This window comes from Metabacillus sp. Hm71, from assembly GCF_051842955.2.
In the GTDB taxonomy this organism is placed as follows: Bacteria; Bacillota; Bacilli; order Bacillales; family Bacillaceae; genus Metabacillus.
This window is the reverse complement of the sequence record NZ_CM200278.1, coordinates 5,936,465-5,994,135: the sequence shown is the minus strand read 5'-3', so window position 1 is coordinate 5,994,135 and position 57,671 is coordinate 5,936,465. Positions and strand designations below refer to the sequence as shown.

The window sequence follows — 57,671 nt, the reverse complement described above, 5'->3', positions numbered from 1 at the left end:
TCCCTGTTTATACCGCTCTTGGCAACCATGATGTTACAGCTGCATATTGGGATGGTTACGAAGGGAAAGCAAATTGTTCCGATAAACTATTCTATGAAACGGCTATTAATGGATACAGATTGATTGTCCTAGATTCAAGCCATGATCATAGCGGCGTCGGTATGATTGATTCAAATCAGCTGGATTGGCTCGCCAATGTGTTAAAAACACCAACTGAAAATGGCAGTATAGTAGTCGTTCATCATCCGCTTGAAGCAGGTGAAGTGATCGATGGCCACGCTCTGACTAATTCTAAAGATGTTCTTAACATCATTCATGATACAGATGTCATTGCCGTGTTAAGCGGACATACTCATCAGAATAAAGTAAGCTCTTATGGCAAAATTCTGCTATCTACTGCAGATGGTACGGCATTTGGCGTGAATATTGGTAATGAAAGCATGCATTTGAATGATCGGACAGGTTTTAGCTTATGTACAGTTGATGAAAATGGACTTGCTGTTCAAACTGTAAGATTCCCTGATGATATTAACACAATTTTAAGCTTTTCATTGCAGGCATTACAACACAACTAACCATTAAATTTATGGAAAGAAAGGACATTTCTAATGAAATCTACTAAAAAGTTTTTTTCACTGTTTATTGTCTTAGCTTTAGTTATCTCGGTATTGAGTGCATGTGCAACATCATCAGAAACTTCAAATCAAGCAGAATTAGGAAAATTAGATCCAAACAATCCAACGAAAATTACGTTCTATTCTTATAGTTTAGCTTATCCAACAATGAAAGCGGGCGTAGAGCATTTAATTCAAGAATTTAATGACACGGTTGGGAAGGAAAAAGGAGTGATTGTAGAGGGAGTAGCTGATCAATCTTTTCAGCAATTTAAGGCAGATATCGCAGCAGGAAAACAAGTAGATGTTATCCAACATACATTTTCAACTTTAGATAATTCGAAAGAAACTCTTGGCTTAAAAGCATATGAAGATGTTTTCCCAAAAGATGAATTGGAACAACATTTCGAAGGTATTGCTCCTAATGCATTAGAATTAGGAAAAATTGATGGAAAGATGTATGGATTAGCCTTCACATTTAGTACGCCAATTGTATTCATCAATGGAAAACTATTTGAAGAAGCTGGCTTAGACCCAAACAATCCGCCTAAAACATGGGAAGAAGTAAAAGAGTATTCGTTAAAAATTAAAGAAGAAACTGGAAAAGATGGTTTTGGTCTAGCTCCAAATAACGGTTGGACTACAGAAGGGATTATATTAAGTAATGATGGCGAAGTGATTTCTAAGGATAGAAAAGAAGCAACGTTTGCGAGTAAAGAAAGCGTTGAAGCAATTGAAATGTGGAAGGATCTCTATAAAAATGGATCTCATGCAGTAGGTACTGATGCGGAATTGCCGGAACAATTTATGGCTGGTAACTTAGGTATGTTTATTACATCAACAGCTCTGCATAGCGGTTTCACCAAAGCTGCTGAAGCTGGCGGCTGGAAATTATACGGTGCTGGACTTCCACAATTTGGCGATAAACCATCAGTACCCGTAAACTCAGGAAGTGCATTAGCGGTAAGACCTGATTCGCCAGAAAAAAATGCGGCGGTATGGGAGTTTATCAAGTATGTAACTGGTAATGAAGGGTATACGATTATCACTTCAGAAATAGGTTACTTGCCTTTACGTACGGGACTTGCAGATGACCCTAACTATTTAAAAGATTTCGTTGATAAAAATCCGTTATATAAAATTAATCTTAAACAATTAGAACAAATGCACCCAGTGGCTATCTGGCCGGGAGAATATGCAACTGAATCTACATCAATCTTTACGGATGCGATTGTAAAATCAATATCAACAGATGCAGATGTAGCAGAGACGTTAACAGAAGCAGAAAATCAAATTAACGACATGATCAAATAAAGATTTTTTGTGAGAAAAGTGCTGTAAAAATAAACTTGATTTTTACAGCACTTTCCAACATTTTTTAATAAAGAAGGGAAACGGTATGAGTAGATCACTCGAAAATAATTATCAGCCGCCATTGTCCAATAAAACCCCTGTTATTAGAAAAAGTGTGTCGAAAAAAGCCAAGAAAAGCATTACGCTCAAACCATATTTTTATTTACTTCCGGCTCTTTTATTGCTTGGCATCTGGATGTATAAGCCGTTAATAACAACGTTCTTTTTAGCCTTTCAAAAGTGGAGCATGGTACCAGGAACAACACCTGAACCTGTAGGGTTAGAAAACTTCATCCGTTTATTCAATACGAAGGATTTTCTAATATCAATCGAAAATACAATCTTTTATACGATTGGTTTACTTCCTTTCTCCATTATCATTCCATTGTTTTTGGCGGTTGCCACACATGGTATGACTGGGAAAATAAAAAATGTGTATCGCACTATCTTTTTTATTCCAATGATTTTAGCACCGGTTACGGTAAGTGCAATTTGGAGATGGTTATTTCATCCCAGCAATGGTTTAGTGAATATTTTTCTATTGAAAACAGGGTTAACGGACACCAATATTTCGTTTTTCTCAGATCCTCGCTTTGCTAAGTGGATTATCTTATTTATGACCGGTTGGAGTTTAATTGGTTTTAGTACAATTATGTTTTCCGCTGCTTTAACAAGTATAAATAAAGACTATTATGAGGCAGCAGCTTTAGATGGTTCAAGCAGGTTAAAACGTTTTATCGATATTACATTACCTTTATTATCGCCAACGATTCTTTTTATGCTGACGATGAGCATTCTATTTTCAAGTCAGTTTACCTTTGCCTATATTGATATTTTAACAGCAGGAGGACCTTTTGGCTCATCAACAAATATCTATTATGAAATGTATAAATATGGGTTTTCAAATTTGAATGCTGGTTTGAGTTCAGCGGCTGCGATCTTGTTCTTTTTCGTTTTCGCAATCATCGCATTAGTACTTAATTATGTTTCTAGAAAATTTGCATTTTATGATAATTAAGATGGGAGGTTATGAAAATGAGAAGGAAAGGAAAGCTTTTAAGTGTCATTCAACATCTTTTAATGATTATCATGTGTATCATTGCCATTTTTCCTATCTATTGGATGCTTATTTCATCGTTCAAGAATGAATCAGAGATTTTTACTGCTTCATTTATTCCTTTAAAACCTACGATTGAAAACTATGTTTATGCTTTTTCGGAAATGCCGATTGTTAGAATGATGTTTAATTCATTTATTATTTCAATCCTTATGACGGTACTTCAGCTTATCACGAGCCTTTTAGCTGGTTACGCGCTTGTACGTTGGAAATTTAAAGGAAGCTTTTTTATTTATACATTGCTTAGCTTATCATGGTTAATTCCTTTTCAAGCGATTATGATTCCAAACTACGTGCTTATTAACCAAATGGGATTGAATGAACAATTAGTAGGAGTGGTATTGCCATTTGCCGTGTCAACCTTTGCGATTCTATCACTTTATCAAAGCTTTAAAGCATTTCCTGTTGCGCTTATTGAGGCAGCCAGACTTGATGGAGAAAGTGATTTCGGTATCTTACTTCATGTGATATTACCAAATATGAAATCAACGGTCGCATCTCTCGGAATTTTATTGTTTATTAACGGGTGGAATGAATATTTATGGCCAATGTTAATAACGAAGCAGATGGAAAATGCGCCAATCCAAATCGGATTGAAATCATTCGTTAATTCAGATGTTAATATGTGGGGTTCACTTATGGCAGCGACAACAGTTTCTTGTCTTCCTATCCTCATTATTTATCTTGTATTACAGAGACAAATAGTTGATTCTTTTGTAAAATTTGGAATTAAATAATCTATTCAATATTGTTTAAGCCTACTTTAGGAGTTGGGAAAATGGGTAAAATAACGATCAATCATATAAAAAAATCCTTTCATTCTAATGAAATATTAAAAGGTATTGATGTAGAAATTCAAGACGGCTCGTTTACGATTTTACTCGGTCCTTCAGGTTGTGGAAAATCAACGTTATTAAGAATTATTGCGGGGCTTGAAGAACCGACAAGCGGGAGCTTGCTTATTAATGACGAAGATGTCACATACGCTGAACCAAAAGATCGAAATATTGCGATGGTCTTCCAAAACTATGCCCTATATCCTCATATGACTGTATATAAGAATATCGAATATGGGCTGAAAATTAAAAAAGTACCTAAACATGAGCGAGAAGAAATCATACAAAATGTCTTAAACATGGTTGAACTTACAGAACATGCGAATAAACGTCCTGCTCAATTATCAGGCGGACAACGGCAGCGTGTTGCTCTTGCCCGTGCCATTGTGAAGCGTCCCCATGCCTTTTTAATGGATGAACCCCTTTCAAACTTAGACGCTAAACTAAGAAATCAAATGAGACAAGAGTTAATTGACTTGCATCAACAGTTGAAAACAACGTTTTTATATGTTACTCATGATCAAGTAGAAGCAATGTCAATGGGTTCCTATATCATTATTATGAATCAAGGAGAAATCATGCAGCAAGGCACACCGAAAGAGATTTATACGAATCCGGCCAATTTATTTGTCGCACAATTTATTGGCTCACCGCCGACAAATATTATTGAATTTGATAATATATATATCGGTATTCGCCCTGAAGATATTACTATTTTGAATAAGAACGATTTTAACAGCGATGCCATTCTTTCTGGAGAAATTCTTACAACAGAGCAGCTTGGGGGTGAAACCATTTATCGCGTAAAAACAAAGGTTGGGAATTTAAATATTAGAACACAGAGTTGCTGGGATGAAATTGGCAAATTTGTAGAAGTGCAATTTTCATTTGATAAATTAATGGTGTTTGATAAACAGGGAAATCGAATTGAAAAGGACGAAACAATATTGGATATAATTAAGAAATTATTAAATGTGGAATTAAATGAAAAAGAGCTTTTACACGTTTGATATCTGAAGTATTATATTATCTTTTATTTTAATAGAAGTAATTCTGGAGAAATAGACAAGAAGCAGTATAGCTATAATTTTTCTCAACTGATATTGTGTTAACCTAGCTAATAAAGTGAGTGAATTAAGCCTCTTGGTGATGATCAGCAACACAAAAGAATGTTACGGCCAGTGACTTAGCTAACAGTATTGTGAGAGTAGGAAGTTAGCAAAGTCTAAGGCCGTTATTCTTTTTTGGAAGTATTCATGAAAAAAATTGTTCTAACTAATTCTATGTGACCTTTAAGATATTCCGAAATAATTAATTCAAATCAACCTTTTTCAACGGTTTCTTTGCCGGTCCTTCCACAACATCACCTTGAACAGAAAATCTCGAGCCGTGGCATGGGCAGTCCCATGTACGGTCACCGCTGTTCCACTCAACTTCACAGCCCATATGGGTACAGGTTGTGTCGACCAGATTGATATTCCCTTCAGCGTCTTTATAGCAGCCGGCACGTTTGCCATTTACGACCACGACAGATCCTTCGTCATTTCCGATGTCCTCAATCCGTTTGTCTGCTATATCAATTTTCCCTTCGATTAAATGACCGGCTACATCTAAATTCTGCATAAGGAATTTTTTGATGCTCGGATCGGCATAAAAACGGGAAGGATCATATAAATCTTTGTACGGATTTTCCCTTTCTAATACAAGATCGGTAAGTAATTTGGCAGCAGCCGTTGAATTTGACATTCCCCATTTTCGGTAGCCTGTTGCAACGAGGATATTTGGCTTATTGGAGGTAATGGCTCCAACATACGGCACTTTATCAAGGGTATAAAGATCTTGTGCAGACCAGCGATATTTGATTTCCTCAATACCTAATACAGACTCCCCGAATTCTTCAAGGGCTTTATAGTGCTTATGTGTTGATGTCCCTTGGCCTGTTTTATGACCATCACCGCTAATTAACACAAGCTTTTTCCCGTCCATTGGCGTATATCGTAAGGAACGGGCAGGTGAATCCGCGCTATAGTACATGCCTCCGGGGAAATCGTGCTTCGTTAATACACCTAATACATAGGAGCGTTCAGCATGCAGTTTCGTAAAATAAAACCCTTTCCCATCAAAAAATGGGAAATGTGAGCAGGAGATCGCATACTTGCAAGTAATACGGCGGCCTTCACGGGTAATAATCATTGGCTTTGGCGTATTTTCATCAATATTAATCGCTGTTGTTTGCTCATAGATTTCCCCGCCAGCGTTTGTGATTTCATTTACAAGGCCTGTTAAATATTTTAACGGGTGGAATTGCCCTTGGTTTTTCATGACCAGAACACCCTTAATATCAATTGGCAATGGAATGTCCTTTTTAAATTCGCTTGGGATGCCGAGCCTTTGATATGCATTGTATTCCTTCGTAATTTTACGCTTATACTCATCACTTACCGCATACATATAGGCGTCCTCTTCTGTTAAATCACAGTCAATTTTCAACTCTTGAATCGTTTGACGAACAAATTGCAGCGCATCTGCATTCGCGTCATAATATTGCTTTGCTCTTTCTTCACCCATATGCTGAATCAGTTCATCATAGAGCAGTCCATGCTGGGCAGTGACCTTTGCCGTTGTATGCCCCGTTGTACCGTTAAGCACCTGGCTGGCTTCGATAACAGCAACCTTAAATCCTTGCTTCGTTAATAAATAGGCGGTAGTAATACCTGTTATTCCGCCCCCGACAATAGCAACATCTACTTCAGTATCAATTTTTAGAGGGGGAAAGCTAGGAAGCGTTGCTGACTTTCTCCAAAATGGTTCTACGTCATATGGCATTTTTCCCTGAGGAAATTCATTGGTCATATCAAGACCCTCCTTTAAAGCATTCACTTTATACATCTAATTTTCACCAAATTCACCTAAAAAAAACCTAAATGCTAAAAAGGTCTGGTTGAAAAAGGAAATTCCACATATATGAAGCACTACGTCTCAAGGCTTAGATGAAAATAAAGCCTGCGCTCGTTATAGGGATAATGAAAAGTAGATAAGATAGAGACATAGAAACGAACACATTGTTGAAAGGAGGAAAAAGACATGAAGAAATTTGGTTACTTACTTTTAGGCGGGGTGGCAGTGATTGTGTTGCTGTCAAATCTTGCCCCAATGATTGCTTTAGCGATTAGCCTTATAATTATGTACTTTGCATACAAAGGCTTTATTAAAACAAACTCAACCTTCAATAAAGTTGTATTAGCGATCATTGGCGTTATTGCATTGTTCGCATCTGCTTCAAATCTGCCAGCTATTTTAGGATTTGTTGCCGTGTATGTTTTATATGTGGTCTATAAAAACTGGAAAAAACCAGCGAAAGCAAAACTTGTCGAAGATGATGATCCATTCACGAATTTTGAAAAAGAGTGGAATGAATTAAAAGGGAATTACTAATTCACTTAGTAACCAATTGGCGGGTTTGCCAATTTGGCTAGGAAATAAAGAGTTCAATATCAACATTAAAGGAGAGAATATAATGGCTAATCTATTTACAAGAATAAAAGATACGATTGCAGCTGATTTACATGAAGCATTGGACCAAAAGGAACAAAAAAATCCAATTTCAGTACTAAATCATTATTTAAGGCAATGTGAGAATGAAACGGAAAAGGTTCGTCAACTGGTAGAGCGTCAATATTTATTAAAAGAAGAGTTTCGCCGTGAGTATAAGGAGGCTGTGAATTTAGCTGAAAAGCGTAAATATCAAGCTGAAATTGCTTCGAAAGCAGGGGAAACAGAGCTTTATGAATTTGCTGTTAAAGAGCAAACATATTATGAGGAGCGAATCGCACGCTTAAAAGAGTCAAGCGAGCAAACAAATCGCCAGCTTGAAGAGTTAGAACAAAAGTATGCTGAAATGAAGCATAAGCTAAAGGATATGCATCTTAAGCGAATGGAGCTAATGGGCAGAGAAAATATCGCCCGCGCGCACCATCGTATGAATAAAGTGGTTGAGAACAATAGCTATTCGACAAAGGCATTCTCCAGATTTGAAGAAATGGAAAGCTATCTTGATCGCTTAGAGCATCAAGTGAATTCTGCCTATCACCGCAACACGATTGATGCCCGCATTGCCCAGCTTGAAAAGCAGCTAGAAAATGAGCAAACCGCTTCTATTTCATCATAAAAAATATGGTATCCTAATAAGGCGTAGGTTTCTGCGCCTTATTTAAAGTTTAAAGTATAACTTTTTGTACTTAGTTTTAGTGTCTAGCTCCAGGCGCCATCGGCTCTTGGGTCTAGTCAAATAGGAATTGGAGGTAAAGAACACCTTCTATTCCTATTCGCCTTATGCTTATTGCCGATAGGAGGGCGCCTTGCGCATTTCTTAACCATCATAGGAGGTTTCATAATCGAAGAGAAATTTCTTCTTTCTATTATGAAGCGTCTTATTTGCATATGGCTTACCAGGCTGCTAACGCTTTAGTTTTAATGGAGGGAGGAGACATCTTATGTTGAAAAATATGAAATCAGATTATGTAAACTGGATTCTTTTAATTGGAATTCTCCTTCTTTTGTTAGAGGTTTCGTTTTTTAATGGAGGTCTTATTATTACATTTGTTTTATCGATTGGCTGTATTTATTTAGGGAAGAAGTGGAAGCCGCGAATGATGGGCAAGATCTTCTTTTGGATCGGTTGGATCTGGCTCATTGTAACGGTGTTAAATATGATCACCTTTCGTTACTTTCTCTGTGTTGTTCTTCTGTATCTTATCGTTCAATTTTTCCAATCGCAGAAGCAGCCTAAGCAAATTAAGCCGATCACTGTAGATGATGGATTTGAATCTGAAACAAGGTCTGACCGTTTTATAAAGCGACAAAAGATATTTGATAATAAATTCTTTGGCAGTCAAAAATCACCTGAACATGTATATGAATGGGATGATGTCAATATTCAGGTTGGAGTAGGGAATACAGTTATCGATTTAAGTGATACCGTATTACCGAATAGCGAGGCGATTATTTCCATTAGAAGCTTGATTGGAAATGTGCAAATTCTCGTTCCTTATGAGGTTGGCGTTCATGTAAACCATTCTATTTTGGCTGGAACTGTAACGATATTACAAGATCAAGAGGAAAGAGTCATTAATGAGCTAATTGTTTATGAAACAGCTGAATATGATCAAGCCGAACAGAAAGTAAAGCTTATCACCTCGATGATTACTGGGAAGCTTGAGGTGAAGCGGGTATGACCATCATGCAGCGGCAAATTCTTATTGGTGCGATTTTTTCGCTTGTCCTATTCCTTCTCCTTTCGGTGTTTTTCTTTATTGCTTATCCTTTGGAAAGCTGGAGTTCACTTTGGGTGAGGACGGTCATGGATTTACCCTTTATTTACATTGTTCCTAGTTTAAGCATTTTACTAGGAGTTTGTTATGGAGGCTTTTCAGGATATCTTTGGAAAAAGCAGTTTCATGTGGTTGAAACCGCTGTAAGAGAAGTGGAAAAGGGCCGACCGGTACCAGATGAACCGCAGGCGGCCATTCCTGAGATCCACGAAATTTGGGTTAAAATTGAAAGCATCCAAAAACATATGCTAGAACAAACAAAGCTATCGCAAAAGCTGGCAAATGAGAAAGCGGAGGATCAAGAAAAAAGAATCCAGGAGATGATTTCACAGGAAAGAAATCGCTTAGCGCGCGAGCTTCATGACTCGGTCAGTCAGCAGCTTTTTGCAGCCTCGATGATGATGTCGGCAATTACGGAGTCAAGACCATTATCAGACGACAGGGAGACAAAGCAGCTGAAATTAATTGAAGAAACCATTCACCAATCACAGCTTGAAATGAGGGCATTGCTTTTGCATTTGCGACCAGCTGCTTTAAACGGGAAATCTCTTCAAGAAGGAGTTCAAGAGCTTTTGGTAGAATTAATGCAAAAGGTTTCAATGAATATTAAATGGAAGGTGGAGCCGATTCCTCTTGATAAAGGGGTTGAGGATCATTTATTTCGGATTCTTCAGGAATCTGTATCAAACACCCTGCGCCATGCAAAAGCAACAAGTCTCGATGTTCTATTAATCAAGCGCGATGATTTTGTGATTATGCGTGTTTCTGACAATGGTGTGGGCTTTGAAGTGGAGGAAGAAAAAACTGGTTCCTATGGATTGCAAAATATGCATGAAAGGGCGGTTGAAATTGGCGGCACGTTGAAGATTGTTAGCTTAAAGAATAAGGGAACCCGTCTTGAGGTAAAGGTTCCTGTACTTTTAAGTAAGGATGATGAACATGATTAAAGTCGTTTTTGTAGATGACCATGAAATGGTGCGTATTGGGGTTTCTGCCTATTTATCTGCTCAGCCGGACATCGAGGTCATTGGCGAAGCGGATAATGGCAAAAAGGGTGTGGAGCTTTGCCTGGATCTTCGCCCAGACGTTATATTAATGGATTTAGTGATGAAGGAAATGGACGGAATTGAAGCAACAAGGCAAATCATTGAAGCATGGCCTGATGCGAAAATCATTATTGTCACAAGTTTTCTAGATGATGAGAAAGTATATCCGGCACTTGAAGCAGGTGCAACGAGTTACTTATTAAAAACATCAAAGGCAAGCGAAATAGCAGGGGCAATTCGTGCTACCTATCATGGACAATCGATTCTAGAGCCGGAGGTAACCGGCAAAATGATGATGAAAATGCGCCAAAAGGATGTAACCCACCCTCATGAACAATTAACAGCAAGGGAAATGGAAATTTTAATGTTGATGGCTGAAGGCAAAACAAATCAAGAAATAGCTGATGAATTGTTTATTGCATTAAAAACAGCAAAAACACATGTTAGTAACATTTTGAGCAAGCTTGAGGTTCAGGACCGAACTCAAGCAGTTATTTACGCATTCAAACATTCACTTGTAAAATAAACAATACGTTTTGGGAGAGAGACAATACATGCATCGAAACCGTGATTTATATCAATTTTTAGTAGAGAATTCTTGGCAAATGTCAGAAGACTGGTATCAAAAGGTTGATGATCAAGACCCTGAATCCATTTATTCCAGTCATGATCCTAAAATTATTCAAACCTTAAAGGAACAAAATCAGGATTACTTTCTTCACCTGCATACGCTTTTTATTGAAGAAGAATTACAGTTTTTCAGCGAATTTAAAAAATGGTCCGAAGAGCTTGCTAGAGACCAAAAGCATTTAACGACACCTGTCCATTATGTTGTTAGAGAATTTAATAAAACGAAGGATGTTTATCTCTCCTATATTAAAAAATTCTATCATGATAATACGGATAAAATTAGTATCGATCAATTGCTCAACTGGATTGAAATTGTCGGAAGAGTCGTGAATTTATCGATATACATATACATTGATGAAGCGCATAAAAACACAATAAAACAGCTGGAAGCACAAAAACAAATGATCAATGAATTAAGCTCGCCGATTATTTCTCTTGAAAATAACACGGCCTTATTACCTTTAATAGGCGATATTGATACAGCGAGGGCGAAATTAATTTTAGAGAATACGTTAACTCAATGTGCTGAGAGAAGAATCGAGCAGCTTTGTATCGATTTATCAGGTGTTGCCATTATTGATACGATGGTAGCCCATGAAATTTTCCATTTAATTAGTGCATTAAAGCTTCTTGGTGTAAAATCTATTTTATCTGGCATAAGACCGGAGATTGCGCAAACAGCGATCCAGCTTGGATTGGATTTTGAAGATATAACAACAACATCATCCCTTGCCCGTGCTTTGGAAATGATAAATGCGTAGGGGTTTATAATACAGAAAAGCAAAACGCTTGGAGATTATTAGTATCCAAGCGTTTCTTGTGTTTAGAAAAACCTATTGTTTCTCCGCCCATTCCTCAATATCCCAAACCTTTGTTACCCAATCCTCATAAAAATCAGGTTCATGGCAGACAAGGACAACTGTTCCTTTATAGGCTTTGATTGCGCGTTTTAGCTCTTCTTTTGCAACAACATCAAGGTGGTTTGTCGGCTCGTCAAATAACAGCCAGTTGCTTTCATTCATTAGCAATTTGCATAGGCGAACCTTTGCTTGCTCGCCGCCGCTTAATTGTGTGAGCGGACGGGAAATATGTTCATTTTTTAAGCCGCAGCGTGCTAGAAGTGCTCTAACCTGGTGCTGATCAAGATGTGGAAAGGCATTCCATACATCATCAATCGGCGTAATCGCTTCGGCTTTCACCTCTTGTTCAAAATATGCTGGATACAGGAAATCACCGCGATTGGTTGTTCCGCCTAATGGCTCAATTTTACCAAGAATCGTCTTTAGCAGTGTTGATTTTCCTATTCCGTTGCAGCCGACAATGGCAATCTTATCACCGCGCTCAATTGTCATCGTAAGCTTAGGCAACAGTGGTCGGTCATAGCCAATTTCCAGATCCTTTGCTTCAAACACATAACGGCTGCTGCCTCTTGATTCCTTAAATTCAAATGTTGGTTTAATCGCTGTTTCCGGACGGTCAATTCGCTCAAGTCGATCTAATTGTTTTTGTCGGCTCTTCGCACGTCCAGTAGTAGAGTAGCGCGCTTTGTTTTTAGCAATAAAATCCTCTTGCTTTTTAATAAATTCCTTCTGTTTTTCATAGGCTTGCAGATGCTGGTTTTTATTAATCTCTGCAAGCTCAAGGAATTTTTCATAGGTTGCCGTATAGCGCGTCAGCTTAGAAAATTCTAAATGAAAGATGACATTGGAGACACTATTCATAAATTCAGTATCATGAGAGATTAATAGAAAGGCATAAGGATATTCCTTCAAATAGTTGCTCAACCAGCGAATATGCTCAACATCTAAATAGTTTGTCGGCTCATCCAGCAAGAGTACATCAGGCTGTTCAAGCAATAGCTTTGCAAGTAGAACCTTTGTGCGCTGGCCGCCGCTGAGTGCGGAAACATCACGATCAAGGCCGATCGCATCAAGTCCTAAACCCCTGGCCGTTTCCTCCACCTTCATATCTAATAAATAAAATCCGCCAGCATCTAAACGGTCCTGAATTTTTGCCATTTCCTCAAGCAGGTCCTCAAGCTCTTCAGGTGTTGCTGAAGCCATTTTTTCTGTTACCATATTTAATTCCTTCTCCTGCTCAAAAAGCGGTAAAAAGGCATCGTTTAAAATATCGCGAATTGTTTTTCCCTTTGTTAAAACCGTATGTTGATCAAGGTAGCCATAACGAACTCCTGGAGTCCATTCGACACGGCCCGTGTCGTAAATAAGCTGCCCTGTAATAATGTTCATTAAAGTAGATTTCCCAACACCATTCGCACCAACAAGACCGACGCGTTCACCTGCTAATAGGCGAAGCGAAACATCTTTAAATAAAGTGCGATCACCAAAGCTATGGCTGAGATTATCGATTGAAAGTAGACTCATTTTTTCTAAACCCTCCAAGAGTAAAAACAGTATCTTGCCTCATTCTACTATTGTTTTAGGCAAAGTGCTACTGGAAATAGATGAAGGTTATGTTTGTTAACTTTACCCCAAATTTTCCATTTAAACAAAAAGGGAGAAAGGGTTTACATATTCAATGAAGTATGATTATAATTACAATTGTTGTTAGACATCTTACATCTAAAATATATATATCAATAGAATGACCAATTATTTCGTGAGGTGTTGAGAATAGAAGTCAGACGTCCGATTACAAAAGAAATTAGTGTAGGTTTGCTTAATGGAAGCTAGTCTGTTCGATAAATCATTTTCGCTAACTGAAACGGCGATTTTTTGCACTTAGTTTTTATGTCTAGCTCCGAAGCATAGGCCTTGCACTTTTCTTATCAAAGTGATCAATGAGCTGCTGCTAGGGTATTATTTTTGAAAGTTTTACAAAAATAATAATATTAACTATTTGGAGGAGATTATGAAATATTTATTGGGAATCTTAGGTTTAATCATCGTTTTTGGGTTAGCCTTTATAGCAAGTAATAATCGCAAGCAAATTAAATATAAACCATTGATTTTTATGGTTGTCATTCAGCTGCTTCTAGCAGCCCTCCTGTTAAATACAAAGTTTGGATTTATTATTATTAATGCAATTGCGAATGTATTTAACAAACTTCTTCAATACGCAAATTCAGGGGTAGAGTTTGTTTTCGGCGGGATAGCAAATGAAGGATCTCAGCCATTTTTTCTTACGGTTTTACTTCCAATTGTGTTTATTTCAGTATTAATTGGAATACTTCAGTATGTTAAAATCCTGCCTTTCGTGATGAGATGGATTGGGTTTGTACTCAGTAAAATTAACGGGATGGGAAAACTAGAATCTTATAATGCAGTTGCTTCAGCAATTGTTGGACAATCTGAGGTATTTATTACGGTTAAAAAACAATTAGATCACCTGCCAGCAAACCGTCTTTACACACTGTGTGCTTCAGCAATGTCAACAGTGTCAATGTCCATAGTTGGTGCTTATATGACTATGATTGAGCCGAGATACGTGGTCACCGCCATTGTCATTAATTTATTTGGAGGATTTATCATTGCGTCAATTATTAATCCGTATACAGTAAATCCAAAAGAAGATTTTTTAGAAGTGGAAGAAGAAAAACAATCTTTCTTTGAAATGTTGGGAGAATATATTTTAGACGGATTTAAAGTGGCAATAATCGTAGGAGCTATGCTGCTTGGTTTCGTTGCATTAATGGCTGCAATTGATAATGTATTTGACATGCTGTTCGGCCTTACATTTCAGCAATTACTTGGCTATGTGTTTGCCCCGTTGGCATTTATTATGGGCATACCAGCGTCGGAGGTCGTGTCAGCAGGAGGCATTATGGCAACAAAACTAGTGACAAACGAATTTGTTGCGATGATGAGTTTAGCGGATATGGCCTCGCAATTTAGTGAAAGAACGTTGGGAATTGTATCCGTATTCTTAGTGTCATTTGCTAACTTCTCGTCTATCGGTATTATATCAGGTGCAGTAAAGGGGTTAAGCGAAAAACAAGGAAATGTTGTTGCTCGATTTGGCCTTCGTTTATTGTATGGCGCAACGCTTGTAAGTGTCTTATCAGCAATTATTGTAAGTATTATTCTATAAAATGAAGTAGTGCATGATTGGAAAACCTTCTTTTTGACAGGTAGATGTACTACTTCGAATGGATCGATAGAAGTCCCTTTCAAAAGGTCAATGGAAGCTTCTATTTCAATTAAAGTTGGATAAGGAGATCTTCAGCTTTTGAAGGGACTTTTCGATACATTTTGGCCCTCAACATGGAAATTGTTAGTTCCCCCAATAGAAAAACCTCCCTTTTTAATGAATCGGATTAGATTTCAAGTACAATAACCCCTATAATAGAACAAGGAAACCGGATTTTCGAAAGGATGTTATTATGAGTAAAATAGTCGTTCTAGCTGAAAAGCCTTCTGTAGGCAGAGATTTGGCTAGAGTGTTGAAATGTCATAAAAAAGGAAATGGCTTTTTAGAAGGAGATCAGTATATTGTTACATGGGCGCTTGGGCATCTTGTCACACTTGCTGATCCAGAAAGCTATGGGGATAACTATAAAACATGGCGCTTAGAGGACTTGCCAATGCTGCCTTCCCCACTTAAGCTAGTGGTCATTAAAAAGACGGGTAAGCAATTTCAAGCCGTTAAATCTCAGCTTGTGCGCAAAGATGTACGCGAGATTGTCATTGCAACAGATGCTGGGCGTGAGGGCGAGCTTGTTGCCCGCTGGATTATTGAAAAGGCGAGAGTGAACAAACCGATTAAACGGTTATGGATTTCATCTGTCACAGATAAAGCGATTATAGAAGGCTTTCGCAAGCTTAGAAATGGCAAAGAATATGAAAACCTATATGCTTCAGCGGTTGCAAGAGCAGAGGCGGATTGGATTGTTGGATTAAATGCTACCCGTGCGTTAACAACAAAATACAATGCCCAGCTTTCATCAGGACGTGTGCAAACGCCGACCCTTGCGATGATTGCCCAGCGTGAAGAGGAAATTAAGAGCTTTAAGCCAAAAAAATACTATGGGATGAAGGCAATCTCAACAAATGGATTGGCGCTGTCATGGCATGATGCGAAAACAAATGATTCGAGAACCTTTACTGAGCAGATCATTAATGAGAAGCTAAAAAACCTGAAAGGAAAATCGGCAACGGTTGTTGACATCAAAATATCTCCTAAAAAAGCGTACGCGCCAGCGCTTTATGATTTAACAGAGCTTCAGCGTGATGCCAATAAACTCTTCGGCTTCTCTGCAAAAGAGACGCTGTCGATCATGCAAAAGCTGTATGAGCAGCATAAGGTGTTAACCTATCCACGAACAGATTCACGCTATTTATCAAACGATATTGTGGATACATTAAAGGACAGGCTTGAAGCTTGCAGAATAAAGCCGTATGCACAGGCAGTTGCCAGAATTTTAAACCAGCCGATTAAAGCAAATAAATCCTTTGTTGATGATGCGAAGGTATCTGATCATCATGCGATCATCCCGACAGAGGAATCAGTGCCATTAAGTGCATTAACTGACAAAGAACGCAAAATTTATGACTTAGTTGTCAAACGTTTCTTAGCTGTGTTGCTCCCTGCTTATCAATATGAGCAAACCGTTGTAACAGCCAAAATTGATGAGGAGCGTTTTACAGCAAAAGGAAAGCGGGTCATAGCCCAAGGGTGGAAGGAAGTTTACAGCGATTATGTAGATGAAGATCAAGAGGATGAGCAAAGCCTCCCTGTTTTGGCAAAAGGTGATGAGCTGTCGATTACGTCTATAACCAAAACGACAGGTGAAACAAAACCGCCGGCACGGTTTAATGAGGCAACACTGCTTTCCGCTATGGAAAACCCAAAAAGCTTTATGGCTGGTGAGAGCAAAGAGTTAATTAAAACCATTGGGGAAACAGGCGGACTAGGAACAGTAGCGACACGGGCGGATATTATTGAAAAGCTGTATAGCAGTTTCTTAATTGAAAAGAAAGGCAAGGAGATCTTCATCACTTCGAAAGGAAAGCAGCTTCTGCAGCTAGTGCCTGAGGAGCTGAAATCACCTGTTTTAACAGCAGAATGGGAGCAAAAGCTGACAAGGATTTCTAAAGGCTCTTTATCAAAGCAAGCCTTTTTAAATGAAATGAAGCAATACGCTAAAGAAGTAGTGAACGAAATCAAAAACAGCAATCAACGATTTAAACATGACAATATCACGGGGAGCAAATGTCCTGAATGCGGTAAGCTTCTTCTTGAGGTAAATGGTAAAAAGGGAAAAATGCTTGTATGCCAGGACCGTGAATGCGGCTATCGAAAAGGGGTCTCTAAAGTAACAAACGCCCGCTGCCCGAACTGTCACAAAAAGCTTGAGCTTAGGGGCGAAGGTGAAGGGCAAATTTTTGTATGCCGCTGCGGCCATCGTGAAAAAATGTCCACCTTCCAGGAGCGACGAAAGAAAAATCAAAACAGTAAGGTATCGAAGCGTGATGTTGCGAAGTATATGAAAAAACAGGACAATGACTTTACCAATTCAGCATTAGCAGATGCCCTGGCAAAGCTTAATTTAAAAGAATAGCAAGAAAGCAAAAAGGAAGAACAAAGTGCCAATCATAAAGCGAGACTTCCATCAGTGGGGGGTTCTTCATCCCCACTGATGGTTAGCGAGACTTATCGGATCATTACGGGCAGTTATCCCCCGCTTATTTTCTTAGCAAATCTTGAATCTTGAAGGAGTTTTATTGCCCGTTAAGATTGGGATAAAGACTGATATGTTTACTTATGCACCGCGCGACATTTGCTTTGATGTTGGCGAGATATTGATATTCATACTCAATCAGCAGGACAAACAAATGAGCGGGCTATCGCTGGTGTGACAAGTGGATTAATCGGAACGAAACGGTGACATGGGAAGCCATCCATTTTGGAATCAAACAAAGGCTCACTGTTCGCATCACGGAATTCGATTATTCAAATCGATTTGTCGATGAAATGGAAAAAGGGGCATTCAAGCGTTTTTATCATGTCCATGAGTTTGTTGAAAAGGAAAATGGAACGCTGATGATCGACACCTTTAATTACACCTCTCCATTTGGACCAATCGGCGAGCTTGCAGACCAGATGTTATTAGAACAGTCTATGAAGGATTTTCTCATAACAAGAAACTGGTATAGTAAATGGATTGCTGAAGAGAAGGTAAAGAATGAATAGCGCCGCGTTTGCGGCGTTTTTATATTACCTAATAAAAAACAGAGAAATCGAAAATTTAGAAATCTCTCGGATTTTGTCGAATGCTGGAAAAAATAGCAAAGTTGCAAAATTATCGAGCAAAGTTGCAAGATTCCGCTTCAAAGTTGCAAAATCAATTTTCTAGCTTCAAAAATTTCTATATCTTCAGCAGATTTTTAGTCAAAAAGACCGAATAATGCGGGTGAAACCAGCAAGGAGGTAAGATGTGATTATAAAAAAACGTACAATTCCTCTCCAAATCCCAAAATTACAAGCATTAATTTGCAGAACACCAGAAACTCATCCAAAACTTCCTTTGGTAAATGGAAATCTTTCAATTAAAAAGTTAAGAGGTTTTTTGCAAATCTCTTCTCCGTATTTAGCTTCAAGACTACTTCATTCTATGAAATAACCTAGTAATGGAAAGTGAAAAAATCGAATCTATTATTTGAAATGGTTCATGGAAATTGACACGTTCAAATGGTATAAATCATTCAAAAAACAGTTAAAACAAGCTATAAGGCTGTCTTTATGGTTGTGAGAAATTTGTTGTTTAAATCATTTAAGGAATTGTAAAGAACGTTAACCTTTGTAAAGTCAGTGTTAAACAACAGTAAATCGTATTGACGGTGATTTTTTGCACAAATATAATGAAATCGTAATATAAATTGACACGTTCCAAAAATGTAGAGGAGGCCAAATTAAATCGTTAAGCAGCAAACGGCTGTAATAAGACTAATAATGTATCTATCATCACAGTAAATGAATTTTCAAAAGGAGACGAACAATGAAAGCAAAAAAAACATTTCTACTAGTAATGGCATTAATGTTGGTCGCAAGCATTTTAGCAGGATGTATGGGTAATGAGTCAACAGATAAAAAATCAGTTGCTGCAAAAGATGAAAAGAAATCCCTCGTTATTTATTCGAATTCTTTATCTGATGGTCGTGGAGAGTGGTTAACCGAAAAAGCTGCTGAAGCAGGCTTTGAACTTGAATTAGTGGACGCTGGCGGTGGAGATCTTTTAAACCGATTAGTTGCTGAGAAGAATAATCCTTTAGCGGATGTTGTGTTTGGTTTAAATCAAATGAATTTTGAAACGTTAAAAACAAATGACCTGCTTGTTCCTTTTGAACCAGAATGGAAGGCTGAAATCCCAGAAGGTTCTAGCGACAAAGATAATTTTTATTATCCGCTAGTAGAACAAAGAATTTTTATGATTTATAACAAAGATGTTTATACAGAAGAAACAGCACCTAAAGATTGGACAGACTTAATTGAAAATGAAGAATATAAAGGGAAATACCATGTTCCGGGTGATTTAGGCGGTGCTACTAATCGTGCAGTTGTCTACGGTATGTTAATGAGACATGTAGATAAGAACGGCGATTTAGGAATATCTGAAGAAGGATGGAAAGGGATCGAGGCATTTTTTGACAATGGTTATAAAACACCAGAAGGAGAAGATGCCAACGCAAACCTAGCCTCAGGAAAAGTACCAATTTCATTCATCTATTCAAGTGGTTTACCTGGTATTGAAGAGGAATTTGGCTTTGAGGCTGGCATCGTTTCACCAGAAGTAGGTGTACCAACGACTGTTGAGCAAATTGGAATTATTAATAAAGGGAAGGATCAAAATACTGCAGTAGCTGAAGAATTTATTAATTGGTTTGGTAGTGCAGAGGTTCAAGGTGCTTGGGCCGAAGAATTTGGATCTTTACCAGTCAATACAAAAGCAATTGAAAAAGCGTCAGACAAAATGAAACAAATTCGTGAAAACACAACCATTCAAGAAATGGATTACACGTTCATTTCAGAACATATTGAAGATTGGGTAGAAAAAATTGAGTTAGAAATCTTTTAACTTGAAAAGCGGAAGCGCCTTGGTTAGCTGTATGGTTAATCAAGGCAGGACTGAGCGGAAAAATCCTACTTCTTTCCGTTTAGTCCTGTCTTTTAAGTGGATAGCTTGAAGTTGAAAATGGTTTTACCTTACTCCCCCTAGTAAGAAAAAACGGTTATGCCGTCGAACCAAAAAGATTTGACGGCCTCATGCTGAAGGAGGAAGCCGTGTGATTAGCTTTCAAGATATACAAGTAAAATTTGATGATTTTGTTGCGATACAGAATTTAAACCTGGATATAAAAGAAGGCGAATTTTTTACATTTTTAGGTCCGTCTGGTTGTGGGAAAACAACGACTTTGCGAACATTAGTAGGATTTATAACACCTACAAATGGAAGGATTATTGTCGATGGAGAGGATCTGACAAACACCCCCATTGAAAAAAGGCAAATTGGAATGGTTTTTCAAAGCTATGCTTTATTCCCAACCATGACCGTTTATGAAAACATAGCCTTTGGATTGAAGGTTCAAAACTATAAAAAAGAAGAGATTAAAAAACGTGTAGTAGAAATTGCTAAGGTAGTAGATTTAAAAGACGACAAATTGATGAAAAATGTATCTGAATTATCAGGTGGTCAACAACAACGTGTAGCGATTGCACGAGCATTGGCACTTGCTCCGAAAATCATTGTTTTAGATGAACCATTATCTAACTTAGATGCTAAGTTGAGAAAACAATTAAGAAAAGAGCTAAAAAAATTACAGCTCGAACAAGGAATCACAACTGTTTATGTAACACATGATCAAGAGGAAGCTTTAACATTATCAGATCGCGTAGCAGTATTTAATAATGGATTTGTTGAGCAAGTCGGTACACCAGAAGAAATTTATAATCAGTCAAAAACAGAATTTGTTTGTAATTTTATTGGTGAGGCCAATTCAATCAGCAAGAAATTAATCGAAGAAATTTCAAATAAATCAGGAAGTAAATTCGATTCTACAAAAAAGTTTTATATTCGTACTGAAAAGATTAAAACAAAAGTAATGGATAATGATCAACATTCTGTTGCACTTCACGCAAAAGTAGTGTCGAAAGAATTTTATGGCACATACTCTCACTATAAATATGACGTTATGGGATCTTATCTAATTAATATTGAGAAAGAAGATGGAGACTTCCATTATTCTAAGGGCGACGAAGTAACCTTGTTTATAAATCCAAAAGACATACTTCAATATTAGGAGAATCATCATGAATAAGTTTATACACACTTATATAAAAAATAAGCTCTATCTTTTGCTTGTTGGGATTATTCTTACATGGTTCATTACTGCCTTTCTCATTCTCCCAAATGTAAATATTCTTTATACAACTTTCTTTGCAGAGGGTGCCTTTTCATTAGAGCCATTTCGAAAATTACTATCATCTGAAAGAGCAATGAAAAGTTTAGTTAATAGCTTTCTATTAGGAATAACGTTGGTCTTCACTGTAAACATTGTTGGAATTTTCCTAGTGTTAGTCACAGACTATTTTGATATTAAAGGTGCCAAAATTTTAAGATTGGGTTATTTTACGACCATGATCTATGGAGGTCTCATTTTAGTAGCTGGATATCAATTTATTTATGGAAATACAGGGTTTTTAACGACATTATTAGTGGAAATCTTCCCAAACCTGAATCCAGATTGGTTTATTGGCTATCCTGCCGTTGTGTTTGTGATGACTTTTGCTTGTACGACAAATCATATCATCTTTCTTTCGAACGCCATTAAAAGCATTGATTATCAAACAGTTGAAGCGGCAAAAAATATGGGAGCATCCCCTTGGGTAATTCTCACCAAAATTGTTCTTCCTGTATTAAGGCCCGTTTTAACAACGTTATCCGTGTTGTTATTTGCAACAGGACTTGGTGCGATGTCTGCACCGTTGATCGTAGGAGGAGAAGATTTTCAAACGATTAGTCCAATGATTTTAACATTTGCGAATAGTATGAGTTCCAGAGATCTTGCGGCATTATTAGCGATTTTTTTAGGGATATCCCAAGTTGTTCTACTTTACTTTATCACGAGAGCTGAGAAAAAAGGCTTTTATATGTCTGTTTCAAAAGTGAAAACACAAATCATAAAGCAAAAGATTGAAAATAAGGCTGCCAATTTTTTTGTCCACTTCTTTGCATATGTCCTTTTTGCAATTTATGTATTGCCAATAGCTGCGGTTATTATATTTTCTTTTACAGATACATATAGCATCAGTACTGGCATGCTTTCATGGGAACATTTCACTTTAGAGAATTACGCAAAAATCTTAACCGACACATCAGCATATGAACCTTTTGTTATAAGTATAATCTATTCAGGATTATCAGCCTTTCTTGTAGTAGGAGCGATGTTATTTATAGCTCGTTTCATTCATAAATACAACAATAAATTAACAACTGCTTTAGAGTATTTATTTCATATTCCGTGGTTAATACCAGGTATATTAATGGCTTTAGGATTAATTATTACTTTCGATAAACCAATGCCAATTATCGGAAATATAGTTTTGACAGGGACATTAAGCTTATTGTTGATTGCTTATGTCATTGAAAAAATTCCATTTACATTGCGGATTTTGAAGGCAGCTTATTACTCGTTCGATAGCTCGCTTGAGGATGCAGCTAAAAATTTGGGTGCAAGCTCCATCTATACATTTATTCGTGTGATTCTACCAATTGTTTTACCTACAACGTTAGCGATACTCGCTTTAAACTTTAATAGTTTATTAGCGGATTATGATTTAACCGTATTTTTATATCATCCATTGTATCAACCACTAGGCATTGTGATTCGAAATAATACAAATCCAACTGCGTCAATTGATGCGAAGGCGATGAACTTTGTTTACTCAGTGATTTTAATGGTTATTTCTGCAATTGTTATTTATTTTGTATACGGAAGAGGAAGCAAAAAGAAAAATATATTATAAAAGAGGTTTACTATGAATATCATCAAGGAAAAACTAAAAACAAATCCATTTTTAATTGCTGTTCATCGAGGAAGCAGCATGGGAAATATTATTGAAAATACGATTCCTGCTTTTCATGCAGGTATTCAATCTGGGGCAGACATTTTAGAAATTGATATTATTCGTTCGAAGGATGGAAAGTTTTATATTTTCCATGACGGTAATGAAAAAAGGTTATTAGGGCGGGATCGCAATATAAAAACGATGGATTCGAGTGAGATCGATTCATGTAATTATCGTAATAACAATGGACAGTTTATTCATTTTAAAGTTGAAAAATTGGAAGATGTATTGAATGAATTTAAAGGTGACATTCTCATTAATCTTGATCGTTCTTGGGAATATTGGGATACACTTCTTCCATTTCTTGATCAATATGATATGAAAAGCCAAATTCTATTAAAATCTCCTGTTAACAAAAGTTGGCTTAACATACTCGATGCTCACCAAGAAAAATATCCGTTTATACCGATTATTAATCATTTATCTGAAATTGAAGAAATGGAAGTTTATAAAAATATTAATATGATTGGAGTGGAAATGATTGCAGAAAATCAGAAAAGTCCATTTTTCCAAGATGAGACAATTCAAATGATAAAAGAGAAAGGTTTATTCATTTGGGTTAATGCGATACGCCTTGACGATCAAACTATTTTATATGCAGAATTTGATGATGATGCTTCTATCATAAAAGGACCAGAATACGGCTGGCAAAGGCTTGTAGAGAAAGGGGCCGATATGATTCAAACAGATTGGCCAAGTCTATTATATAACTATAGAGAAAATCTAAAGCTTACCAAGTAATGGGTAAGCTTTTTAACATCGGAAAAGAGGAGATAAGATGGAACATATACAAAAAATGCATAATGAAATTGAGGAATGGTTAAAGGAGATTGTTCCATTCATTAAAAGTGCTATATCTAAAGAAGTGACAATTGAAACAAAAAGAAATCGTAAAGATCTTGTAACGAATATCGATAAACAAGTTCAAGACTTTTTTATTCGAAAAATTTCGGACTCATACCCAACACATACAATTATAGGAGAAGAATCGCAAGAAAGAACAATAAGTGATGATCGAAAGCATGTATGGATCATCGATCCGATTGATGGCACCGCTAACTTCGTAAAACAGCAGGATCATTTTTGTATTTTAATCGCTTATTATGAAAATGACATTGGGAAGCTTGGATATATTTATGACGTTATGAATGAAGATTTATATTATGCAATTGAAAATAAAGGAGCCTTTTTAAATGGCCAAAGAATGTCAAGTCCTGAAGAGATTTCTTTACAGGAAGGGCTCGTTTCAGCAGACATTCGAGACTGGGTTGGCAAAGAGTGCTTAAAAAGATTAGCAGAGGAATCATTCGATATTCGGTATTTTGGCTGTGGAGGTATTGATAGCATTCATGTCATGACAGGTAAGTTTGCAGCATTTGCCACATCCAAAGCGGGACCTTGGGATTTAGCAGCACAACTTGTGTTTGCGAAGGAATTAGGTTTGAAAGTTTCACGTTTTAATGGTAGTCCATTACATTACTTAGATCATGGTGATTGGATCCTTTGTAATAAAGGTGCATTTGACGACTTATTAACGATATTAAAAGTCTGTTAATGTTAATTTTATGTAGATTTTAATTGAATCCTACTATTAAATGCAGAGATTTTTGATAAAATTGGTTGAACCTATCCAATCTAACCAGGCAGGAAGGAACTGAGAAAGAACACTGGACGCACTAATCAAGTGAAAGCAGCACGATGTTGCTTTCAGAGTGTGATAAATTTCGCTAAATATTAGTAGGAGACGAACTACTAACGGTTTCACTTTATCGTTTTTTAGGAGTGGAAAAGATGGTAACAATTTTAGATATTGCGAAGGCAGCAGGTGTCTCACACGGAACTGTTTCAAATGTGTTGAATGGCAAAGGAAATGTTAGCTCTAAAAAAATGGAGCTTGTACTAAAGGCTGCTGAAGAATTAGGATACAATCTAAATAAAAATGCAAAAGTTTTACGTTCAGGCAATAGCCAAACAATCATTATCATATTACCTACCCTTGCTTTAGACGAGTATGCCACATTTTATGAAAGTGCATTAAAAGAGGCGACAGCAAGTGATTATCAAGTGAAATTGTTCTGTACGTATGATAATCCAATAAAAGAATTAGAAATTATTAAGGAAATTATTAAAGAGCGACCTTCAGGAATTATGACAGTCTCTTCGCTAGAAGACGCTAATGCATACTATCATCAGCTTTCCATTAATAAAAGTGATATTATTTTTATCAATCGCCGTCCGTTACATGCCTTAGAGTTTATCTCTTTTGATTTCAAAAAAGCGGGGATAGACATGGCCGCTTATATGAATCTTTTTGAAGGGAAGACAATTGGTGTATTTACTGATGAAGCGAAGCATTCTAACGAAAGCGACTTCATTTCATCATTTTTGAATCAAGTAAACAATAAGAACATTGTGATTTCACAATCTAATATGGCCCATGAATATGAGAATGCGTTTAATATGATACAAAGTACATCATTCGATTTTATTATTACTACAAATGTTTCAAGAGCAGTCATGCTTTTAAAGGCTTATCATTATGGATCGTCCAAACCTTTACCTAAAATCATCGCGATAGCACCTTTTAAAAATACGTATAGTAATGAAATTCTTTATTATTTTCAAGATTATGGATATTTAGGTGTGAGTTTGGTTAAAAAAATTATCCTTAATATTCATTTGAAAGATAAAAGTCATTCAAAAATATACGATAATATAGGGTTTTTAGAAAAGCATTTAAGTTATACAAAATATGAATCACAAATCAATATATTAACAATTGAATCACCAACAACTAAAGCTTTAATGAAAGTTATTCCACATTTTGAGAAAAATACGAATATCCGAGTCAATTTAGATATTAAAAAGAATAGCGATATATTTGAAATTATTAGAGATGATGAAAAGTGGAAAAGCTACGATATTATTCGGTTAGACGTTGTAGGACTTTCCTGGTATGGTCAAAAAATCTATAAAAATTTACAAGGCTTGAATAAACACTTGGATCAAGTTTTAAATAATTTGCCATACTTCTTAAAAGATTATTATGCAAATATTAATGACGTAACTTATGCTCTGCCGTTTGATGTAAGTATCCAAATGCTTTTCTTTAGAAAAGATATATTTAAACATGAAATTGTTAAACGGAAATATTTTGAAAAGACGAAATCAGAATTAAAGATACCGAAAACTTTTGCTGCTTATAATGAAATTTTAAAGTTCTTTAATGAAAGTGATTTTGATTTAATAAAAGAGATTGATGGAGCAGCAATGATTACGGGGAATTCAGGAACAATCGCTACTGAATATTTATTGAGATACTATTCTCTTAAGGGTGTATTAATAAATGATTCTGAAATAAAGCTAGATGTAGATATGGCGAAAAAAGCCATGGAGCTACTATATGAAAATTATCGAAATTCCCAAGTGATTGAGTCGAATTGGTGGGGAGCAGAAGTAAATGCCTTTGTAGATGGTAAAACGGCAATGGTTATAGGCTTTATGAACCACTTATCGGTAGTTTCCCAAAGCAATATTAAAGATTCAATTGGGATAGCGAATGTACCTGGAGACACCCCATTATTAGGTGGAGGGATTCTTGGTATTACAAAATCAACAGACAAGCTAAATGAAAGCATTGAATTTTTAAATTGGTTGAATAGTAATGAAATATCAGAACAAATCACGTTATTAGGAGGGAATTCTGCAAGTTATTTCTTATCTAACAGCTCAGTCGTCCAAACCATGTACCCTTGGTTAAATAAAGCTAAGAAGACCATTATGAACGGAAAACGAGAAAATACCTTTGAAAATGGACAAAGTATTGATTTAAAGCAAGCAGAAGAAATCATCGGGAAATACATTTTGCAATTGCTTAAAGAAGAACAGCCTGATTATGATCAATATATAGCGAAAATAAATGAAGAGCTAGATGCAAAGCAGGAAGAATTGATAAATCAATATTAATATAATAAAAAGGATGACTCATAGAAGTCATCCTTCATCATATTAACGTAAAATCCTTTTTGGACTTTTTAACATTTTAAAGAACGGAACAACAAATAAATGGAAGATCGTCATATGTGCAATCACCACATTGGCGAAAAACGATAAGCCGAACAGGATATGTCCTGTCATTCCTAAATCAAATGACAGATATGAAATAAACACGATCCACATGCCGATGACAACGGGGATATGGCAAATGGCTAGCTTTCTATTTTCTTTCCATAAAAACAACGGAGTTGAACTTGAAATTAATAGATAGGCGAAAAATACATCCATATTAATCGGCTCCTTATATTTAGAATACGCTTTCATATTTGTGTCAAAAAAAAGTACGTTTTGTGAACGTTTTGTTACACTTACTATATCACATATTGACAAGATAAAAAAGTATAAATTACCCAATTGATAAAAAACGTATGAAGAAGGAAAGAATTTGGTATGTTAAGCAATAAATATTGATGTTTAAAAGGGTTTGCAGTATAAGTAATATGGAGAGCTTTTTCTGTCAAGACACCATTAAAGACAGGGGAAAGAGAAAGGTGGTTTAAATGAAAACCAAAGAGATATCCAAAAAAAAATTACTTAGTATTGCAGGCTTAGCATGGATGTTTGATGCCATGGATGTGGGAATTCTTTCGTTTATTATTGCTGCATTACAAATTGAATGGGATTTAACAGCATCTCAAATGGGATGGATTGGCAGTGTCAATTCAATTGGGATGGCAGTGGGTGCCTTGGTATTTGGAATCATGGCAGACCGGATCGGAAGAAAGAATGTATTTATTATTACTCTGCTCCTGTTTTCAGTCGGAAGCGGTTTATCAGCTTTTGTGACCTCATTAGCATTATTTCTTATTTTACGATTTTTTATTGGAATGGGATTAGGAGGAGAACTCCCAGTTGCCTCAACACTCGTTTCTGAAAGTGTGCCAGCTCATGAACGTGGAAAGGTCGTTGTGTTATTAGAGAGCTTTTGGGCAGGAGGCTGGTTAATTGCTGCACTTATTTCCTATTTTGTAATACCAAGCTACGGTTGGCAGATCGCATTATTGTTAAGTGCATTACCAGCTTTTTATGCGATTTATTTACGTTTAAAGCTTCCAGATTCACCACGCTTTCAAGCAATTAATGTATCAAAGCAAAAGGAATCTCCATTCCGAAAAATCGCAATGGTTTGGACAAAGTCTTATGTGAAGCAAACGACGATGCTTTGGATTTTATGGTTTGCAGTCGTTTTCTCCTATTATGGAATGTTCCTTTGGCTGCCAAGTGTGATGGTGCTAAAGGGATTTAGTTTAATCAAAAGCTTCCAATATGTTTTGATTATGACACTTGCCCAATTGCCGGGCTATTTTGCTGCTGCCTATTTAATTGAACGGACAGGACGAAAATTTGTATTAATCACCTTTTTAATTGGAACAGCTGCTAGTGCATATTTCTTTGGAAATGCAGAAACCCTTCCTTTATTGCTTACTTCTGGAATCTTTTTGTCCTTTTTTAACCTTGGGGCATGGGGTGCGCTTTATGCATATACACCTGAGCACTATCCAACAGAGGTTCGCGGTACAGGAACTGGCCTAGCAGCTTCCTTCGGGAGGGTCGGAGGTATATTAGGGCCTTTGCTGGTAGGTTATCTAGTTGCGGCAGACGTACAAATTCAGACCATATTCTTTATATTCGGGATTTCGATTGTCATCGGTGCCTTGGCTGTTCTCTTATTAGGTGAAGAGACAAAACAAAAAGAGCTTGTATAAGAAGGAAATGCTTTGCAGAGATTAGTTTTGAACTAGTCTCTATTTTTTTCTTCAAGCCATTTAGAATGCAGAAAATGAACACAAGCGGTATTCTATAATAAAAAAGGAGGGTGAGCTTTGAATCAAGTAATCAAAACTATATTGGATCATCGTTCGATTAGAAAGTTTGCGGATAAAGCTTTAACTGAAGAACAAATTAAAACCATTGTACAAAGTGCCCAGGCCGCTTCTACTTCTAGCTTTGTACAAGCTTATTCGATTATCGGTGTTAAGGATAAGCAAAAAAAGGAAAAGTTGGCTGAACTAGCAGGAGGCCAAGCCTATGTAGCTGAAAACGGTCATTTTTTTGTGTTTTGTGCTGATTTTTACCGTCATCAGCTAATTGCAGAAATGTACAATCAAGATTTAGACGAAGTGTTAGAAAGTACGGAGAAATTCATGGTAGCTGTTATAGATGCAGCATTAGCGGCACAAAATGCAGTACTTGCGGCCGAGTCAATGGGGCTTGGTGCTGTCTATATTGGAGGCTTGAGAAATAAGCTGGAAGAGGTTTGTAAGCTGTTAAAAACGCCGGCTCGTGTTGTTCCGCTGTTTGGAGTCGCAGTGGGCTATCCGCTTGCCCAGCCTGATCAAAAGCAGCGTTTACCCTATGAGCATGTTTATCATGAAGAAGAATATGAGCAGGATCAAGAAGCATATATATTACAGCTTAAACAATATGATCAAGATATCTCACGCTATTATGAAAAGCGGACAAACGGAAAAAGAAATGATACATGGACAGGACAAATGGCACGTTTATTATCGAATCCAACAAGAATGTATATGAAGGAATTTGTTGAGAGTAAGGGTTTTAATAAACAGTAGTTTAAAGAGGTGACTTTAGGTTACCTCTTTTTTTACTCTTAAAGAGGGAGTGTAAATTGTCAGCAAAGATGAAAGTTCGAAGATTAATGTATCAGGGAAACTAGGCACCGGCGATTGCCTAGTTTCCTTTTTCGGTTAAATACTTTATAAATATAGTATAATTGGTAAAAAAAGGACAACCTTGGGGGTGAAAGGGTGAAAAAAGCGGCTGCACTTTTTCTGCAATTTTTAACAGCATGTATCGGAATTATCATGATTGGGGCACTGCCATCATTATTTGTTGCAACAAACACAGGTGAAGGCCATTTCCATCTGTTAGTCGAAACGATCGGGAAAATCATCTATAGTCTTTTTCATTTTGATCAAATGACATTTTTCATAAGAGGCGAAGAATATAAAGTATATCCATTTATTATAGATGGTGCCTTTTATTCATTAACACTCATCTTTTCTGCCTTGTTTTTAGCCTATATTACAGCTGTTTTCTTAACAATCGGGACCATGCAGTGTCCAAAATGGCTTAGAGACAAAATAAAAATGGTGATTTATTTTTTCGAGTCATTGCCAGATATTCTGGTCGTGCTATTGTTGCAGCTATTCGTCATTATTTTATTTAAAAAAACGGATGTGCTGCTGATGAAGGTTGTGACAGTTGGGGATTCGCGAGCATATGGGTTGCCGATTATCTGTTTAGCTATTCTGCCCGCTATTCAGCTTTTCAGGATCACGCTTCATTTATATGAAGAGGAGCTGGGCAAGGATTATGTTTTACTTGGGAGAGCAAAGGGTCTAAAACACACATTTATTTTAATCATCCATATTTTGCGCAACACAATGATCTCTTTATTTTTCCGTATGAAAGAAACAATCTGGTTTATGCTTTCTTCATTAGTGGTTGTCGAGCTATTATTTGGGATTTTTGGCATCACTCATTATTTAACAACCTATATGATTCCTGAAGTCTTTACCTTTCTACTTCTGTTTATATTTGTTCCGATTTTTCTTTTTTACCACCTTGTTAAATGGCTTCTCGAAAAGACGATTAAAGGAGGCGAAACAATTTGATGATCAAATTATTTAAACAGCCGCTATTTTTAATTGGCTTTCTCTTTATTACTGGACTCCTTTGCACTAGCTTTATTTATTCAGAGGTCGTTGATCATAAGGTACGCCAGATTTACCATATCTTTGGCGAAAATAATGAATTAATCGATTCTTCTCCAATTGCACCGAGAGTAGAAGCTCCCTTAGGAACGGACAGGCTTGGCTTCGATATGTTAAGCAAGGTGCTAATAGGGGCGAAATTTACGATCATCGCGGCATTTGTTATTGCGACACTTCGAATGGTCATTTCAATACCTCTAGGTTTAATGCTAGGATCATATTTTTCAAGAATACGAAGGTATGTAAATAGCTTAGTTGATGCCTTTCACTTTATTCCATTGACGATTATTGCGATCTATTTATTAGGTCCTGTGCTTGTTCAATATCCAGGAATGAATACTTACACGCTTTTTGAGCGAATGTTCATTGAAGTTATTGTGTTAACTTTATTAACTGTACCGATCTTGACGGTGTTAATCGGAAATGAAACAAGTGAATTATTCAAAGCTGAATTTGTTTTAAGTGCAAAAACATTAGGAGGCAGGAAGCCGCATATCATCATAAAACATATTCTTCCCATCTTGAAGGGGCGATTTTTCATCTTATTTGGCCAGCAATTCGTACAAACCTTGCTTGTCATGGCACATCTTGGCTTATTCAATCTTTATTTTGGTGGAACATTAATGTCTCACTCTGGAGCAAATGAGGCGGATCCGCCGCGCTCCATTACAAATGAGTGGTCTGGCCTGATCGGCGGTAGTAAAGAATTTCTGCAATGGGCTCCTTGGATTACTTTTACACCAATCGTCTGTTTTGCGCTAACGATTTTGGCGGTTACGTTTATGGTAGAGGGGTATTCAAGAGTATCTACAGGAAGGCCTGTTTATTTTAAAAAGAGGCGCGAAGCTAAAAAACAAAGGAATCAACCAGTGGAAGCTGATTTTACTTTTCTTAATAAATCGGAGCAACTATAAAATGTTATTTATTAAATAATGTCTTTTAATAGGAGAATAGGGATAATTATGATGAAAAACCTGTGTATAACTTGTGAATAGTGGATAAAAGTCCTAATAGATATTGTGGCGAACGTTTGTACTCACACAAAATGTGGATAGAAATTGTGGATATGTTGATAACTTTTGTGGATAATCTGTTGTTAACCGAAATTTCAGCTGTTAATATCTAAATTTTTCGAGCGTATAATTCAAAAATTCCTTAGAATAATAAATTTTTAACAGCTTATTAGAAAGTTACCCACAATTAAAAATTAATTTTAAGTATCGAATGTGTTTTCTTTTAAAGTTTAAAAAAGTATAAAGTTTTGTACTTAGTTTTAGTGTCTAGCTCCAGCGCCTAGCCCCTCTAGGGTCTAGCCACTCATGAATTGAAGGCAAAGAACGCCTTCTATTCATGAGCGTCTTATGCTTGTCGGGGCTGAGCAAGGCGCTTGCGCTTTTCTTATAAAGTACCCTCGTTTTTTAAACTCAAACCTCTTATTATTTTTTAGATGGAAAGAATGTTGAAATAAAGGAGGCTGCAAAATTAACTTTAAAACATCACTTTGACTTATTCACAACATAATTTACGAAAACAGCTTATCTAGAGATATCCACAACCTTTTTCCCATTTGATGCATGATGCCACCCGAATTTACACATTCTAATTTGAGCGAATAAAAAAAGGACGTGTACGGATGGCGAAGAAAACATTTGAATGTATTATCATTGGGGCAGGTATTGCAGGTCTCCAGGCTGCAATTCAGCTGGGAAGATATATGCATGATGTGCTGGTGATTGATAATCAAAATGGACGATCAAATCTTTGCAGAGGCTATCATAATATCCTTGGCTGGCCAGACGGTGTGAGTGGGCAAACTCTCAGAGAATTAGGACATAAACAAGCAAAAACCTTTGGAATTGAATTTGTGATGGATCTTGTCACCGAAGCGGAAAAACAGGATAAGCAAATAGAACTAAAAACAAAGCTGGGGCAACAGTACAAAACTAAGACGGTCTTAATTGCGACAGGGATAAAGGACCATATCCCGCCAATCAAGCATATAGAACCATGCTTGGGAATATCAATCTACGTTTGTCCGGATTGTGATGGTTATGAGGTAAGAGATCAGCATGTCTTATTATTAGGCTCCGGCAACACAGGCGCAAACCTTGCTTTAACCTTAACCTATTGGACAAATAGAATAACCTTCATCAACCATGGTCAAAAAACGCTTGATCAAGAAGTAAAAGCAAAACTTGTGCAAAAAAACATTAACGTCGTAAATGAACCAATTGATGAGGTGATCGCTGAAAATGAATCAGATTTTAAAGGGATTAAGCTGAAAAATGGTGAAGTCATTTCCGGTGACAAAGGGTTTATCGGCTTTGGCGGCAATGTCGTTCACTCGGAAATAGCGAAACAATTAGGTGTTGAACTGCTTGAGAATAAGCATATCCTAGTAGACCCCCGAACAAAGGAAACAAATATAACAAATGTATGGGCAGCAGGAGATGTTGTCGCACATTCCGAGCAAGTCACAATCGCAATGGCGGATGGCTGTCAGGCAGCTATATGGATACATAAGCGACTTTTAAAGGGAGAATAAAAAGATTGTTTTACCTATTTCAATCCGTCTTGTATCATAGGAGACAAGGAGTTTAAAAGGGGAGACGGAGGCAATGAAGAAAGAAATTGAACAACTGTATGATGATGTATATGAAACGATTGAAAGCTATCATCGCAAATCACATCAGTATGTAAAACAATTTTCGGAAACACCTGGAAGCCTTAGTGAGGAAGAAAAGGAAAAGCTGGAGCGGATTGAATTTGCACTGCAAGCGGCGAAGGATATTTTAGAAAATATGATGACCCCCGGAACAACGATGACCATTATGCACCAAAAGGGATCGATACAGATTGATTTAAATAAATAAAGACAAACGCAGCTTGCCATTGACAGCCAGCTGCGTTTTTGCATGGGTCATTTCCCTTGCCTAATCTCCCCAGGTGATTTCCCCAGCATCCTTCGAGTGACTTTATTTAAATAGTTGGCGTTTTTATAACCAACTAATTGGGCTATTTCATCAACTGAGTATTTCGTATTTTGTAAAAGCTCGGTCGCCTTTTGCAAACGAATAGTTGTTAAGTATTGAATTGGTGTCACGCCGGTTTCTTTTTTGAATAGCCGTGTGAAGTGATATTTGGATAATTGTGAAGCCTCAGCCATTTCCTCGGCACTTATATCATCTTGATAATAATTTTTGGCAAATAGGGCAGCGCTTATAATTCCTTCTGACCAATCCTCCATCAGTTTATCAATATTAGCAAGATGGACATAAAGCTCCATAATAAACTTGTAAGCAATACTTGACCCTTCATAGGCATTGGTGATTTTTTTGCCTCTCGCCTCGTCATAAATTTCCTTCACAAGCTTAATTGGAGCCGATTCTGGATGAAAGCGGACAACCTGGTTGCCTGTTGATTTGACATAATCCCAACAACGTTTCACTTCGTTTCCATATAGAGTTAAATAGATAAACTCCCATTTTAATGAATCCTTCGGCAAATAATAATGATAATTACTCGGACTGCTGACAATGAAAGCATGTCCAGCCTTTACTTTATGCACGTTTCCATCAATATTGATTTCCCCATGGCCGGATATTGTATATTGAAAAATGCACTTATCCTGATCCTTACGTTCTGTTCCGCTCCAATTATAAATAGAAGAATGCTGCTCATCCCATCCGACAGACCAAATTTGGGCTACATGATTTACATAATGCTCTGTAAAACGGAAAGCAATCGCTCCAGTTTTTTTATCCATAGCAAAATAACCCCCTTTTTATACCCTTTTTCTGAGTGTGAAAGCAAAAAAGGGATAAAATTGTCTTTCGTTTTTAATCTATAAGGCTAAATAAACACTAAGTTAACGTTTAATGTACTTAGAATTAAAGCAAATATGTGCTATTTTCTCTTTGTAATTTTACCATTGTAACGTTCGGTTTTGAAACTTACAATTTAAGTAACAAATAGAATTTCTCTTACAAAAAAAGATAGTGATAACCAAAATAAGCTATAATGAAGGGTGATTTCAATGAGAGAACAAATGATGGAGCAATTTACAAAGCTATTTCACACTAGTCACGATATCCGCTCTTTTTTTGCACCAGGTCGTGTTAATTTAATTGGTGAGCATACAGATTACAATGGCGGACATGTTTTCCCTTGTGCGTTAACATTTGGAACATACGCTCTCGCAGCGTTAAGAAATGATCAAACAATTCAAATGTATTCAATGAACTTCCCGGAGGTTGGTGTGATTTCGATCTCACTTGATAAACCGTTATCATATGAGAAGGAACATGATTGGACCAATTATCCGAAGGGTGTCCTAAAGGAATTTATTGATAAGGGTGTCGAAATAAGTCAGGGATTTGATGTATTATTTTATGGAAATATTCCAAACGGAGCAGGCTTATCATCATCGGCATCGATTGAGCTGGCAACAGCTGTGATCCTGCAAGCCCTCTATGAAACAAGTTTTTCAAGAGTTGACCTTGTGAAGATGAGTCAGCATGCAGAAAATGAATTTATTGGGGTAAGCTGTGGAATCATGGATCAGTTCGCGATCGGAATGGGCAAGGAAAACCATGCCATTTTATTGGATTGTCAAAGCCTGAACTATCAGTATAGCCCGATTGTCCTTAAGGATGCATCCCTTGTCATTGCAAATACAAATAAGCGCCGGACACTTGCGGATTCAAAATATAATGAACGCCGTTCTGAATGTGAAAGAGCGCTAAGGGATTTGCAAAAAGAGTTACAGATTCAATCATTGGGTGAATTAACTCCAGAGCAATTTGAGAGCCATCGTCACTTGATTCAAAATAAAATCGATCAAAAACGCGCAAAGCATGCGGTATATGAAAATGCACGTACTCTTGAAGCTGTAGAAAAGCTAAAAGAAGGTGATTTAGCAAGCTTTGGTCAGCTTATGTGTGATTCCCACACCTCCCTACGTGATGACTATGAGGTAACAGGCTTTGAATTGGATACTTTGGTTGAAGCAGCAATGAAGCAAGAAGGTGTGCTTGGATCGCGCATGACGGGGGCCGGCTTTGGCGGATGTACCGTATCAATTGTAAAAAATGATAACCTCGAAGCATTTATTGAAGAGGTTGGCAAAAGCTATCATGAAAAAACAGGGCTGAAAGCAGAATTTTATGTAGCGAATGTTGGTGATGGTGCGAAAGAGCTTAGCTAAGTAAATAAATAGGAGGTAAAAAAGGTGGCAGTATTAGTATGTGGAGGAGCAGGTTATATCGGAAGTCACGCAGTATCAGAGCTGTTGGATCGAAATGAGGAGGTTATCGTTGTTGATAATCTGCAAAAAGGTCACAAACCGGCAGTTTTAGAAGGGGCAAAGCTTTATTCAGGAGATTTGCGTGATGAAGCGTTTTTAAAAAATGTGTTTCAAGAAAATGAGATTGAAGCAGTTATTCATTTTGCTGCTGATTCACTTGTCGGTGAGAGTGTCGAGAAGCCGCTGCAATATTATGAAAACAATGTATATGGCACTATGTGTCTATTAAAGGTGATGACAGAGTTCGGTGTCAATAAAATCGTTTTTTCCTCAACAGCGGCAACTTACGGCGAAGCAGAAAATATCCCGATTGTAGAAACAGATCCAACGGTTCCTACAAATCCTTATGGAGAAACAAAGCTTGCTGTAGAAAAAATGCTGAAGTGGAGCAATCAGGCATATGGCTTGAACTATGTTGTGCTTCGTTACTTTAATGTAGCTGGAGCTCATATGGACGGAAAGCTTGGTGAAGATCATCAGCCTGAAACACACTTAATTCCGATTATTTTACAAGTAGCGCTTGGCGAACGCGAAAAAATCATGATTTTCGGTGATGATTATAACACACCAGATGGCACATGTATTCGCGACTATATTCACGTAACAGACTTGGCAGATGCCCACATTTTAGCGATCGATAAACTGCGCAAAGAAAACAAAAGTGCAACCTATAATTTAGGAAATGGCAATGGTTTCTCTGTAAAAGAGGTGATTGAAACAGCTAGAAAGGTAACCGGCCATCCGATCCCTGCTGAGGTAGCTCCTCGTCGCGCAGGTGATCCGGCAATCTTAGTAGCATCATCTGAAAAAGCGATCAATGAGCTTGGCTGGAAACCAAAATATGCTGACCTTCACACAATTATCGAGAGTGCTTGGAATTGGTTTCAAAAGAACCCGCGCGGGTACGAAAAATAAGATCAGCATAAAAAAAGAGGCTGTCTCAAAATTTAAAGGTCAGATCCTTACGAGACAGCCCAGATCGTCTTGCAACATCATGCTAGAGAATGCTACAAGGGGATGATGACGTGTCTATTAATATTTATCAAGAAATTGAACGATTAGTGCAATTTGGATTGAAGCAACAGCTTATTTCTGAGTGGGACGTTCCTTTAACACGCAACAAAGTACTAGAGGTTTTACAATTAGATGATTTTAAAGCGGTAACAGTCCAAGAAGAAGAGAAGCTTACTTCACCGGTAGCTATTTTAGAAAACATATTAGACTGGGCTGCTGTGAATAACCTTTTGCCTGAAAACACGGTAACATATCGTGATTTACTTGATACAAAGATCATGGGATGTTTTGTCCCATCACAGGGAGAGGTTATTCGCCGCTTTCAAGAAACGGTAAGGAAAGATGGACCGAAAAAAGCGACCGAATCTTTCTACCAATTTTCACAAGATGTTCATTATATTCGCACAGATCGCATTGCGAAAAATGAAAAATGGCTAGCTCACACAGAGTATGGCAATTTGCAAATGACAATCAATTTGTCAAAGCCTGAGAAGGATCCTGTAGCCATTGCCGCTGCTAGAAGCCTGCAAAAAAGCGAATACCCAACCTGTCTGCTTTGTAAAGAAAATGTTGGATATGCCGGACGCTTGGATCATCCAGCTAGGCAAAATCATCGGATCATTCCGGTAACACTAAATGATGAACAGTGGTTCCTCCAGTTCTCGCCATATGTTTATTATAATGAGCATGCGATTGTCCTTTCCGGCGAACATAAACCGATGAAGATTTCACGGGAAACATTTGTCAAGCTGCTTGATTTTGTTAAGCACTATCCTCACTATTTTCTTGGTTCAAATGCTGACCTGCCGATCGTTGGCGGTTCAATTTTAAGTCATGATCACTTCCAAGGCGGACATCATACGTTTCCAATGGAGGTAGCAGAGATAGAATACGCCTTTACGCTTGAAAAATATCCTTCCGTCGAATTAGGGATTGTGAAGTGGCCAATGTCTGTGTTAAGGCTGCAAGGAGAACATCCAGAAGATTTGATCAATGCTGCAGATGAAATCTTGCAGGAGTGGAAGAATTATAGTGATGAATCGGTTGAAATTCTCGCATTTTCTGGCGAAACTCCGCATAATACGATCACACCGATTGCTAGAAGAAGAGGAAGTCTATTTGAGCTAGATCTCGTGTTGCGAAATAATCGAACTAGTGATGAACATCCGCTGGGTATTTTCCACCCACATCAAGAGGTCCATCATATTAAAAAAGAAAATATCGGACTGATTGAGGTAATGGGCTTAGCGGTGCTGCCAGGCAGACTCTTAGACGAACTGAAAAAACTAGCAACAGTTCTTGTGAATGAACATGAGTTAACTAGCATTCAGGAAGATGAAGAGCTGTCCAAGCATTATGAATGGGCGAAAAAGATAAAAGTGAATCATCCGCATTTAGATCAAAATACGGCCTATCCAACATTATTAGAGGAAGTTGGCCAAGTCTTTGCTACGATTCTTGAGCATGCTGGTGTTTTTAAGCGGGATCAGTCAGGTCAGGAAGGCTTTAAACGGTTTATTAGAGAATTACAGAAAAAAGTCAAATAAATTGAAAGTTGCTAGTATAAGATAATGGTAATCTGGCGATGATGATAGTACATCCCCCCCTAATCTTTATATAATGTATGGGCCTCCTTAATTGTAAGGGGGTTTTTTTGGTGTCAAGATATTTATTAGCGTTACGTAATAACTAAATGAAGGTGTCGATATAAAATATTTTCAGTAAATCTCCATCTGATTGATGATATAAATTAAAATTCCTAGTTGACAAATGGGAATAGTGTTATTTATGATATGTAGTATATTTATAATATTTGGAAAATAATTTTATCATATGAGCTTAGCTAATCAGTCAACTGAAGGCTACTTCCATTATTAAGGGGAGTAGTCTTTTTTATTTAAAAGAGTTAGGAGGCCCAAAGGTATGCAAGAATTATTTATAAAAAATAGTAAACAACGTGAGTGGATTGAACGTCTGTCTCCATTAGAAACGGATTTTAAAGAACGTGCCTCCCTCATTGACGAGGAGGGTAGTTTCCCTTATGAAAATATTCAGTCATTACGAAACATGGGTTATACCAAATTAACTTTGCCAACAGAGTTCGGTGGTGCAGGATTTTCTCTATATGATGCCATTCTTTTACAAGAAAAACTGGGAAGCTATGATGGGAGTACAGCATTATCTATTGGCTGGACATTAATGACGGTTGGAGAATTATTTGAAAATCGAAATTGGCATCCAGAAAAGTTAGCCTATCTTGCTGATGAAGTGAATAATGGCGCCATCATTAACAGGGCGGTGAGTGAAGTTGCTACAGGAAGCCCCATTCGTGGAGGACGGCCAGGAACAAATGCGAAACAAGTAGATGGAAAATGGGTGATTAATGGATGTAAAAGTTATACAACCTGCTCACCTGTACTAGATTATTTTTTAACATCTGCTTGGATAGAAGAAAAGGAAACGGTAGGTTTTTTTCTTATTCCGAAAGAAGCTGAAGGTCTATCAATCCAAGAAAATTGGAATGTAATCGCTATGCGTGGCACAGGCAGCCATGATCTAGTATTAGAGAACGTAGCAGTTGATGAGTCTGACTTAGTAGAAATTCCAAGTTATCAGACTGGCTTCAAACTTAATGGATGGGGTCTCCTAATTTCGGCAACCTATTTAGGAATTTCTCAGGCAGCCAGGGACTATGCCGTGCAATTTGCTAATACTCATTCACCAAATAGTATAGAGGGCACCATTGCCGGGCTGCCGAATGTGCAAGCATTAATAGGCGAGATAGACTTGGAGTTATACAAAGCAAGATTTGCACTATATGGTGCTGCAGAAGCTTACCTTGATGAGCAGCGTATTAAAAAAATGACCAACGGAGCGCTTGTTACCAAACATATTGTGACAAATGCAGCGATTACTGTTGTCGACAAAGCCATGCGAATAGTCGGAGCAAAAAGCTTACAATTGTCAAATCCATTGCAACGTTACTACAGAGATGTAAGAGCAGGATTGCATAATCCGCCAATGGATGATCTAACCATATCAAAATTAGCGCAAACAGCTATTCAACAATAGGGGAGGAAAAGACCATGAAAATGAATAAATTTTTAAAAATCGCAGCTGCAGGAATTGCCTTAGTAACCATAATCTCAGGGTGCGGCTCAAATACGACAACCAGAGTAAAATCAGATTCAGCAGCGGCTGGGAAAGAAGTTAGAAAAGTAAAAGTTGCATTTGACCAAGGAGGAAAACCAATAGGATACATTGATGAGGATGGAAATCCAACAGGATATGAAATTGAAGTCTTAAAATTGGTTGATCAAGCACTGCCGGAATATGAATTCGAATATGTGCCAACCTCAAGTGAGGACTTATTGATAGGAGTCCAACAAGGGAAATATCAAGTAGGTGTAAAAAATGCCTGGTTCACAGAGGAAAGAAAGAAGAATTTTATTTTTCCTAAAGAATTCCTTGGCCTGAGCGGCGTTGGTCTTTTGTTAAAAAAGGAAAATAAAGACATAAAGGATTTATCGGATTTTGCTAAAGCTGATCTTTCTTTGGCTCCCATTGCTGCTAGCAATGCCCAATATACCATTGTGGATGAATATAACCAAGCTAATCCTGACAATAAAGTAAAACTAGAAGCTGGAGATGCGTTCTCAGTGGATGTTGCTCAATGGGTAAATGAAGGACGTGTAGATGGTGGCATTTATATAGGGGCCGCTTATGAAAAGCAAGTTCTTGCAAAGGATGGTCCATATCATAATTTAGTTAATGACGTTGTTTACAATGAGTTTGCCGTCATTAAGACTTGGCCCTTATTCAACAAAAAAGAACAAGAATTTGCTGATGCCTATGATCAAGCAATCAAAAAAATAAAAGAGGAAAAGAAAACAAACGAACTGATGGTTAAGTTCTATAATCATGATTTATTTAACCTATTGGATACCGTCAAAAGGTAAATGTATTCCAAGTTTTTGTACATTGGGCTCCTAAACTATGAAAATATATGATTTCCACACAAGGGGAATCAAAAATGGAGGTGGCTTATGCAAGAGTATTTTGATATTACCTACATTTGGGAAGCCATACCACAGCTTATTCCATTTTTAAAAGTAACATTTATGGTTTCAGGACTATCAGTTTTGTTCGGAACAGTTTTAGGTTTTATCTTAGTCGTAATGAAGCTGGGAACAAGTAAGATTGCAAAAAAAATAGCCAATGGTTATACCACAATATTAAGATGTACACCTTCAATTGTTCTCTTATTTTTGGTTTATTACGGACTTCCGGCCATAGCCGGTAATTTTGGTACAGACTTGAATATTCTTCATACTGCTGTCTTTGTTGTGATCACCTTTTCCCTTCAATTTGGTGCATTAATGTCAGAAGTGATGAGAACAGCTTATGAAGCGATTGACCAAGGTCAATATGAGGCAGCGGTTAGTGTAGGGCTTAGTCCCACACAGGCATTTAGGAGAATTGTTTTACCACAAGCATTTGTAGTAGCATTACCAAACTTCGGAAATAGCTTGCTTGAATTAATGAAAGAAGGTTCTTTAGCCTATACCATTGGTTTGGTTGATATTATGGGAAAGGCCAGTCTTATTATTTCAAATAACTTTAATTCTCATTCACTAGAAACTTACCTTGCATTATCGCTCATATATTGGGTACTATCCATCTTCATTGATCAATTCTTCTCCAAATTAGAAAAAGTATTTGGTAAAGGTAAACAGGTAATAAAAACGACATAAGGGGGTGACAGAGTGTTAGTCGGTTTGGATTATCAGTTTTTAGTTAATACATTCTTTACAGCATTATCTGGAGTGCCTACAGCATTGATCATTACGTTTGTTTCATTACTAATTGCCTTACCCTTAGGGTTTTTGCTGGCATTGTCTCGGATCAATCGTATTCCAGTCATTAGCCAACTTGTAAGAGTTTATGTATCGTTTGTAAGAGGGACACCTGTCATTGTACAAATTTTCATTATTTTTACTAGTGTCCCATTACTATTGAACCCAATAGTTGAAAAGTATCATGTTAAAATGAGCATCTATGATATTAATCCAATCTGGTACGCATTCATTGTTTTTTCCTTGAATACAACTGCAATTCTAATAGAAGTATTTCGTTCCGCTATTAGCACTGTAAGCAAGGGGCAGCTGGAAGCTGCATATTCAGTTGGTTTGAACAATATGCAAGCCTTTAGAAGAATTATCATTCCACAGACATTAGTGGTTGCCTTGCCCAATATTTGTACAGCAACAGTCAATCTCATTAAAGCCACCTCTTTGGGCTATGCTTTGTCATTGGAAGAGATTACGTTAAAAGCCCAAGTAGCAGCCAATGTTGGTTACAATTATATTGAAGCTTACATTGATATCTTTTTTGTCTATCTCATTTTATGCAGCTTTGTCGAATACCTATTTAAGCTGTACGAAAAACGGTTAAGAAAGTATCAAGCAGTCAATGCCTAAGATTATAATGGGAGGCAGAATCATGTTAAAGATTAAAAATATTCATAAATCCTTTGGTAAGAATAAGATTTTGAAAGGGGTAGATTTAAAGATTGATAAAGGGGATGTTGTCGTCATTCTTGGTCCTAGTGGTTCTGGAAAAACGACATTACTTCGGTGCATCAACTTTCTTGAACGGGCAGATCAAGGGCAGGCGATTTTTGGGGATATTGATGTAAGTCTCAAATCAGCATCAAGGAAACAAATTCATCAAATCAGGCAAAAGATCGCTTTTGTGTTTCAGAATTATAATTTGTTTAATAATAAAACGGCGTTAGAGAATGTAACAGAAGGTCTTATTATTGGAAGAAAGGTTCCGAAAGCAGAAGCAAATGAGATTGGTAAACAGGCATTGATTAAAGTAGGATTAGCAGATAAATTCAATTCCTATCCCAAGGAACTGTCTGGCGGCCAGCAGCAGAGGGTAGGTATTGCAAGGGCCATTGCCTTAAAACCAGATATTATTTTATTCGATGAACCAACTTCTGCTCTCGATCCAGAATTAGTCGGTGAAGTATTAACTGTTATGAAAACTATTGCAAAAGAAGGGATCACTATGTTAGTTGTTACACATGAAATGACCTTTGCAAAGGATGTAGCAAACAGAGTTATCTTTATGGATGGCGGTGTCATTGTTGAAGAGAACTCTCCTATGGAAATGTTCACAAGACCAAAAGAAGAAAGAACTCAACATTTCTTAAAGAGAGTATTACCAGAGGATTTTATTTATAATATTTAACGAAAATGGAGTCGTAACGAATACTTGCTGTAGTATGGATGGATGTAGAAAGGATAAATAAGTTGCAAGAAAACGAATAGGCGTACAGAAAATCTCAAATTTTCTCTTTATTTTGTCAGAATAATCGATTAAAATAAAATTTATCTGTGAGAAAAACTGACAAACTAGTGGCGATTTTATAAAGCAGGGGGAACAGATGAATATAGAGAAAGTGAGAAGAGCTGAGGTTGGTTCTTTCCCAATTGGGTTCGGTACTTATATAAAGAAAATGAGAGGTGAGGCAAAATATAAAACCAACTTAAACTATGTGGATTTAATGATTTCAGCAATCGGTTGTTTGATTGCAATGAGCCTCATCAGTATCCTTGCCATTTCGATCGGTTATCCGATGGCGCTTGGACCAATTGGAGCCAGCTGTTTATTAATTTTTGGTGCTCATAATGGGCCGTTTTCACAACCGAGACAAATCATTGGCGGTCATTTTCTGGCAACCTTTGCTTCACTAACTATTTGGGAACTTTTCGGGCGTAGTTTTCTGACTATTGGGATAACTTTAGCGATCGTGATTATTCTTATGGTCATCACAAACACCATTCATCCTCCAGCAGCAGCTAGTGCCATCGTTGCGATTAATTCCGGGGCAGGCTGGGGATTTATTCCATGTATGGTCGTAAGTAGTCTTTTATTAGTCCTTATCTCATTGTTTTATAATAATTTATTTCAATCAAGACAATATCCAAAGCATTGGATATAAAAGATGGGGCTGCCAATAGGGCAGCCCCATTATGTTGTTTTAAAGTTTAACTATTATTAGTGTCTAGTTCCGTTTATCGGATAGAAAACGAAAGCGACTGAGCAAGGTGCTTTCACTTTTGTTACTATTGAGCAATTATTACAACTTTCCCCTCGTCCAATTCTCTTTCAAGCTGTGCCGCTTCTGTTTCGGAAACGCCTAATGATGACATCCTGGCGCGAAGTTCGTCACCGCGTGAGCGAAACGCATTTGCCATTAATTCAAAAAGCCCTTCTTCTTTCAAACCAATATTGTTTGTCTCTGTATTTTCTGTTAAATGCTTGGAGCGTTTTAAATCATGTGCGAATAAATAAATGTCATCTCTGTTATAGCCTTGAGTTTCAAGATTTTGAATTGCTTCTGTAGCTTGTACACCATTTTCAACAACATAAGTTTTCATGATTTTTTCATCTCCCTTTCGTTGTTACTTTGAACATACCCGTCTTATTGTGATAAAAACATGGATAAGAGAAAATAGGGAGAAAGTACCAGGTGATACTTTCTCTATATGAAATACTTAAACCTTGTTAAAATAAAGAATAGATATGAGGTGATAAAAATGAAAATATCGATTGTAATTGTAACCTACAATAGATTAATAGAACTTGCTGAGCTTCTTGAATCGATCTCCAACCAAACAGTGCCGCCACATGAAATTATTATTGTTAATGATGCAGGAACGAGCATTGTTCCATTAGTAGAACTTTATCAGGAATTGCCAATTAAGGCGATCGAGCTAGAGGATAATGTAAAGCATGTTCATGCGCGAAATATTGGTGTAAGAAATGTAACAGGTGATATCATCATGCTTTGTGATGATGATGATTATTTTACGGAGAGGCATATTGAACAGGTTCAAAAGGAGCTTGAAGAAGCTGATTTTGTTTATGCTGATGCGGAAATTGTCAGCTTTGAATTAAAGGGGGCAACCCGTTATCCTTTGGCGAGACGTCCATTTGCTTATAAGTATGACCTTGAGGAAATGAGAAAATTCTCGACCTATATTCCTTCAGGCAGTGCCTATAAAAAGGAACTTCATGATCAAATTGGTTTATTTGACCCTGAAGTTCATAATTACTGGGACTGGGACTTTTTTCTGCGTGCTGCTCAGGTATGCCGAGTAAAACGAATGCCTATAGCAAGTGTCATCTATGCTTTTTCTGAAACGGGAACGAATCAATCAGCAGATTTGAATGATAAGCGGAAGCAATTCCTAAGAAAACTATGTGACAAGCACCAGCTTGGTGATTTACCTATAAAAAATTTCTTTGTTCTCTTAGAGGAGCCTGAGATGAAGCAGCGTGAAGCGAAAACGAAAATCGTTTGGAACGGACAGCCTCTTCGTTCACGATTAGTGGAACCAAAGGAGGTAATCGGATGAAGCAATTACTACATTCTGATTGGACTGAAGTATTAAAGAGTGAATTTGAGAAGCCATATTTTCAAAAACTAACCCAATATTTACATGAGGAATATAGGCAAGGAACTGTTTTTCCAAAATGGGAAAATATGTTTGAGGCATTTAATAAAACGCCCTATGATTCAGTAAAAGCTGTTATACTTGGACAAGACCCTTACCATGGTGACGGACAAGCACATGGACTAAGTTTTTCCGTGCAGCCGGATGTTAAGCAGCCGCCATCATTACGAAATATTTTTATCGAGCTTCAGGAGGATCTCGGCTGTCAGCCTCCGTCAAACGGTTCCTTACTAAAATGGGCGCATGAAGGGGTGCTGCTGTTAAATACTGTTCTAACTGTAAGGAAAGGAACGGCTAATTCCCATAAAGGCAAGGGCTGGGAGCTTTTCACCGATGAAGTCATCAAACAGTTAAATCAACGGGAACAGCCAATTGTGTTTATTTTGTGGGGAAGACACGCAGGAGAGAAGAAGAAATTCATCACATCGTCCCAGCATTTCATTATTGAATCGCCACACCCAAGTCCATTTTCAGCAAGAAAAGGGTTTTTTGGCAGCAAACCATTTTCAAAAACAAACGATTATTTAAAACAAAGTCATATTAAAGAAATTAATTGGTGTCTAAATTAGGATCTTTTCTAAAAGATTGTTGTTTTTTAAATAGTTTTTATGCACAAAACTATTTAAGGTTGATTGGAGCGAGACAGGTGAGACCCCACAGGCTGTAAGCCGAGGAGGCTAAACCGCCCGCCCCGCGGAAAGCGAGCAACCTGGAGCGCAAATCAACCTATCCAAAACCTTGTTCAATGGCAACTAAGTTTACGAAAACAGCCTTAAATCAAGTATCAGCCTTATAAAAGGAGTTAAAACTAGTGAAAGAACAAGCTGTAAATTGTATAAAGTGCAGACATTTTTATATTACTTGGGATCCTGCATTTCCCAATGGCTGCCGAGCATATGGATTTAAATCAGCGAGCAGACCGGCGATAATGGTAAAAAAATCATCAGGAATCACATGCTTGAAGTATGAACCAAAGGCGAGCAAGTAAACGGAGGTTTTTTAGTGAATATACATGTATCAAAGCTCCTTGGAAAAATGGAGGAGGAGCTGGTAAAAGCAAAAAATTCAGAAACAGATAAAGAATTAAGGGAAAAGCTTGTCGTCATCCGCTCTTTATGTGAAATTATCTTAGAAGATGATACGTCTAGTAGCTCATTACGTATACCTTCACCAAAACCAAATGAAATTAACCCTGCAGAGCTGCAAAAAATGATGGGGAATTATTCAACAACTGCAAACCAACAATCTGGCATATCCTCCACACGTTACAAGGAAGAGGATGCAAATGGAGATTCCCTGTTTGATTTTTAACAATCGGTAGTTCCAAAGAAATCCATCATATTCTAACTTAATCAGGACAAAATGAATAGTAACAATTTAACTGGAGGTTATGAATATGACTTACGATGACTTATTTGGAATGGGGAGAACAAGGTTTAATATGGGGATTTTTAATGGTCCCTCACCTACTCAATTATCACATGATCGATATGATGTCTATGTGAATCAAGATTTCATTGGTCAGAAATATTTGCTGACCGCACAGGAATCTGTACAGGATATTGACGATTTTTTAATGAATGAAGGCTACAGTCAATTTCAATCCTATTTGGATGGCGATCATTATTATATAAACACAGTAAAAAATGAACAAGACATTGCAAATGTGTTGAAGGTTTATTTACAAAACCGTTAAGGAGAGCCAAGTTTATGGCTCTTTTTTTAAAAGCTTAAGAAAGTATAACTTTTTGTTCTTTGTTTTTTGTGTCAAGCTCCAGGCATCATCGGTCAAGCTCAGGACATGCAAGTGCAGTCAAGAGATCAGGACGCCCTAGTTTTTGATTACCTCTAGGGTCTAGACAAAAAGGGATGAAAGACCTTCTATTCCTATTCTCCTTATACTTGTCGGCGAATGCTAGTGCCATACGCTTTTCTTAGGATACGTTCGACTTTTTAAAAAGAATAATAATTAACTTTACGATAGGATATAAATTTAATGACTCTAGCGTCTTAATCGGCAAAAAAAGGATCTTTAATTGTAAGATCCTTTCCATAAAATCAAGGTCAAATGATCATTTTTTTATTTGATTGTAATTCCACCTCTTGTTTTGTTGAAGAAAGCCGCTGTTTCTTTTTTACCATGAAGTGATAATAGACATAGCAACCTGTGAAAAACGCTCCTCCGAAATAGAGTGCCAGCCTTTGCTCTGGATCAAATGCCAGACTGATCATAACGATGCAGTTTGCTAGTAATGCGATGAGGGGAACGATCGGATAGAGTGGTGTTTTAAATTTTAAATCCTCCACGTTTCCGCCTTCACGTATGAATTTTCTTCTAAATGCGATCTGAGAGGCCGTGATGGCAATCCAGCCGATTTGAGCTCCCAATCCTGCAAGGGAGAGCAGCCAAACAAATACAGTTTCTGCAGCGAAGAAACCTGAAAGTAAAGATAAACAAGCGATTGCAAGTGTGATAACTAGGGCATTAAATGGCACCCCTTTGTGATTGACCTTGCCTAGCTTCGGACTTGCCATGCCTTCTCTTGATAGAGAGTAAAGCATGCGTGTTGCCGCATAGAGGCCAGAGTTTGCAACTGATAATAGGGCTGTAAGAATGATGAAATTCATAATATCTGCTGAATAAGGCACGCCGATGCTATCTAGAACAACAACGAATGGACTTTCAACAACTCCCGCTTCCTCCATTGGAATGATGCCTGCGAGAAGAAACACGGATAAAACGAAAAAGAAAAGTGTTCTCCAAACGGTTTGTTTAATCGATTTAGGGATTGTTTCTTCTGGGTTTTCGCTTTCCCCAGCAGCGATACCAATTAATTCAGTGCCCTGAAAGGAAAAATTGACGGCAATCATTGTGATAAGAAGTGCTGTAACCCCGTTAGGTAAAAGACCTTCTGTGAAAAAGTTTGATAAAAATGGGGCATCTTTTCCGCTCTCCATATCAATCAGACCGAACATAGCAGCACCGCCGACTGTGATAAACATTAAGATGGCCAATATTTTGATGCTTGAAAATAAAAACTCGGTTTCGCCAAATGCTTTTGCTGATAAAGCGTTAAGCAGAAAAATCAATGTACCAAAGAGTACACACCACATCCAAACCGGAGAATCAGGAAACCACCTTTGCATCAGTTGCCCTGCTGACAGGAATTCAAGCGCAACAGTTACTGCCCATCCCAACCAGTAAAGCCAACCGATAGCGAAGCCTGTACCGGGACCGATAAATTTCGTCGTATATGTCTGAAAAGAACCGGAAACCGGCATTGCAACAGAAAGTTCACCGAGACAAAGCATCGTTAAGTACATGATTAATCCACCAACGATGTAAGAAAGGATTGCGCCAGTCGGTCCCGCTTGTTGAATGGTATAGCCGGAACCAAGGAAAAAGCCTGTCCCGATGCATCCTCCTAAAGAAATCATGAAAAGATGTCTTGCCTTCATGCTTCTTTTTAATTCATTTGTTTTGTTAGCTTCTAATGACATTTAATTCGCTCCTTGTAATTAATTTGAAAGCGTTTCCAATATTTAGATATTTGTAAACAACAATATACTTGGCATTACTCTTAATGATGCAAGTTCCGTGCCAAATTGTAAAGAGGTGAATTTTTGAAAGTTAATGAACAAAATTGATGGGAATTTTGCAGGTGATAGTTAAAATTTTTGCAGGGGATGCAAAAAAAATTTTGCGAGGGGGATGAAGCAAAAAAGTGAGGAGTTTCATAGGATTTAAAATCTCAACATAAAACGTACACGTTTCAAAATGACATGATATTTGTGCCGGGAAACCGTCTAGGCACCTTTTTAATCGATTTTTTAGAAAGGTCTTTTTTAAGAGCAGGTTGTTTTAAATAGGGACTATTTAGGGTTGATTGGAGCTGGTTGTGAGATTCCTGCCAGAGCAGCGGAACAGGTGGGACCACACAAGCGTTTGCGTCGAGGAGGCTTACCGCCCATCCCGCGGAAAGCGAGCATCTGGAGCGGAAATCACCTCCGCACTACTTAGTAAATAGCAACAAAGTTTGTGAAAACAGCCTTAAGAAATTTTTACCTGATGATAACATTCAGTTTTCGCATCCGATACTGTAAGCTTTGACGGCTTAAGCCAAGGAGGTTAGCTGTTCGAGAAATGTTATAATCGTTTTGTTTTAGGGCATGCTCAATACAGTACTTTTCAAATGATTCCAGCTGGTCCTTTAAATGGATAGTTGTATTCGTCTTATCATGAAAAAAAGATTCAACTCCAGTAGCAGGAATGGTTTTCTCTTTCATCTGCCATTTATTTCGATAATGGAAAGGCAAATGTGAGTACTTAATCATTTCTTCATTCATCATGATGTTCATAGCAGCTTCAATAATATGTTCCAGTTCTCGGACATTTCCTGGCCAATCGTAGGCAAGGAATGACTGAATGACCTCATCATCTAACCCTTTTACATCCATTTGAAACAATTCATTGTACTTCTCAATAAAGCTTTGGACTAAAAATGAAATATCTTCTTTTCTTTCGCGTAGCGGGGGAATAAATAGGGTCACTACCCCAAGGCGATAATATAAGTCTTTTCGTAAATTATTATTAGCGATGGCATCAATCGGATCCTCATTGATATTAGCGATGACTCGTACATCAACAGGTCTATCTTGTGTATCACCTATACGTCTAATCGTCTTTTCTTGAAGGACACGCAATAGTTTAGCTTGAAGGTTTGGATTTAATGAATTTATCTCGTCAAGGAGTAAGGTTCCTCCTTCTGCTTGTTCAAATAATCCTGCATGATCAGTAGCACCTGTAAATGCCCCGCGCTTTGTTCCGAATAAAAGGCTTTCTATTAAACTATCAGGAAGGGCTGCGCAGTTTTGCGAAATGAAGGGAGCGGCGGAACGGCTGCTGCCGTTATGAATACTTTGGGCAAATAATTCTTTCCCTGTTCCGGTCTCACCGACGATGAGTACATAAGAAGAGGTGCGAGTAGCTCGTTTTGCGCATTCAATTACTTCTTTTATTGAAGGGCTGCTCCCGATGATACTATCAAAGGTGTATCTCGTATTTCCTTTTCTCTTTATATTCCCTCTGATCAAGCGTTCTAGCTTCGTCACATCTTTCGCAATTTCGACCGCGCCTTGAATTTTGTCATTTTCTAAAATAGGAAGCGTATTGTTAATCGTTGTAATCTCTTTCCCTTTGTTATTGAAATACGTTTGTTTTACATTAATGGTTTCTTTTCCTTTTTGTAACGCTTGAACGAGAGTGCTTTCCTGGTTTTCTTTAAACATAAAAACATCCAATAAGTTTTTATTTAATACATCTTTACTATCCATTGACTCCATTTGCATCATTTTTTTGTTATATATGATGGTTTTTCCTGTTTCGTCTACTGCATGGATCCCAACATCTACTTCATCCATAATTCTTTCATACATACGATTCACGTATTGTAGAGCTTGTATCGTTTGTTTCAATTTTTCTACCATGATTTGATTCTCCCTTATCCAGGCATTCAGGCCTTTTTTGCGAATACATAAAACACAAGAAAAATAGTATGGCGTAAATGAATACTAGTTTTCTATAAAATAGCAAAAAAAATTGGCAATATTCAATCCCAATTTCTTTAATGCGCAAATTTTTTAAACCTAGTTTATCCTTGGAGTTAATCCTATACATCTTTTTGTGCAAAAAATTTTTGCGAAAATACCTCTGTTTTCTATAAAAAGGCAAAGGGAATTGGCAGCTTCCCATACTTTAACGCTATAAATGATAGTTGGCATGAAACTTGCAATTACTATCATTGCGCAGATAAAAGGAGGAAGATCAACGGATGTCTTAACCATCCATTCATTGAACCATTTACAGGTTTAATGCGAATTACTGCTCTTAAAAAGGAGCTATAGACACACTTGCTTAACAGGAGGAAAAAAGATGACTAAAACGATCACAAACACAAAAAGAATAATTGATCAAACAGAACATTTCGGAGCGAATAACTATCATCCGCTGCCAATCGTTATTTCTGAAGCGGAAGGTGTATGGGTAAGGGATCCGGAAGGCAACAAATATATGGATATGCTAAGTGCTTATTCAGCGGTAAACCAAGGACACTGTCACCCTAAAATTATTCAGGCGTTAAAAGCTCAGGCAGATCGAGTAACCTTAACATCCCGTGCTTTTCATAATGACCAGCTTGGCCCATGGTACGAAAAAATTTGTAAGTTGACAAACAAAAATATGGCCCTTCCAATGAACACAGGTGCAGAAGCTGTAGAAACAGCGGTTAAAGCAGCACGCCGCTGGTGTTACGAAGTAAAAGGAATTGCAGAGAACCAAGCGGAAATCATTGCATGCACAGGAAACTTTCATGGCCGTACGATGACAGCCGTTTCATTATCATCAGAAGCTGAATATAAAAGAGGATTTGGTCCGATGTTACCGGGGATTAAATTAATTCCGTATGGGGACATTTCAGCATTAAAAGCAGCAATTACACCGAACACAGCAGCGTTTCTAATTGAGCCAATTCAGGGAGAAGCGGGAATTGTGCTCCCACCGGAAGGATTCTTAAAAGCAGCTTCTGATGTGTGTAAAGAAAACAATGTATTATTTATCGCGGATGAAATTCAAGTTGGCTTAGCACGTACAGGGAAAATGTTTGCTTGTGAATGGGAAAACGTGAACCCTGATATGTTGATTTTAGGAAAAGCACTTGGGGGCGGAGTGTTTCCCATTTCTTGTGTGGTGGCGAATCAAGACATTTTGGGCGTTTTTAACCCAGGTTCCCACGGTTCCACATTTGGCGGAAATCCACTTGCTTGTGCGGTGTCCATTGCTGCACTTGATGTAATTGAAGAAGAAAAGTTAGAGGAGCGCTCACTGGAATTGGGTCAATATTTTAAACAAAAATTATCCGAAATCAGGAATCCTCTCATGAAAGAAGTAAGAGGAAGAGGACTGTTTATTGGAGTGGAGCTGCAGGAAGCTGCCCGTCCATATTGTGAAAAACTAAAAGAAGAGGGATTGTTATGTAAAGAAACGCATGAGACGGTGATTCGATTCGCACCGCCGCTTGTGATTTCAAAGAAGGATCTTGATTGGGCGATTGAAAAAATTCGCATAGTCCTGTCTTAAGACGTAAAGAAACGAAAATAAAGGATAGGATTAAATGTTTCATTCTACTATTTATGGGGGCGATAGGATGTCTACAACAAAGGTTTTAGAGAAATTATCCGAAGAACAGAAACTAGAAAAAGAATCATTGAATTTATTTTTTTCCACACAGACTGTTATTAAAAAAGCTCTAGATAAATTAGGCTATTCAAACGAAGTATTTGAATTATTAAAAGAGCCTATTCGAATGCTAACAGTTCGCATACCTGTCAAAATGGACGATGGTTCAGTCAAAGTGTTTACCGGTTTTCGTTCCCAACATAACGATGCAGTAGGGCCTACAAAAGGTGGGGTGCGTTTCCATGCTGAAGTAAATGAAGAGGAAGTAAAAGCATTGTCGATGTGGATGAGTTTAAAATGCGGCATTGCCAATCTACCTTATGGCGGGGGAAAAGGGGGAATTATTTGCGACCCAAGGGAAATGTCGTTTGGGGAGCTGGAGAGATTAAGTCGTGGATATGTTCGTGCCATCAGCCAAATTGTGGGACCAACAAAAGATATTCCAGCACCTGATGTGTATACGAATTCTCAAATTATGGCTTGGATGATGGATGAGTACAGCCGTCTCCGAGAATTTGATTCCCCTGGATTTATTACGGGGAAACCGATTGTTTTGGGAGGCTCACAAGGTCGTGAAACCGCAACAGCCCGCGGTGTCACAATTTGCATTGAAGAAGCGGTAAAGAAAAAAGGCATCGTCTTACAAGGTGCGCAAATCGTGATTCAAGGCTTTGGGAATGCGGGAAGCTTTTTAGCGAAATTCATACATGATGCAGGGGCAAAAGTGATTGGGATTTCAGATGCACATGGTGCACTTTATAATCCGGAAGGGCTTGATATTGATTTTTTGCTTGAACGACGCGATAGTTTTGGCACTGTCACAAATTTATTTACAAATGTCATAACGAATCAAGAACTGCTCGAAAAAGAGTGTGACATTCTTGTACCGGCTGCTGTCTCAAACCAGATTACTGCGAAAAATGCCCATCGTATTAAAGCTTCGATTGTGGTAGAAGCAGCAAATGGACCAACTACCCTTGAAGCAACCAAAATTTTGGATAAAAGAGGAGTCCTCCTTGTTCCGGATATCTTGGCAAGTGCAGGCGGTGTCACCGTTTCTTACTTTGAATGGGTTCAAAATAATCAAGGTTATTATTGGTCTGAGGAAGAGGTGGATGAAAAACTAAGAAAAGTGATGGTTGAATCCTTTGAAACGATTTATCAAACATCACAAGCCCATCAAGTGGATATGCGTTTAGCTGCCTATATGGTGGGAATTAAAAAGCCTGCTGAAGCTTCGCGTTTGCGCGGATGGGTATAAATGGGGAAATACCTCTCGATCTATGGAAAAAACGGTTAAAAAATATTAATTTATTGGAGGGATTTTCCATGTGGATCATCACTGCTCATTCAAAGAACAACATCAAAATGTTTGAGTTTGATACGGAAAAAGAAGCAAAAGAAGCTTTCGGTAGAATTCAAGGCTATAAAATCCTTACCAATGTCATTTACTTTAATGATTATTGCTTCGTTGATTCATGATTGTTGAAATTTCCATTTTATTTACAGATGTATCAAAGGTATAAATGACTCATAAAGTGTCGAGGAAACTTATCTAACAGCCAAGCGCTTTTTCAAAAAAGCCTTGGCTTTTCGTTTAATAGGAATAAAGGTAGTGAACATTTTCTATTCCTATTCACCTTATGTTTGTCACCTTAATGATCAGCGCAATCATATAATATCAATAGTTGCGAAATCGTCAATAAATTCCCCCATTTTAAAGTTGAAAACATGGAATAGTAGGGTAAGATGAAAGAGGAAGAAATAAGGGAGGTATGGAACAAGATGAAGCTTTTTCTTATTTTAGGAGCCATTAACGGATTTTTAGCTGTAGCGTTGGGGGCCTTTGGGGCACATGGATTAGAGGGGAAAATCCCAGAAAAGTACATAAAAACATGGCAGACTGGAGTAACCTATCAAATGTTTCATGCAGGTGGTTTGTTTGTCGTTGCCTTTTTATTAGAAAAATTGACAAATGTCGGATTACTATCAACAGCAGGTTGGTTGTTTTTAATTGGAATTATCCTTTTCTCAGGAAGCTTGTATATCTTAAGTGTGACACAAATTAGTGTTTTAGGAGCAATAACTCCTTTAGGCGGTCTTGCCTTTCTTGGTGGATGGCTGCTTTTAGGCTATGTCGCGATCCGATATCTATAACTAATACAAGAGGCTGGCTGAATTTGAGCCAGCCTTCATATGTTATCTTGGAGGATACGAAACTAAGCCTTGAATATCATAATTCAGCTCTTCATCAAATGTTATATAATCTAAGTACACCATTAATAATAAATAACGCATACCTGTTTGTGGGTCACTGAGAATGATATGATCACGGCCAGCTGCTTCGATTACCCCTTTAAAGATCTTCGCATTCCATTCACGGTTGTTTTCAAATGTCATATAAACTGTCGCTACTTTTCCACGATTCAAACGTAAAATGTTTTCAATATATGATTCTTCCATTGGCAGCATCCCAGGTATTTGCTGGGACGGTGTTTGTTGTTGTGGGAATGGCGGAACTTGCATTTGCATTCCGAATTGCTGTCCGCTTTGGGCAGGAAATGGGTATGTAGGATATGGCTGATATCCTCCACCCTGAAACATCGGCATTTGTTGACCTGCTTGCACTCCTTGTACTCCCGGCATTCCTTGCATATCAAAACCATAAGGCTGTGCTTGAACTTTTTTAGCCATACATTAACCCTCCTCACAAGATGGTAGAAAAATCGAAAGGGATTTCTACAATCATTCTTTGCTCATTCATAGGTATGTATGGGATAAACAACTTATGACTTTTAACGAAAAAATACAAGGAGAGAAAAGATGCAAATCATCACATTTGAAGAAATAACAGGGACGAAGCTGAGTATTGTCAAAGAAATTGTTGACTCAAATAAATGTTATAACCTATTAGAACATGGAAGGGGAACGCGCTCTTTGGAAGAATTAAAGGGTGAATTTCTAAATTCATCGACCCAAAGTGTATTTATTAAATGTGGCAGCAGCTATATTGGCGTTATTGATTTTTTAGATCACAATCCAAAGGATGGTTTTCCTTGGATAGGTTTGCTTATGATTTATAAAGACTTTCAGGGAAAAGGCTATGCCAAGCAAGCATATAAAGAATATGAAAAGAAACTGCTGCTTAATGGGATATCAGCGATTCGACTTGGGGTATTAATCGGAAATGAGCGAGCAAAAAACTTTTGGGAATCTATGGGCTTTGTTTATGTTGAAACAAAGGCATACAAAGAAAAAAGAGAAGTAGTAGTTTACGAGAAAGTGTTTTCCAAAAGATAAAAAACTGACTCGGAGGCTTTCTGAGTCAGTTTGTGTTTTAGTATCATTACTTCACATGAAAAAAGGAATAGAGTTTTGAAGAGCTTAACAGATGGCCTACAAAGAATGAACCAAATTCTCCATAGCGTGCACTGACCTCGTCGAAGCGCATTTCATAGACAAGCTTTTTGAACTGAAGCACATCGTCAGAGAAAAGTGTGACTCCCCATTCATAATCGTCAAAGCCGACAGAGCCTGTAATAATTTGCTTCACTTTACCAGCATAGGAGCGGCCGATAAGTCCATGACTCTTCATTAATTGGCGGCGTTCCTCCATTGAAAGAGAATACCAATTATCATTACCTTGACGTCGTTTATCCATTGGATAGAAGCATGAGTATTTCGCTTGCGGCAGTTTTGGATACAATCTTGCACGAACATGCGGATTTTGGTATGGATCCTCATTGCTTTCGCCAGCTAAATAATTGCTAAGCTCAACCACAGAAACATATGAATATGAAGGGATTGTAAATTCAGCAAGCTTCGTTTTGTTAAACTCTAGCTCAATTTCGTTAAGCTCCTCCATTGTCGGACGCAAAATCATCAACATGAAATCGGCTTTTTGTCCAACAATCGAATAAAGAGTATGGCTGCCTTGCTCAGCATCCTCTGCCTTCTCCCACTTTTCCATCAGCCCTAAAAATTCATGGATAGCAGCTTGACGTTCATCACTTGTTAAAAGCTTCCATGCTGACCAATCGATCGTACGGAAATCATGCAAACAATACCAGCCATCTAATGTTTGTGCTGCTTCATTCATTTATTTTCACTCCTATTTTAAATTCACTATGTACACTTTTAACTATATCATAGTTTGTCCATCCGACCATGTGAATAAAACTTGAAATTTATCGTGAGAAATACAGTGCTTTATAAAAACGAAGAGAAAAAGAATATGGTCAAATTTTAGAGGGAACCTATTGTATAGTCCTATTAACTTTTTTGTTTATTTTGAAATTAAAGACTTTTCAGTTGTAAGCGTTATTAAATGTTTTGGGAGGTTTGAATTTAGGAATAAGTAGAGTATTCTAGTTTGTGGAAGCAGTATTTTGAGAATCAAGGAGGGTTTTTATGTCAGATTTATTTGCGACATTAAAGGAAAAAGTGAGCGGACAACAAATTAAAATTGTTTTTCCAGAAGGGTTAGATGACCGAATTTTAACAGCTGTTAATCGTCTTGCGGGTGAAGGTGTTCTGCAGCCAATCCTTATTGGAAACGAGCAAGAGGTACAAAAGAAAGCCAATGAGTTAAACTTAACATTGGACGGTGTTGAGATCTATGATCCAGCTAACTATTCAGAAATGGACGAGCTTGTCGCGTCATTTGTTGAAAGACGTAAAGGGAAAGCAACAGAAGAGGATGCGCGTAAAATATTGTTAGATGAAAATTATTTCGGTACGATGCTAGTCCATGTCGGTAAAGCACATGGTCTTGTAAGCGGTGC

Annotated in this window: 56 protein-coding genes (2 of these 56 running past the window's edge); 47 read left to right on the top strand and 9 right to left on the bottom strand. The window is 37.6% G+C overall.

Annotated elements, in window-relative coordinates; translation table 11 throughout:
- The 5 genes from ACSVDH_RS29155 to ACSVDH_RS29135 form a co-directional block, all read left to right on the top strand.
- Positions 1-575, top strand: the 3' portion of a protein-coding gene (locus ACSVDH_RS29155; protein WP_439252457.1) for a metallophosphoesterase family protein. The gene continues 247 nt to the left of window position 1, outside the view; the window shows 575 of its 822 coding nt (coding positions 248-822); its start codon lies off the left edge, out of view; the stop codon is at positions 573-575.
- Between the two features lie 33 nt (positions 576-608).
- Entirely contained in the window at positions 609-1,928 is a 1,320-nt protein-coding gene (locus ACSVDH_RS29150; RefSeq protein ID WP_439252458.1) for an ABC transporter substrate-binding protein, read from the top strand.
- 85 nt (positions 1,929-2,013) lie between these two features.
- Entirely contained in the window at positions 2,014-2,985 is a 972-nt protein-coding gene (locus ACSVDH_RS29145) for a carbohydrate ABC transporter permease (protein WP_439252459.1), read from the top strand.
- A 17-nt stretch (positions 2,986-3,002) separates the two neighbouring features.
- Positions 3,003-3,821: a carbohydrate ABC transporter permease gene (locus tag ACSVDH_RS29140; RefSeq protein WP_439252460.1), complete on the top strand. Its 819-nt coding sequence runs from the start codon at positions 3,003-3,005 to the stop codon at positions 3,819-3,821.
- 41 nt (positions 3,822-3,862) lie between these two features.
- Positions 3,863-4,930 (top strand): ABC transporter ATP-binding protein, encoded by a 1,068-nt coding sequence (locus ACSVDH_RS29135; protein ID WP_439252461.1) that lies wholly within the window; start codon positions 3,863-3,865, stop codon positions 4,928-4,930.
- A 301-nt stretch (positions 4,931-5,231) separates the two neighbouring features.
- Here the strand turns inward: ACSVDH_RS29135 and ACSVDH_RS29130 are convergent, their stop codons facing one another.
- A complete protein-coding gene (locus tag ACSVDH_RS29130) occupies positions 5,232-6,773 on the bottom strand; it encodes an FAD-dependent oxidoreductase (protein ID WP_439252462.1) in 1,542 nt (513 codons plus the stop codon).
- Between the two features lie 231 nt (positions 6,774-7,004).
- Between ACSVDH_RS29130 and ACSVDH_RS29125 the strand changes: the two genes are divergently transcribed.
- The 6 genes from ACSVDH_RS29125 to ACSVDH_RS29100 all read left to right on the top strand — a co-directional run bounded on the left by ACSVDH_RS29125 (position 7,005) and on the right by ACSVDH_RS29100 (position 11,687).
- Positions 7,005-7,355, top strand: a complete 351-nt coding sequence (locus ACSVDH_RS29125; RefSeq protein WP_299091234.1) for a lmo0954 family membrane protein — start codon at positions 7,005-7,007, stop codon at positions 7,353-7,355.
- A gap of 82 nt (positions 7,356-7,437) precedes the next feature.
- Positions 7,438-8,088, top strand: a complete 651-nt coding sequence (locus ACSVDH_RS29120) for a PspA/IM30 family protein (protein ID WP_439252463.1) — start codon at positions 7,438-7,440, stop codon at positions 8,086-8,088.
- Between the two features lie 325 nt (positions 8,089-8,413).
- Entirely contained in the window at positions 8,414-9,154 is a 741-nt protein-coding gene (gene liaF, locus ACSVDH_RS29115; RefSeq protein WP_439252464.1) for a cell wall-active antibiotics response protein LiaF, read from the top strand.
- On the top strand, positions 9,151-10,197 hold the full coding sequence (locus ACSVDH_RS29110; protein ID WP_439252465.1) for a sensor histidine kinase: 1,047 nt from the start codon (positions 9,151-9,153) through the stop codon (positions 10,195-10,197). Before liaF ends, ACSVDH_RS29110 begins: the two co-directional genes overlap by 4 nt.
- On the top strand, positions 10,190-10,822 hold the full coding sequence (locus ACSVDH_RS29105) for a response regulator transcription factor (protein ID WP_299091224.1): 633 nt from the start codon (positions 10,190-10,192) through the stop codon (positions 10,820-10,822). The genes ACSVDH_RS29110 and ACSVDH_RS29105 overlap by 8 nt, the downstream gene beginning before the upstream one ends.
- Positions 10,823-10,850: 28 nt before the next feature.
- Positions 10,851-11,687 carry an STAS domain-containing protein gene (locus ACSVDH_RS29100; RefSeq protein WP_439252466.1) on the top strand — a complete coding sequence of 279 codons (837 nt, stop codon included), beginning with the start codon at positions 10,851-10,853 and terminating at the stop codon, positions 11,685-11,687.
- Between the two features lie 72 nt (positions 11,688-11,759).
- Here ACSVDH_RS29100 and ACSVDH_RS29095 read toward each other — a convergent pair whose 3' ends face one another.
- Complete coding sequence (locus tag ACSVDH_RS29095; protein WP_439252467.1) at positions 11,760-13,310, bottom strand: ABC-F family ATP-binding cassette domain-containing protein; 1,551 nt, start codon at positions 13,308-13,310, stop codon at positions 11,760-11,762.
- A gap of 487 nt (positions 13,311-13,797) precedes the next feature.
- Here ACSVDH_RS29095 and ACSVDH_RS29090 point away from each other — a divergent pair, with 487 nt between their 5' ends.
- The 10 genes from ACSVDH_RS29090 to ACSVDH_RS29045 all read left to right on the top strand — a co-directional run bounded on the left by ACSVDH_RS29090 (position 13,798) and on the right by ACSVDH_RS29045 (position 26,976).
- The gene (locus tag ACSVDH_RS29090; protein WP_439252468.1) at positions 13,798-14,976 is read left to right on the top strand and encodes a NupC/NupG family nucleoside CNT transporter; all 1,179 of its coding nucleotides are present in this window, start codon (positions 13,798-13,800) and stop codon (positions 14,974-14,976) included.
- Between the two features lie 292 nt (positions 14,977-15,268).
- A complete protein-coding gene (locus ACSVDH_RS29085) occupies positions 15,269-17,446 on the top strand; it encodes a DNA topoisomerase III (protein ID WP_439252469.1) in 2,178 nt (725 codons plus the stop codon).
- Positions 17,447-17,769: 323 nt separating this feature from the next.
- Positions 17,770-18,078, top strand: coding sequence for an SRPBCC family protein (locus ACSVDH_RS29080; RefSeq protein ID WP_439252470.1), 309 nt, complete (start codon positions 17,770-17,772; stop codon positions 18,076-18,078).
- A gap of 244 nt (positions 18,079-18,322) precedes the next feature.
- Positions 18,323-18,508 carry a hypothetical protein gene (locus ACSVDH_RS29075; protein WP_439252471.1) on the top strand — a complete coding sequence of 62 codons (186 nt, stop codon included), beginning with the start codon at positions 18,323-18,325 and terminating at the stop codon, positions 18,506-18,508.
- A 375-nt stretch (positions 18,509-18,883) separates the two neighbouring features.
- Entirely contained in the window at positions 18,884-19,960 is a 1,077-nt protein-coding gene (locus tag ACSVDH_RS29070) for an extracellular solute-binding protein (protein ID WP_439252472.1), read from the top strand.
- A gap of 208 nt (positions 19,961-20,168) precedes the next feature.
- On the top strand, positions 20,169-21,182 hold the full coding sequence (locus ACSVDH_RS29065; protein ID WP_439252473.1) for an ABC transporter ATP-binding protein: 1,014 nt from the start codon (positions 20,169-20,171) through the stop codon (positions 21,180-21,182).
- Positions 21,183-21,192: 10 nt separating this feature from the next.
- Positions 21,193-22,908, top strand: coding sequence for an ABC transporter permease (locus ACSVDH_RS29060; protein ID WP_439252474.1), 1,716 nt, complete (start codon positions 21,193-21,195; stop codon positions 22,906-22,908).
- Between the two features lie 12 nt (positions 22,909-22,920).
- Positions 22,921-23,751 (top strand): glycerophosphodiester phosphodiesterase family protein, encoded by an 831-nt coding sequence (locus tag ACSVDH_RS29055; protein ID WP_439252475.1) that lies wholly within the window; start codon positions 22,921-22,923, stop codon positions 23,749-23,751.
- A gap of 37 nt (positions 23,752-23,788) precedes the next feature.
- A complete protein-coding gene (locus ACSVDH_RS29050) occupies positions 23,789-24,565 on the top strand; it encodes an inositol monophosphatase family protein (RefSeq protein ID WP_439252476.1) in 777 nt (258 codons plus the stop codon).
- Positions 24,566-24,801: 236 nt separating this feature from the next.
- Positions 24,802-26,976 (top strand): extracellular solute-binding protein, encoded by a 2,175-nt coding sequence (locus tag ACSVDH_RS29045; RefSeq protein WP_439252477.1) that lies wholly within the window; start codon positions 24,802-24,804, stop codon positions 26,974-26,976.
- A gap of 42 nt (positions 26,977-27,018) precedes the next feature.
- Here ACSVDH_RS29045 and ACSVDH_RS29040 read toward each other — a convergent pair whose 3' ends face one another.
- Positions 27,019-27,294 (bottom strand): spore morphogenesis/germination protein YwcE, encoded by a 276-nt coding sequence (locus ACSVDH_RS29040; RefSeq protein WP_439252478.1) that lies wholly within the window; start codon positions 27,292-27,294, stop codon positions 27,019-27,021.
- A 272-nt stretch (positions 27,295-27,566) separates the two neighbouring features.
- Here ACSVDH_RS29040 and niaP point away from each other — a divergent pair, with 272 nt between their 5' ends.
- The 6 genes from niaP to ACSVDH_RS29010 all read left to right on the top strand — a co-directional run bounded on the left by niaP (position 27,567) and on the right by ACSVDH_RS29010 (position 33,676).
- Positions 27,567-28,772, top strand: a complete 1,206-nt coding sequence (gene niaP / locus ACSVDH_RS29035) for a niacin permease NiaP (protein WP_439252479.1) — start codon at positions 27,567-27,569, stop codon at positions 28,770-28,772.
- A gap of 117 nt (positions 28,773-28,889) precedes the next feature.
- Positions 28,890-29,639: an oxygen-insensitive NADPH nitroreductase gene (gene nfsA, locus ACSVDH_RS29030; protein WP_439252480.1), complete on the top strand. Its 750-nt coding sequence runs from the start codon at positions 28,890-28,892 to the stop codon at positions 29,637-29,639.
- 195 nt (positions 29,640-29,834) lie between these two features.
- The gene (locus ACSVDH_RS29025; RefSeq protein ID WP_439252481.1) at positions 29,835-30,704 is read left to right on the top strand and encodes an ABC transporter permease subunit; all 870 of its coding nucleotides are present in this window, start codon (positions 29,835-29,837) and stop codon (positions 30,702-30,704) included.
- Positions 30,704-31,717, top strand: coding sequence for an ABC transporter permease (locus tag ACSVDH_RS29020; protein WP_439252558.1), 1,014 nt, complete (start codon positions 30,704-30,706; stop codon positions 31,715-31,717). Before ACSVDH_RS29025 ends, ACSVDH_RS29020 begins: the two co-directional genes overlap by 1 nt.
- A gap of 719 nt (positions 31,718-32,436) precedes the next feature.
- Positions 32,437-33,348, top strand: coding sequence for an NAD(P)/FAD-dependent oxidoreductase (locus tag ACSVDH_RS29015; protein WP_439252482.1), 912 nt, complete (start codon positions 32,437-32,439; stop codon positions 33,346-33,348).
- Positions 33,349-33,421: 73 nt separating this feature from the next.
- A complete protein-coding gene (locus ACSVDH_RS29010; RefSeq protein ID WP_439252483.1) occupies positions 33,422-33,676 on the top strand; it encodes a hypothetical protein in 255 nt (84 codons plus the stop codon).
- Between the two features lie 47 nt (positions 33,677-33,723).
- Here ACSVDH_RS29010 and ACSVDH_RS29005 read toward each other — a convergent pair whose 3' ends face one another.
- The gene (locus ACSVDH_RS29005) at positions 33,724-34,569 is read right to left on the bottom strand and encodes an AraC family transcriptional regulator (RefSeq protein ID WP_439252484.1); all 846 of its coding nucleotides are present in this window, start codon (positions 34,567-34,569) and stop codon (positions 33,724-33,726) included.
- Between the two features lie 270 nt (positions 34,570-34,839).
- On the opposite strand from ACSVDH_RS29005, the gene ACSVDH_RS29000 reads away from it, so the two are divergent.
- The 9 genes from ACSVDH_RS29000 (at position 34,840) to ACSVDH_RS28960 (ending at position 44,134) form a co-directional block, all read left to right on the top strand.
- Positions 34,840-36,009, top strand: a complete 1,170-nt coding sequence (locus ACSVDH_RS29000) for a galactokinase (RefSeq protein ID WP_439252485.1) — start codon at positions 34,840-34,842, stop codon at positions 36,007-36,009.
- Between the two features lie 24 nt (positions 36,010-36,033).
- Positions 36,034-37,023, top strand: coding sequence for a UDP-glucose 4-epimerase GalE (gene galE / locus ACSVDH_RS28995; RefSeq protein WP_439252486.1), 990 nt, complete (start codon positions 36,034-36,036; stop codon positions 37,021-37,023).
- A gap of 116 nt (positions 37,024-37,139) precedes the next feature.
- Positions 37,140-38,669, top strand: a complete 1,530-nt coding sequence (gene galT, locus ACSVDH_RS28990) for a UDP-glucose--hexose-1-phosphate uridylyltransferase (protein ID WP_439252559.1) — start codon at positions 37,140-37,142, stop codon at positions 38,667-38,669.
- 376 nt (positions 38,670-39,045) lie between these two features.
- Positions 39,046-40,194, top strand: a complete 1,149-nt coding sequence (locus tag ACSVDH_RS28985) for an acyl-CoA dehydrogenase family protein (RefSeq protein ID WP_439252487.1) — start codon at positions 39,046-39,048, stop codon at positions 40,192-40,194.
- Between the two features lie 14 nt (positions 40,195-40,208).
- Entirely contained in the window at positions 40,209-41,081 is an 873-nt protein-coding gene (locus tag ACSVDH_RS28980; RefSeq protein ID WP_439252488.1) for a transporter substrate-binding domain-containing protein, read from the top strand.
- A gap of 87 nt (positions 41,082-41,168) precedes the next feature.
- Entirely contained in the window at positions 41,169-41,876 is a 708-nt protein-coding gene (locus tag ACSVDH_RS28975; protein ID WP_439252489.1) for an amino acid ABC transporter permease, read from the top strand.
- Between the two features lie 12 nt (positions 41,877-41,888).
- The gene (locus ACSVDH_RS28970; protein ID WP_439252491.1) at positions 41,889-42,602 is read left to right on the top strand and encodes an amino acid ABC transporter permease; all 714 of its coding nucleotides are present in this window, start codon (positions 41,889-41,891) and stop codon (positions 42,600-42,602) included.
- Positions 42,603-42,624: 22 nt separating this feature from the next.
- Positions 42,625-43,380, top strand: coding sequence for an amino acid ABC transporter ATP-binding protein (locus ACSVDH_RS28965; protein WP_439252492.1), 756 nt, complete (start codon positions 42,625-42,627; stop codon positions 43,378-43,380).
- 196 nt (positions 43,381-43,576) lie between these two features.
- Complete coding sequence (locus tag ACSVDH_RS28960; RefSeq protein ID WP_439252493.1) at positions 43,577-44,134, top strand: HPP family protein; 558 nt, start codon at positions 43,577-43,579, stop codon at positions 44,132-44,134.
- Positions 44,135-44,258: 124 nt separating this feature from the next.
- On the opposite strand, the gene ACSVDH_RS28955 is transcribed toward ACSVDH_RS28960, so the two are convergent.
- The gene (locus tag ACSVDH_RS28955; protein WP_439252494.1) at positions 44,259-44,573 is read right to left on the bottom strand and encodes a YflT domain-containing protein; all 315 of its coding nucleotides are present in this window, start codon (positions 44,571-44,573) and stop codon (positions 44,259-44,261) included.
- Between the two features lie 159 nt (positions 44,574-44,732).
- On the opposite strand from ACSVDH_RS28955, the gene ACSVDH_RS28950 reads away from it, so the two are divergent.
- From ACSVDH_RS28950 to ACSVDH_RS28930, 5 genes are all read left to right on the top strand, one after another.
- Positions 44,733-45,554 (top strand): glycosyltransferase family 2 protein, encoded by an 822-nt coding sequence (locus ACSVDH_RS28950; RefSeq protein WP_439252496.1) that lies wholly within the window; start codon positions 44,733-44,735, stop codon positions 45,552-45,554.
- Positions 45,551-46,222 carry a uracil-DNA glycosylase gene (locus tag ACSVDH_RS28945; protein ID WP_439252497.1) on the top strand — a complete coding sequence of 224 codons (672 nt, stop codon included), beginning with the start codon at positions 45,551-45,553 and terminating at the stop codon, positions 46,220-46,222. The genes ACSVDH_RS28950 and ACSVDH_RS28945 overlap by 4 nt, the downstream gene beginning before the upstream one ends.
- A 242-nt stretch (positions 46,223-46,464) precedes the next feature.
- A complete protein-coding gene (locus ACSVDH_RS28940) occupies positions 46,465-46,641 on the top strand; it encodes a uracil-DNA glycosylase (protein ID WP_439252498.1) in 177 nt (58 codons plus the stop codon).
- Positions 46,642-46,655: 14 nt separating this feature from the next.
- Entirely contained in the window at positions 46,656-46,964 is a 309-nt protein-coding gene (locus ACSVDH_RS28935) for a YwdI family protein (protein ID WP_439252499.1), read from the top strand.
- An 85-nt stretch (positions 46,965-47,049) separates the two neighbouring features.
- Complete coding sequence (locus tag ACSVDH_RS28930; protein WP_439252500.1) at positions 47,050-47,349, top strand: hypothetical protein; 300 nt, start codon at positions 47,050-47,052, stop codon at positions 47,347-47,349.
- A 368-nt stretch (positions 47,350-47,717) separates the two neighbouring features.
- On the opposite strand, the gene ACSVDH_RS28925 is transcribed toward ACSVDH_RS28930, so the two are convergent.
- Positions 47,718-49,154 carry an amino acid permease gene (locus ACSVDH_RS28925; RefSeq protein WP_439252502.1) on the bottom strand — a complete coding sequence of 479 codons (1,437 nt, stop codon included), beginning with the start codon at positions 49,152-49,154 and terminating at the stop codon, positions 47,718-47,720.
- A gap of 561 nt (positions 49,155-49,715) precedes the next feature.
- Positions 49,716-51,089 carry a sigma-54 interaction domain-containing protein gene (locus ACSVDH_RS28920; protein WP_439252561.1) on the bottom strand — a complete coding sequence of 458 codons (1,374 nt, stop codon included), beginning with the start codon at positions 51,087-51,089 and terminating at the stop codon, positions 49,716-49,718.
- A gap of 496 nt (positions 51,090-51,585) precedes the next feature.
- On the opposite strand from ACSVDH_RS28920, the gene ACSVDH_RS28915 reads away from it, so the two are divergent.
- The 4 genes from ACSVDH_RS28915 (at position 51,586) to ACSVDH_RS28900 (ending at position 55,044) form a co-directional block, all read left to right on the top strand.
- The gene (locus tag ACSVDH_RS28915) at positions 51,586-52,788 is read left to right on the top strand and encodes an ornithine--oxo-acid transaminase (RefSeq protein WP_439252504.1); all 1,203 of its coding nucleotides are present in this window, start codon (positions 51,586-51,588) and stop codon (positions 52,786-52,788) included.
- Between the two features lie 67 nt (positions 52,789-52,855).
- Positions 52,856-54,148: a Glu/Leu/Phe/Val family dehydrogenase gene (locus ACSVDH_RS28910; RefSeq protein WP_439252505.1), complete on the top strand. Its 1,293-nt coding sequence runs from the start codon at positions 52,856-52,858 to the stop codon at positions 54,146-54,148.
- 68 nt (positions 54,149-54,216) lie between these two features.
- Positions 54,217-54,369 (top strand): hypothetical protein, encoded by a 153-nt coding sequence (locus ACSVDH_RS28905; RefSeq protein ID WP_439252506.1) that lies wholly within the window; start codon positions 54,217-54,219, stop codon positions 54,367-54,369.
- A gap of 303 nt (positions 54,370-54,672) precedes the next feature.
- Positions 54,673-55,044 carry a DUF423 domain-containing protein gene (locus tag ACSVDH_RS28900; RefSeq protein ID WP_439252507.1) on the top strand — a complete coding sequence of 124 codons (372 nt, stop codon included), beginning with the start codon at positions 54,673-54,675 and terminating at the stop codon, positions 55,042-55,044.
- 42 nt (positions 55,045-55,086) lie between these two features.
- On the opposite strand, the gene gerQ is transcribed toward ACSVDH_RS28900, so the two are convergent.
- The gene (gerQ, locus tag ACSVDH_RS28895) at positions 55,087-55,533 is read right to left on the bottom strand and encodes a spore coat protein GerQ (protein ID WP_518618386.1); all 447 of its coding nucleotides are present in this window, start codon (positions 55,531-55,533) and stop codon (positions 55,087-55,089) included.
- A gap of 177 nt (positions 55,534-55,710) precedes the next feature.
- Here gerQ and ACSVDH_RS28890 point away from each other — a divergent pair, with 177 nt between their 5' ends.
- Positions 55,711-56,187, top strand: a complete 477-nt coding sequence (locus ACSVDH_RS28890) for a GNAT family N-acetyltransferase (protein ID WP_439252508.1) — start codon at positions 55,711-55,713, stop codon at positions 56,185-56,187.
- A 46-nt stretch (positions 56,188-56,233) separates the two neighbouring features.
- On the opposite strand, the gene hemQ is transcribed toward ACSVDH_RS28890, so the two are convergent.
- On the bottom strand, positions 56,234-56,986 hold the full coding sequence (gene hemQ / locus ACSVDH_RS28885) for a hydrogen peroxide-dependent heme synthase (RefSeq protein ID WP_299094429.1): 753 nt from the start codon (positions 56,984-56,986) through the stop codon (positions 56,234-56,236).
- Positions 56,987-57,297: 311 nt separating this feature from the next.
- Between hemQ and pta the strand changes: the two genes are divergently transcribed.
- On the top strand, positions 57,298-57,671 hold the start of the coding sequence (pta, locus tag ACSVDH_RS28880; protein ID WP_439252510.1) for a phosphate acetyltransferase. 595 nt of this gene lie beyond the right edge of the window; only the first 374 of its 969 coding nucleotides appear in the window; its start codon is at positions 57,298-57,300; its stop codon lies off the right edge, out of view.

Coding starts and splice junctions, on each gene's coding strand:
- ACSVDH_RS29150 (WP_439252458.1), top strand. CDS start 609: ATGAAATCTACTAAAAAGTTTTTTTCACTGTTTATTGTCTTAGCTTTA.
- ACSVDH_RS29145 (WP_439252459.1), top strand. CDS start 2,014: ATGAGTAGATCACTCGAAAATAATTATCAGCCGCCATTGTCCAATAAA.
- ACSVDH_RS29140 (WP_439252460.1), top strand. CDS start 3,003: ATGAGAAGGAAAGGAAAGCTTTTAAGTGTCATTCAACATCTTTTAATG.
- ACSVDH_RS29135 (WP_439252461.1), top strand. CDS start 3,863: ATGGGTAAAATAACGATCAATCATATAAAAAAATCCTTTCATTCTAAT.
- ACSVDH_RS29130 (WP_439252462.1), bottom strand. CDS start 6,773: ATGACCAATGAATTTCCTCAGGGAAAAATGCCATATGACGTAGAACCA.
- ACSVDH_RS29125 (WP_299091234.1), top strand. CDS start 7,005: ATGAAGAAATTTGGTTACTTACTTTTAGGCGGGGTGGCAGTGATTGTG.
- ACSVDH_RS29120 (WP_439252463.1), top strand. CDS start 7,438: ATGGCTAATCTATTTACAAGAATAAAAGATACGATTGCAGCTGATTTA.
- liaF (WP_439252464.1), top strand. CDS start 8,414: ATGTTGAAAAATATGAAATCAGATTATGTAAACTGGATTCTTTTAATT.
- ACSVDH_RS29110 (WP_439252465.1), top strand. CDS start 9,151: ATGACCATCATGCAGCGGCAAATTCTTATTGGTGCGATTTTTTCGCTT.
- ACSVDH_RS29105 (WP_299091224.1), top strand. CDS start 10,190: ATGATTAAAGTCGTTTTTGTAGATGACCATGAAATGGTGCGTATTGGG.
- ACSVDH_RS29100 (WP_439252466.1), top strand. CDS start 10,851: ATGCATCGAAACCGTGATTTATATCAATTTTTAGTAGAGAATTCTTGG.
- ACSVDH_RS29095 (WP_439252467.1), bottom strand. CDS start 13,310: ATGAGTCTACTTTCAATCGATAATCTCAGCCATAGCTTTGGTGATCGC.
- ACSVDH_RS29090 (WP_439252468.1), top strand. CDS start 13,798: ATGAAATATTTATTGGGAATCTTAGGTTTAATCATCGTTTTTGGGTTA.
- ACSVDH_RS29085 (WP_439252469.1), top strand. CDS start 15,269: ATGAGTAAAATAGTCGTTCTAGCTGAAAAGCCTTCTGTAGGCAGAGAT.
- ACSVDH_RS29070 (WP_439252472.1), top strand. CDS start 18,884: ATGAAAGCAAAAAAAACATTTCTACTAGTAATGGCATTAATGTTGGTC.
- ACSVDH_RS29060 (WP_439252474.1), top strand. CDS start 21,193: ATGAATAAGTTTATACACACTTATATAAAAAATAAGCTCTATCTTTTG.
- ACSVDH_RS29055 (WP_439252475.1), top strand. CDS start 22,921: ATGAATATCATCAAGGAAAAACTAAAAACAAATCCATTTTTAATTGCT.
- ACSVDH_RS29050 (WP_439252476.1), top strand. CDS start 23,789: ATGGAACATATACAAAAAATGCATAATGAAATTGAGGAATGGTTAAAG.
- ACSVDH_RS29045 (WP_439252477.1), top strand. CDS start 24,802: ATGGTAACAATTTTAGATATTGCGAAGGCAGCAGGTGTCTCACACGGA.
- ACSVDH_RS29040 (WP_439252478.1), bottom strand. CDS start 27,294: ATGGATGTATTTTTCGCCTATCTATTAATTTCAAGTTCAACTCCGTTG.
- niaP (WP_439252479.1), top strand. CDS start 27,567: ATGAAAACCAAAGAGATATCCAAAAAAAAATTACTTAGTATTGCAGGC.
- ACSVDH_RS29020 (WP_439252558.1), top strand. CDS start 30,704: ATGATCAAATTATTTAAACAGCCGCTATTTTTAATTGGCTTTCTCTTT.
- ACSVDH_RS29015 (WP_439252482.1), top strand. CDS start 32,437: ATGGCGAAGAAAACATTTGAATGTATTATCATTGGGGCAGGTATTGCA.
- ACSVDH_RS29010 (WP_439252483.1), top strand. CDS start 33,422: ATGAAGAAAGAAATTGAACAACTGTATGATGATGTATATGAAACGATT.
- ACSVDH_RS29005 (WP_439252484.1), bottom strand. CDS start 34,569: ATGGATAAAAAAACTGGAGCGATTGCTTTCCGTTTTACAGAGCATTAT.
- ACSVDH_RS29000 (WP_439252485.1), top strand. CDS start 34,840: ATGAGAGAACAAATGATGGAGCAATTTACAAAGCTATTTCACACTAGT.
- ACSVDH_RS28985 (WP_439252487.1), top strand. CDS start 39,046: ATGCAAGAATTATTTATAAAAAATAGTAAACAACGTGAGTGGATTGAA.
- ACSVDH_RS28980 (WP_439252488.1), top strand. CDS start 40,209: ATGAAAATGAATAAATTTTTAAAAATCGCAGCTGCAGGAATTGCCTTA.
- ACSVDH_RS28975 (WP_439252489.1), top strand. CDS start 41,169: ATGCAAGAGTATTTTGATATTACCTACATTTGGGAAGCCATACCACAG.
- ACSVDH_RS28965 (WP_439252492.1), top strand. CDS start 42,625: ATGTTAAAGATTAAAAATATTCATAAATCCTTTGGTAAGAATAAGATT.
- ACSVDH_RS28960 (WP_439252493.1), top strand. CDS start 43,577: ATGAATATAGAGAAAGTGAGAAGAGCTGAGGTTGGTTCTTTCCCAATT.
- ACSVDH_RS28955 (WP_439252494.1), bottom strand. CDS start 44,573: ATGAAAACTTATGTTGTTGAAAATGGTGTACAAGCTACAGAAGCAATT.
- ACSVDH_RS28950 (WP_439252496.1), top strand. CDS start 44,733: ATGAAAATATCGATTGTAATTGTAACCTACAATAGATTAATAGAACTT.
- ACSVDH_RS28945 (WP_439252497.1), top strand. CDS start 45,551: ATGAAGCAATTACTACATTCTGATTGGACTGAAGTATTAAAGAGTGAA.
- ACSVDH_RS28930 (WP_439252500.1), top strand. CDS start 47,050: ATGACTTACGATGACTTATTTGGAATGGGGAGAACAAGGTTTAATATG.
- ACSVDH_RS28925 (WP_439252502.1), bottom strand. CDS start 49,154: ATGTCATTAGAAGCTAACAAAACAAATGAATTAAAAAGAAGCATGAAG.
- ACSVDH_RS28920 (WP_439252561.1), bottom strand. CDS start 51,089: ATGTATGAAAGAATTATGGATGAAGTAGATGTTGGGATCCATGCAGTA.
- ACSVDH_RS28915 (WP_439252504.1), top strand. CDS start 51,586: ATGACTAAAACGATCACAAACACAAAAAGAATAATTGATCAAACAGAA.
- ACSVDH_RS28910 (WP_439252505.1), top strand. CDS start 52,856: ATGTCTACAACAAAGGTTTTAGAGAAATTATCCGAAGAACAGAAACTA.
- ACSVDH_RS28905 (WP_439252506.1), top strand. CDS start 54,217: ATGTGGATCATCACTGCTCATTCAAAGAACAACATCAAAATGTTTGAG.
- ACSVDH_RS28900 (WP_439252507.1), top strand. CDS start 54,673: ATGAAGCTTTTTCTTATTTTAGGAGCCATTAACGGATTTTTAGCTGTA.
- gerQ (WP_518618386.1), bottom strand. CDS start 55,533: ATGCCGGGAGTACAAGGAGTGCAAGCAGGTCAACAAATGCCGATGTTT.
- ACSVDH_RS28890 (WP_439252508.1), top strand. CDS start 55,711: ATGCAAATCATCACATTTGAAGAAATAACAGGGACGAAGCTGAGTATT.
- hemQ (WP_299094429.1), bottom strand. CDS start 56,986: ATGAATGAAGCAGCACAAACATTAGATGGCTGGTATTGTTTGCATGAT.